Source organism: Kitasatospora azatica KCTC 9699 (assembly GCF_000744785.1).
GTDB classification, from domain to species: Bacteria; Actinomycetota; Actinomycetes; order Streptomycetales; family Streptomycetaceae; genus Kitasatospora; species Kitasatospora azatica.
Genome location: NZ_JQMO01000003.1, coordinates 4,111,724 through 4,168,611 on the forward strand (window position 1 = coordinate 4,111,724; position 56,888 = coordinate 4,168,611).

The window sequence follows — 56,888 nt, forward strand, 5'->3', positions numbered from 1 at the left end:
TGAAGGCGCACCACATCGAGTTGCGGCGGCCGTTGGGGGTCGTGGTGCGGGTGGCGCCGGGAAAGAGCGCGTCGTAGGCGGTGTTGTAGGCCAGCACGTCGAACCGGCGGTTGCTGATCGCGGCCGGCATCGGGGTCAGACCGTCCAGCACCACCTGCAGCACCGGGTCCACGGTGGGGCACAGGGACGCCTCCGCCTCGGGGGTGGCCAGGCCGGCCAGCCGGAACAGGTGCACCCGCTCGACCTCGTCCAGCAGCAGGGCGCGGGCCACGGCGCCCATCACCTGCTCGCTGGCGTTGATCGGCCGGCCCTGTTCCAGCCAGGTGTACCAGGTGACCCCGACCCCGGCGAGCTGCGCCACCTCCTCGCGGCGCAGGCCCGGGGTGCGGCGGCGCAGGCCGGGCGGCAGGCCGACGTCCTGCGGGGCGACCCGGGCCCGGCAGGCCTTGAGGAAGGCGGCCAGCTCGGTCCGGCGCTGCTTGGCGGGCTCCTTGGCAGCGGTGCTGGTTCGGTGCTCGAGCACGGTCATGCCCCTATCCTGACGTAGTGCCCGGCGCAGTGACAGGTAGTGCCAGTACCAGGATCAGCAGGCTCTAACCACCAGTATCAGTAGGGGCGCACGCTGGATCCATGACGGACCTTCAGATCCGGCGGCCGAACGCGGCCGCCACCTCCGCCGCCCAGGTGGGCGGCCCGCGCCGGACGACCCGTCCGGGCCTGCTGCTCGCCCTGATCCTCACCGGCCAGTTCATGGCCGTGCTGGACGTGGCCATCGTCAATGTCGCCGCCCCGACCATCCGGGTCGACCTGCACGCCTCCGGCGCCGCCCTGCAGATGGTGATCGCCGGCTACACCATCGCCTACGCCGTGCTGCTGATCACCGGTGCCCGGCTCGGTGCCCGGTTCGGCCACCGCTCGCTCTTCCAACTCGGCCTGGTGGTCTTCACCGTCGCCTCGCTGGCCTGCGGACTCGCCCAGGACACGGCCGGTCTGATCGGCTTTCGACTGCTCCAGGGCATGGGCGCCGCGCTGATGGTGCCTCAGGTGATGAGCCTGATCCAGGAGACCTTCACCGGCCCGGCCCGGGCCCGGGCGCTCGGCATCTACACCGCGGTGCTGGCCGGTGCCTCGGTGGTCGGCCAGGTGCTCGGCGGACTGCTGGTCAGCGCCGACCTGTTCGGCACCGGCTGGCGCCCGGTCTTCCTGGTCAACGTGCCGATCGGGGTGCTGCTGCTGGTCGCCGGGCACCGACTGCTGCCCAGCACCACGGTGGACAAGGAGCGCCGCTTCGACCTGATCGGCCTGGTGGTGCTGGCGGTGGCGATCGGACTGCTGGTGGTACCGCTGGTGCTCGGCCACGAGCTCGGCTGGCCGGTCTGGGGCTGGGTGATGCTGGCCGGCTCGGTGGCGGCCTTCGCCTTCTTCGGCTGGGTGGAGCACCGGATCGCGGCCCGCGGCGGCCAGCCGCTGATCCACCAGCGGGTGCTGCGCTCGCCGGGCCTGCTGCCCGCCGTCGCGGCGCTCTTCCTGGTGATGGTCAACTTCTCCGGCTTCCTCTTCGCCTTCGCGCTGCACCTGCAGGCCGGGCTCGGCAACAAGCCGCTGCAGGCGGGGCTGCTGTTCGTCCCGATGGCGATCGGCTTCGGCGTCTCCGGGCTGTACTGGCAGCACCTGCCCCGGCGGCTGCACCGTTCGCTGCCGGTGCTGGCGCTGGCGGTGGTGACCGCCGGCTATGTGGCGCTCGGACAGCTGCTGCGCTCCGGCGGGTCGGTGGGCGTCGCCGCCGAGCTGGTGCTGATGGTGCTCGGGGCGGCCTCCGGCTGCGCGTACAGCCCGCTGTTCGCCCGGGCGCTGAACAAGGTGGCGCCCGCCGACGCCTCCGACGCCAGCGGGGTGCTGGTGACCACGATCCAGCTCGGGCACGTGGTCGGGGTGGCGCTGCTCGGCACCGTCTTCCTCGGCGCGGTGAACCTGCCGACCGCCGCCGCCTCCGGACACGCGCTGGAGATCACCTCGTTCTGCATGGTGGCGGGCGCCACGCTGGCCGCCTTCTTCACCCACCGCACCCGCCGCTCGCTCTGAGTCCGGCACGGTCCGTCCCGGCCCGGTGCCGCCCGAACAGGGCGGCACCGGGAAACGGATTCGTGAAGCACCCGGCAGACCGTGTAAAGTAAGACATGTCGCCACGGGAAACCACGGGCGGCAAAATAATGCACAAGGTGCATTGCGGGGCTGTAGCTCAGTTGGTAGAGCGCTTGCATGGCATGCAAGAGGTCCGGGGTTCAATTCCCCGTAGCTCCACAGAATCCGAAGGGCCGCCTCCCACCAGGGAGGCGGCCCTTCGGCGTTGAGCGGCCCTTCCCTTCGGCGTTGACCGGGCGTCAGACGGCCGTCCTGGGTGCCCGGGGCGCCGAGATCAGCCGCGGCAGCGTCGCCGCCAGCACGGTGACCGCGCCCAGGGCCAGGAAGGCCGTCCCGTACGAGGCCCGCGCCGCCAGCTGGGCGACCAGCAGCGGCCCGGCGATCCCCGCCAGGCTCCAACCGATCAGCATCAGCCCGTACACCGCGCCGGCGTGCGCCAGGCCGAAGAACTCCGAGGCCACCGCGGGCATGGTGGCGAAGCCGCCGCCGAAGGACAGGCAGACCAGCGCCGCCAGCGGGAAGAACAGCGCGGGGGAGGTCACCTGGGAGAGCGCCATCAGGCAGAGCCCCTGCGAGGCGAGCATCATCACGAAGGCGTTCATCAGCCCGGTCCGCCCGGACAGCCAGCCCCAGAGCGGGCGGCCCACCGTGTTGAACACCCCGAGCGCGCCGGTCAGCGCCGCCGCCAGGGTCGGGCTCAGCCCGGTCAGGCTGCCGGCCGCCGGGGCCACCACCGAGAGCATGCTGATCCCGGCGGCGGTGTTGAAGAAGAGGATCAGGGTCAGCAGGTACCACTGCCGGGTGCGCAGGGCCTGGGCCGGCCGGTAGCCGCGGGGCGCGCCCTGGGTGGGCAGCGCCACCGGGCGCGGCGGGTCGCGGAAGAACGCGGCGCCGGTCAGCGTGGTGACCAGGAAGAGCCCGCCGAGCACCAGCAGCACCCGGGCCGGATTGGCCGCGAAGTGCGCCACCAGCAGCCGCATCAGCGGCGCGCTGAGCACCGAGCCGAGCCCGAAGCCGCCGGTGGCCACCCCCGCCGCCAGCGCCCGGTGTCCGGGGAACCAGCGCTGCAGCATGGTGGTCGGCACGATGTAGCCCAGGCCCAGGCCGACCCCGCTGACCACGCCGTAGCCGAGCAGCACCAGCCAGAAGTCGCCGCGGCCCTGCGCGCAGCCGGCGATCAGGAACCCGCCCGCGTAGAGCAGCCCGGCCAGTACGGCGATGCCGCGCGGGGGCCGCCGGCTCATCAGCAGGCCGCCGAGCACGGTGCCGAGGAAGACCAGCGCGTGCGCGGCGGCGAACGGCAGCCCGGCCTCGTCCCGGCCGAGCGCGAAGCTGCTGCCGGGTGCCTGCAGTCCGGCCGACAGGATGCTCCAGGAGTACACCGATCCGTAGGCCAGCTGGTTCAGTACGACGGCGGCGGCCACCAGGCCCCGGCGACGGCCGATCCGCCGCCGGCGACGGGCGACCGGTGGCGCCGCGGGTGCGGGGCCGGGACGGGAGAGCAGGGCTGTTGGACGCACGACGGTCACCGCTTCCGGAAAGTGGGGATTGCGGGCTGTCCTACGCTGAGTGACCACATCGGGTTACGTGGAACGTCGGTTACCGCGCCAGACCTGGTGAAACCGCTGGACCGTTCGGCCCTGTCGACTACCCGCAGTGACTTTGCCCTCAGGGGGCCCATGACCGGCGGCGGGCCGCTACCGTCGGGCCATGGCCGATCTCGCGCGAATCCGCAACGAAGAGCTCGCCCGGATACTGCATCAGCTCGCCTGGAGCCCGGAGCGGCTGGCTCGCGAGGTCAACCTGGTGCTGCCGCCGGGGCTGGCGATCAGTCAGACCGCCCCCTACAAGTGGCGCGACCGCGGCATGGTGCCACGTGCCCCGCACGACCAGGCGGTCTGCGAGGTGCTCAGCCGGGCGGTCGGGATCGCCGTCACCTACGAGCAGCTCTGGGGCCGGATGGGCAGCCACCGCGGCGCCAAGGTGCTCTCGGCCCGGCTGCTGACCGACCCGTGGACCGCCGACACCGCGCAGATCGCGCTGCGCGAGGCCGGGCTGCAGGTCGCGCCGGTGCGGTTGACCGACCTGTTCCGCGGCGACGAGCTGGCCAGGGCCGCCCAGCAGTGGTCGGCCCCGCCGCCGCCCGTCACCGGCGGCACGGGTGCGCTCCCGGTGACCGAGGAGCAGCTGACCGACCTGCGGCGCAGCTGCCTGGGCAAGCGCGGCCTGGCCCGGGCCTGCGGTGGCGGCCTGGTGCTGGAGCCGGCGCGGGCGGAGCTGGCGATGGTCGGCAAGCTGCTGGAACTCGGCGGGTACGCCGAGGAGGAGCGGCTGGGGCGCGAGCTGTACGGGGTGGCCGGGCGGCTGGCGCGGCTGGTCGGCTGGGCCGGCGCGGACCTCGGTCAGGAGGCCGCCGCCCAGCGGGCGTACGTCGCGGCGCTGCGGGCCGCCCATGTGGCGGGGGAGCCCAACCTGGCGGTGAGCGTGGTCGGCAGCCTGGCCGTCCAGCTCACCCACCACGGGGCCGGGCGCGGCATGGACCCGGCCGAGCTGCTGAGCACCGCGCTGAGCGCGGTCGGCGACGGGCTGAGCCCGCGCCAGCGGGCCCGTCAGCTGGGCCGGCTCGCCCTGGCGCACGGCCGCAACGGCCACCGGGCCGAGGCCGAGGCGGCCGCCGAGCAGGCCTTCGCCGCGCTGGCGGGGGAGGCCGAGCGGACCGAGCCCGCCGGCCCCGCGCAGGCCGAGCTGGCGGGCCTGGTCGGCGGCGCGTACCTGTTCCTGGACGACCACGAGCGGGCCCGCCCGCTGCTGATCGAGGCGGTCGAGGGCCTGACCGCCGCCCGGGCCCGGGCGCTGCTGCTGGTCCGGCTCGCCGACTCCTACCGTCGCACCGGTGACGCGGCCCGCGCCGCCGAGACCGCCGACCGGGCCCGTACGCTGGCCGCCGGCATGCAGTCCGGCCTGGTGGCCCGGGTGCTGCGCGAGTTCGACGCGGCCTCCCGCGCCGACGACTGAGACCGAAGCGTTACGCTTCCGGCGGCACAACGGACGCACCGAAAGGCTCACTCCACCTCATGAAGGTTCTGATTTCCGGCGGCGCCGGCTACATCGGCAGCACCGTCGCCTCGGCCTGCCTGGAGGCCGGCCGCACGCCCGTGATCCTGGACAACCTGGTGACGGGGCGTCGGGAGTTCACCGAGGGACGGGCCTTCTACGAGGGTGACATCGCCGACGGCGAGCTGGTGGACCGGATATTCGCCGAGCACCCGGAGATCGAGGCGGTGGTGCACTGCGCCGCGCTGATCGTGGTGCCCGAGTCGGTGGCCGACCCGGTCGGCTACTACCGGGCGAACGTCGCCAAGAGCCTGGACTTCGTCAGCCACCTGCTGCGCAACGGCTGCGAGAAGATGATCTTCTCCTCCTCGGCCTCGATCTACCGGGCCGGCGAGGACTTCAGCGTGGACGAGCAGTCCGGCCTCGACCCGCAGAGCCCGTACGCGCGCACCAAGGCCGTCTGCGAGGGCATGTTCGCCGACATCGCCGCCACCCAGCCGATCCGGGTCCTGTCGCTGCGCTACTTCAACCCGATCGGCGCCGACCCCGAGCTGCGCACCGGCCTGCAGCTGCGCTGGCCCAGCCACGCGCTCGGCAAGCTGATCGAGGCGCACGAGGAGGGGGTGCCGTTCACCATCACCGGTGTCGACTGGCCGACCCGGGACGGTTCGGGCATCCGCGACTACGTGCACGTCTGGGACCTGGCCACCGCGCACGTCGCCGCGCTGGCCCGGTTCGACCAGGCGCTGGACGGCAAGCGCTCCTCGGTGATCAACCTGGGCACCGGCACCGGCACCACCGTGCGCGAGCTGGTCGAGGCCTTCAACAGCGTGGTCAGCGAGCCGGTCCCGGTCACCGAGGCGGCGCTGCGCCCGGGTGACGTGGCCGGCGCCTACACCCGCAGCGACCGGGCCAAGCGCCTGCTCGACTGGGAGCCGAAGCACAGCATCGCCGACGGCATCCGCGACTCGCTGCGCTGGGCCGAGGTCCGCGACACCCGGCTGAGCTGACCGGCCGAATGCGGGGCGTGCGGCGGACAGTCGCCACGCCCCGCAGTCGCCTGCGGTACCCTGAGCCCATGCGAACCGTGCGCCTGCTCCTTAGCCGGCCGCGCTGACCAGCACCGGCCGAGCCCAGCGGGCATGCCGGAGTCAGCGTGGCGTCCCCTCCTGCGAGGGGCTTTTTTGTTTCCCGGACCAGTCGCCGACCGACTGCTCGTCGGGTCTCAGGCCCCTTGTCCGGCCGACCAGCTGACGATTCGCAACCTGACACGATGGAGCTTCGAAGGACCATGAGCGAGACGACCCCTGCTTCCGGCGCGGCCGAGTCCACCACCGAGCCGTTCCGCTACACAGCCTCCCTGGCCGCCGACATCGAGTCCCGCTGGCAGGACACCTGGGAGAAGGAGGGCACCTTCAACGCCCCCAACCCCGCCGGTCCGCTGGCCGACCCAAGCGCAGGTGCGGTCGCCGCCCGGCCGCACAGCTTCATCATGGACATGTTCCCCTACCCCTCCGGCGCCGGCCTGCACGTCGGCCACCCGCTGGGGTACATCGCCACCGACGTCTACGCCCGCTACCAGCGGATGACCGGCCACAACGTGCTGCACACGCTGGGCTACGACGCCTTCGGCCTGCCCGCCGAGCAGCACGCGGTGGCCACCGGCGTGCACCCGCGGGTCTCCACCGAGGCGGCCATCGCCAACATGCGCAGCCAGCTGCGCCGGCTGGGCCTGGGCCACGACTCCCGCCGGTCGATCTCCACCATCGACCCGGAGTACTACCGCTGGACCCAGTGGATCTTCCTGCAGATCTTCAACTCCTGGTACGACCCGGCCGCCAACGCCGCCCGCCCGATCGCCGAGCTGGTCGCCGGGTTCGCCGACGGCTCGCGCCCGACCCCCGACGGCCGCGCCTGGTCCGAGCTGTCCGGCCTGGAGCGGGACGAGGTGCTGGGCGAGTACCGGCTGGCGTACTCCAAGGAGGTGCCGGTCAACTGGTGCCCCGGCCTGGGCACCGTGCTGGCCAACGAGGAGGTCACCGCCGACGGCCGGTCCGAGCGCGGCAACTTCCCGGTCTTCAAGTCCAAGCTGCGCCAGTGGATGATGCGGATCACCGCCTACGGCGACCGCCTGATCAGCGACCTGGACCAGCTGGACTGGCCCGAGGCGATCAAGCTGCAGCAGCGCAACTGGATCGGCCGCTCCGAGGGCGCCCGGGTCGACTTCCCGGTGGCCGGCGGCGAGGCGATCACCGTCTTCACCACCCGCCCCGACACCCTGTTCGGTGCCACCTACATGGTGCTGGCGCCCGAGCACGAGCTGGTCGACTCGATCGTCCCGGCCGCCTGGCCGGCCGAGACCCACAACGACTGGAAGAACGGCGCGCACACCCCGGCCGAGGCGGTCGCCGCCTACCGTGCCGCCGCCGCCGCGAAGTCGGACGTCGAGCGCCAGATGGACGCCAAGGTCAAGACCGGCGTCTTCACCGGCGCCTACGCGACCAACCCGGTCACCGGAAAGCCGGTCCCGGTCTTCATCGCCGACTACGTGCTGATGGGCTACGGCACCGGCGCGATCATGGCCGTGCCGGCCCACGACCACCGCGACTTCGCCTTCGCCCGCGCCTTCAGCCTGCCGATGCTGTGCGTGGTCGAGCCCACCGACGGGCGCTCCAGCGACCCGCACGAGTGGGACGACGCCTTCGACACCTACGACTCGGTGATCGTCAACTCCGCCGACTCCGCCGACGGTGGAGTGTCGCTGGACGGCCTGCGGGTGACCGAGGCCAAGGCCGCGGTCACCGAGTGGCTGACCGGGCGCGGGATCGGCGAGGGCACCGTCAACTTCCGCCTGCGCGACTGGCTGTTCAGCCGCCAGCGGTACTGGGGCGAGCCGTTCCCGATCGTCTACGACGAGGACGGCGCGATGCACGCGCTGCCCGAGTCGATGCTGCCGGTCGAGGTCCCCCAGGTGGACGACTACTCGCCGCACACCTACGACCCGAACGACGCCGCCAGCACCCCGAAGACCCCGCTGTCGCGCAACGAGGCCTGGGTCAACGTCGAGCTGGACCTGGGCGACGGCGTCAAGCGCTACCGCCGCGAGACCAACACCATGCCCAACTGGGCCGGCTCCTGCTGGTACGAGCTGCGCTACGTCGACCCGGTCAACGCGTCGGCCGTGGTGGACCCGGCCAACGAGGCGTACTGGATGGGCCCGACCGAGCAGAAGCCGGCCGGCGGCGTCGACCTGTACGTCGGCGGCGCCGAACACGCCGTGCTGCACCTGCTGTACGCCCGGTTCTGGCACAAGGTGCTGCACGACCTGGGCCACGTCTCCTCGGTCGAGCCGTTCCACAAGCTGTTCAACCAGGGCATGATCACCGCCGACGTCTACCGCGACGACCGCGGCTTCCCGGTCCCCGCGGCCGAGATCGAGGAGCGCGACGGCGGCTACTTCTGGCAGGGCGAGGCGGTCACCCGCGAGGCCGGCAAGATGGGCAAGTCGCTGAAGAACGCGGTGGCCCCCGACACCATCTGCGAGGAGTACGGCGCCGACACGCTGCGCCTGTACGAGATGTCGATGGGCCCGCTGGACGTCTCCCGCCCCTGGGACCCGCGCGCCGTGGTCGGCTCCTACCGCTTCCTGCAGCGGCTGTGGCGCAACGTCGTCTCGGAGGAGACCGGCGAGCTGGTGGTGACCGAGGAGCCGGCCGACGAGCCGACCCTGCGGGCGCTGCACAAGGCGATCGACGGCATCCGCGGCGACATGGCCGGGCTGCGCTTCAACACCGCCGTGGCCAAGGCGATCGAGCTGAACAACTACCTGGTCAAGCGCGGTTCCACGCCGCGCGACGTGGCCGAGCAGCTGGTGCTGCTGGTCGCCCCGCTGGCCCCGCACATCGCCGAGGAGCTGTGGCGCCGACTGGGCCACGGCGACTCGCTGGCCTTCGCCGACTACCCGGTCGCGGACCCGGCGCTGGTGGTGGACGAGTCGGTGACCTGCGTGGTCCAGGTCAAGGGCAAGGTCAAGGCGCGCCTGGAGGTGCCGCCGACCATCTCCGACGCCGAGCTGGAGACGCTGGCGCTGGCCGACCCGGCGGTGGTCGCGGCGATCGCCGGTGCCCCGGTGCGCAAGGTGATCGCGCGGGCGCCGAAGCTGGTGAACATCGTCACCGGCTGATGCCGTCCGGTCTGTCGGCGACCCGGTTGCGTTCTGCAGCCGGGTCGCCGACTGTTTTGCGCCGACTGCTTTGCGCCGGCGTGCACCAACCGGCGTGCACCAGCCGGCGTGTACCAGCTGCGCCGCAGGGTGATCGGTCTCAGGGTCATCCCTGAGCAGGCCCTGATCCGACCCCTCGATTGCCCTTGACTGCCCGCTTGTTCGAGCGGGCGAGGGCTACGGTGGAAACGATACGGAGCCCGGGTTCGGTGAAAGGCGGCAAGCTGATGTTCGACGCAATCGGTGCACTCGGAGTCCTGCTGTCGCTGTTCGGGATCGCCGTCGTGACGATGCTGGTGGTGGGCGCCGTCAAGGCCACCCGTGCGGTGGCGGCCAAGGTCGAGCGGACCGAGGCGCAGGCCCGCCGGGCGGTGGAGAACGTCACGCTGAAGGCCAGGACCTTCACCAAGCCCGGACCGCAGGGCGAACTCGCCGCCGTCCGGCTCTCGCTGCGCAGCGCGCTGACCGGCACCCGCGAGGTGCTGGAGCGCGGTCTGCCCACCGACGGCCAGCTCGCCGACTCGCTCGCCCTGCTCACCCGGCTCGACGCGCACGCCGCCGAGCTGGACGGCGAGTTGCGGATGCTGGAGCGCGAGCCGGAGCCGTCCCGGGTCGCCGCCAAGCTGCCCGAGCTGCGTGAGCGGGCCGAGCGGATCACGCACTCCGCGGAGTCGCTGCGCTGGGCGGCACAGGACCGGATGCACCGGTTCGCGGAGGACGAGCTGAGCCGGCTGAGCGAGGAGTGCGAGAGCGAGGCGGGGGCGCTGCGGCACTGGGATTCGGCTGCGCCTTCTGGGGCTGGGGCTGCTGGGTCTGGGACTGCGGGGGCTGCTGGGATTTCGGGGACTGCTGGGGCTGCGGGTGCGGCGCGGGCGGGGTTGGCTTCGGGGGCGGGTCGAGTGAGTGCGGAGGAGCTGCTCGGGCTCGGGCTCGGCCGCTTCGCCGAGCGACTGCGCAAGCCGAGCCCGGGGTCCTCGGCCGGCTGAGGCTGCGGTCGCGGGGATCTGAGGCCGGGACCGGGTGGTCCGAGGCCAGGCCTCGGCGGTCTGAGGCCGGGCGGATGTGCCCTGTGACCTCGGGAGGAGTAACCTCCGGCTCATGCTCGCCCAGCTCGCCATCGTCACCGACTCCACGGCCTATCTGCCCCAGGATGCCGTCGACCGACACCGGATCTCCGTGGTGCCGCTGAGCGTGGTGGTCGGCGACGAGGTGCTGACCGACGGTATGGAGATCACCCCCAAGGACGTCGCCGAGGCGCTGCGCGCCAAGCAGCGGCTGACCACCTCCCGGCCCAACCCCGAGACCTTCGCCGCCGCCTACCGGGCCGCCGCCGAGGCGGGCGCGACCGGCGTGGTCTCGATCCACATCTCCGCCGAGCTCTCCGGTACCGGCGAGGCTGCCCGGCTGGCGGCGGCCGAGGTCGGGATCCCGGTGCGGGTGGTGGACAGCCGCCTGGTCGGGATGGCGCTCGGCTACCCCGTCCTGGCCGCCGTCGAGGCGCGCGACGCCGGGCTGGACCTGGACGAGGTCGCGGCGGCCGCCGAACGGCGGGCGGCGGTGACCCGCGGGTTCTTCTACGTGGACACCCTGGAGCACCTGCGCCGGGGCGGGCGGATCGGGACGGCTCGCGCGCTGCTCGGATCGGCGCTGGCGGTCAAGCCGCTGCTCCACCTGGACGGCGGGCGGATCGAGCCGCTGGAGAAGGTACGGACGGCCTCGCGGGCGATCGCGCGACTGGAGGAGATCGCGGTCGAGCAGGCGGGGGAGCAGGCGGTGGACATCACGGTGCATCACCTGGCCGCCGCGGACCGCGCGGAGCCCCTGGCGGAGCGGCTGCGGGAGCGGGTCCCCGGGCTGCGGGAGCTGTACGTGGGGGAGGTGGGGGCGGTGATCGGGGCACATGTGGGACCAGGGCTGCTGGCGGTGGTGGTGTCGCCGGTGTCCTCCTGACGCCGACTCAGGGGTCCACTCGGTTGTCCACAGGGGCCGGGTTGTCCACAGGTGGTGGGCTTCTCCTGTTGCGGGTTCGGGGCGCTGCGTACCTTCGGGTCCATGAACGGTCTGCACACGCTGCTTCCGCCCACGGCCCGGCGTCGCGCTTCGGCGGCGACGGTGCGGTCGCGGGCGTCGTCCCTGTTTCCGCCGGCGGCCGAGCCCGAGTCGGCCGAGCCCGAGTCGGCCGAGCCTGAGTCTTCGTCAGCTCCTGAACCCACCAGCCTCCCTGAGGACTGGCCCTACGGTTACGGGCCGCAGGTCAGGAGGCGTCGGCCCTCCCCGAGCCCGCAACCCACTCCTTCCCCGTCCCCGCTCCCGCCTCCACTCCCGTCCCCGTCCCTGCCGCCTCGCGCCGAGCCCGGGAGGCGCCGGCTCCGCCTTCCGCGTGCCCTCCACCCCTTCCTCTGGGCCGACCGCAAGGCCGTACTCGGTCTCGCCGTCCTGCTCGTCCTGGCTGTCGCCTACGGGATCCAGCACTTCTGGCTCGGGCGCCCGCAGCCGGTCGCCGTCCCGGTCGCCTCCGCCAGACCCGCGAGCCGAGCAGCCCCGTCGCCGGCACTCCTGCCGGATCGATCCCGCGCCGTCTCCGACGCCGCCGAATCCGTCCCGGAACCCGCCCCTGACCCCAGCCCCGCCCTGCCCCCGGTGGTGGTGGACGTCGCCGGCCGGGTCGCCCACCCCGGCCTGCTCACACTTCCCGCCGGGTCACGCGTCGCCGATGCCCTGCGAGCCGCCGGTGGCACCCAAGCCGGCGTCGACACCGACGGACTCAACCTCGCCCGGGTCCTGGTCGACGGCGAACAGGTCCTGGTCGGTGCCCCCGCCCCGCCGGCCGGCGGCTCGGCCGCGCCGACCCCGCGCGGTCCCGTGAGCATCAACCACGCGACCCTCGACCAGCTCGACGCGCTCCCCGGAATCGGACCCGTGCTGGCCCGCCACATCCTCGATTTCCGCACCCAGCACGGGCTGTTCCACTCGCTCGAGCAACTCCGGCAGATCTCCGGTATCGGCGACCGAAAGTACTCCGAGCTCAAGCCGCTGCTGACCCTCTGACCGTCCTGACCCCGCTGACCGTCCTGCTCCGCAGCCTTCCTGACCCCGCTGACCTCGCCCTCAGGCCCACGTATGCCGACGCCGCAGCCACACCGCGCCGATGCCACCCCTACCACCCCCGACCTGCGACTCCTGCTCCCCACCCTCGGCGCCTGGTGCACCACCGCCCTGCTCCTCGACCTCGCTCCCCGCCACACCCCAGTCGTCCTCCTCGCCGCCACGGCCGCCGCCCTCACCGCTGGTGCTCTCCTCCTCGCCAACCAGCGCCACTCCCGACACGGCCTCACCCTCCTCGCCGCCACCCTCCTCACCCTCGCAGCCGCGAGCACCTGCACGGTCCTCCACACCGCCGACCTCCACCGAGGCCCGCTCCCCGCCCTCGCCCACCCCGCCACCGACTCCGCTGGTGCGACCATCGTCACCGTCGACCTCACCATCACCGGCGATCCGCACACCCGCACCTCCCACTCCCGCGGCTCCAACCCGGGCCACCCCCTGCTCACCCTCGACGCCACCGCCGACCGGGTAACCGCCCCTGCCCGTACCGCGATCCGCACCCACACGCCGGTCACGGTCATCGTCCAGGAGCGCGACGTCCCGGCCTGGCAACCGATGCTCCCCTCCACCCGCGTCACGGCCCAGGTGCAGGTGCTACCCGCTCGCGCCGACAGCGCGGACACCGGTGCCGTCCTGCTCGCCCAGGGCGCACCACGCCAACTCGCCCCGCCCAGCTGGGCCCAGCGTCTCGCCGGGCGGCTGCGTGCGGGTCTCCGCCGGGCCTGCGCGGGGCTCTCGCCGGACGCCCGGGCGCTGCTGCCGGGCCTGGTCGTCGGGGACACCTCCGCCATGCCCGAAGACCTCGAGGAGGCCTTCCACGCCACCGACCTCGTCCACCTCACCGCAGTCAGCGGCGCGAACCTCTCGATCGTGCTGGCCGTCCTGCTCGGCGCCCCGGCGCTGGCCGGCTCGGCCGAACGCGGCGGGCTCGCCGCCCTCCTCGGCGTCCCGCTCCGGCTCGCCGCGCTCCTCGGCGCCGCCCTCACCCTGGCCTTTGTGACGCTCTGTCGGCCCGACCCGAGCGTGCTGCGCGCAGCCGCAACCGGCCTGCTCAGCCTCCTCGCCCTCGCATCCGGCCGACCTCGACACGCCTTCTCCGCGCTCGCGGCCGGGGTACTCGCTCTGTTGCTGCTCGACCCGTTCCTGGCCCGCTCCTACGGCTTCCTGCTCTCCGTCCTCGCCACCGCCGGTCTGCTCACCCTGGGCCGTCGCTGGTCGAAGGCACTGCGCGAGCGCGGCTGGCCGCACCACCTGGCCGACGCCCTGGCGGGTGCCGCAGCCGCGCAGGCACTCTGCACCCCGGCCACCGTGCTGCTCGCACCACGCGTCAGCCTGGTCGGCGTTCCCTGCAACCTGCTTGCCGAACTCGCGGTTGCCCCTGCGACGTTGCTCGGCTTCGCCACTCTCGCCGTGGCCCCGCTCTCGGCGTCGCTCGCCCGCTTCGTGGCCGGCCTGGCCGCACTGCCGACCGAGTGGCTCGCCAAGGTGGCCCGCTCCGGCGCCGCGCTACCGGGAGCCGAACTCGCCTGGACGCCAGGATGGTTGGGCAGCGTCATGCTGGCTGCGGGCATCCTCGCGGCCTGCTGCGCGGCTCCCCTTTTCCTAGCTGCGAAGCCATCTGACCTGACGGTTGATCAATTGCCGACATCCCGGCGCTCGCGGGCCCGCTTCGTCCTCGCGGCTCTGCTGGCCCTCACGCTCCTCCTGCTGCTCCTTCGCCCACCTGGCGTGGTCCGCATCGCCACCGGTTGGCCGCCTTTGGGTGCCAGGCTGGTCATGTGCTCCGTCGGCCAGGGCGACCTCCTCGCCCTGCCGGTGCCGAACGCCCCCGACACCGCAGTCGTGGTCGACGCCGGCCCGGACCCGGCCGCCGCAGACGCCTGCCTGCGAGACCTCGGCATCACCCGCGTCGCGCTGCTGCTCCTCACCCACTTCCACGCGGACCACATCGAGGGCGTCCCCGGTGTCCTGCGCCATCGCACCGTCGGCGCCATAGAGACCACCACCCTGAACTCCCCGCCCGGCGAGTCGGCCAAGGTCACCGGCTGGGCCGCCGCCGCCCACATCCCGCTGCTGCGCGCGGCTCCGCGAGAACACCGCACGGCAGCCCCGGACCTCTCCTGGGACGTCCTGTGGCCCGCCGGTCCGCTCGGACCCGACACCCCGGGCCCGAACAACGCCAGCCTCTCCCTGCTGGTCACCGCCGGCACCCTGCGCTTCGCGCTGCTCGGTGATCTCGAACCCCCGGCCCAGGCCGAACTGTTGGCCCATGGCCACCCCGGCCGGGTCGACGTGCTCAAGGTCGCCCACCACGGCTCCGCCAACCAGGACTGGACCCTCACCCAGGCCCTGCGCCCCCGCCTCGCGCTGATCTCGGTGGGAGCCGACAACTCCTACGGTCACCCGTCCCCCCGCACGGTCGACCACCTCCGCGCCCTCGGTACCACCGTCCTGCGCACCGACCAGTCCGGGGACATCGCCATCCTCGGCGACACCCCGGCCACCCTGCACGCCCTCACACGACGGGACTCGGAGGGTCGTTGACAACCCTGCCCACCGGTCGGTGGAACTCAGGCGTTGAGCTGCACGGTGAGCACCAGGATCGCGTTCAACTCCGGGTGATAGCGGTAGCGCAGGGTCAGCGGCCGGTGGTGGCGCTGCTTCGGGTTGAGCTCGATGACATAGTCCTCGCTCGTGGCCGTCTGGTCCGGGCTGGGCTCGCCGAGTCGGGGCGTCAGGCCCAGTTCCTTGCGGGTGGCCGTGATCGAGCCCCACTCGACGGACCGCACGGACTCCCACATGGTGACCTCGGCCGCGTCCGAGAGCGCAACGAAGACGGTGCCGGGCTCCCGCTCCGTCTTGTCCGACGCGAGCTTGGCGCGCAGCTGGGCCGCGGAATCCTCGGCGGAGAGCTCGCCGGCCGTGCTGGACCCGGGCTCGGCCGGCGAACCCCCGGTGATCCGGTCGAGCGCCTCGTCCACATCGACGGCGAACTCCTCGTCCACCCCTTCGCGCAGGGCCAGCAGCATCCGGACGGCCTCATCGGCGTACGCACCGCCGATGTCATGCAGGTGCTCGGCGCGGGCCAGCTCGTTCTCCCAGCCATCGTTGGCCAGGTCCTCGCCACGAACCACGGCCGCCGCCTCGTCGCGCAGTTCCGGATCGAGTTGGGCCAGGGCCACCGCGGCCATCCAACGCAGTTGGACCGCGCGAGCCGGAGCCGACTGGCCGAACTGCGGGTCGGCTATCGCGCCGCGCAGTGCGGCCACCGCCTCGCCCCGGTACTCGGGCCCGAGTGCGGCGATCGCCTCCGCGGCCCAGATCCGGTCCTCGTCGAAAGCCCCCGCCGCCCCCGCCGGCCCGCGCAGGCGCTCGGCCAGCGCGGCACGGTGCCGGCCCGCGTAGTCCGCCATCGACTCGGCGAGCTGCTCCGCGAGCGACAGGGGGAACTCGCGGCCGAGCACGGACCGCGTCGCGTGCTCCTGCTCCGCCTCGCCGGCCTGACCCAGGGCCCGTACCGCCGCCGTCAGTTCGGCCCAGGGTGTGGCCGCCTCGCGCACAGCCCGCTGCAGGGCGAGGATGCCACGGCCGGTGAGTCGATCCATTGCTGCTGCTCCTTCGCTTGCGTTCGCGCGCCGCAGTCTAGGAGCCGCCGCCGACAGCCCTGGGCGCAGTCAGGTACCTCCATGGCGGGGCCCCGACTGCGCGGATCCATCAGCACGTCCATCGGCCGGCTGGGCAGCCTCGATTCGGGCCCGCGGTTTGCGGCGTCCGGCCGGCAACGCCGGACGCCGCAACCAGCTCATGTCAGGCCGGCCGGTTGGCCGCTCGGCCGAAGTGGCGGGCGAAGAACCGGACCGCGCTGTCGGCCTCGAACCGGGGCAGCTCCTTGTGCTTGCCGGAGTTCACGTGCAGCGACTTCTCCTTCGAGGCGAAGGCGTCGAACAGCGCGAGGCCCTCCTCGCGCGAGATGTGCTCGTCGTCCCACTGCAGGTCGAACTCGATCGGGATGGTGATCTGCTTCGCCTTCTCGGCCAGGGTGTCGGGCCAGTGCTGACCGAAGACCGCGGCGGTGATCCGGGGTTCGATCGCCACGAACGGCAGGCCGATCGCGGTGCCCATGTTGATGCCCCAGAAGCCGACCAGCCCGTCGGTGCCGATCTCCGGGAGTTCCTGGAGGGCGTCCAGGGTCGCCTGGTACTCGGGCACGGCGAGCTCGGCCAGGTGGTCGTTGTAGCGCACGACGATCGGGCCTTCCGGCTCGCCCGCCGCCCGCGCCCGGTACAGCTCGGCGATCTCCGCCTCGTCGTGCGCCGTACGCGGCCGGTCGCCGTGACCGGGCGCGTCGATGACGGCGACGTGGAAGCCGCAGCCGGTTACCAGGAGCTTGGCGCGGCCGGACATCGCCGGGTGCTTCTTGTGGTTGCCGCCGCCGTGGGCCATCAGGATCAGGGGAGCGCGATCGGCTGCATCGGAGGCCGGCGACCAGAGGACTCCGGGGACGTCGCCCACGGTGAAGTCGCGCTCGGTCACGCCGTTCGAGGACGACTCGGCGGTGAACTGAAGAGAGGACATAGGTGTTGCCTTTCGGGAGTGCCTGGTTGTCGAGGCGCTCCCGGCGAGACCTGCGTCAATCGCCCGACCGTGACGAGAGGGGGAGCACCCACGTGGATACAGCGTTCATGGGTCTCACCTCCTCGGACTGTGTCGCGGTCGACTGAAAGCTAGCAGCCCGATGATCATCCGTTCAACCGTTTTTCAGAGGGCTCCGAAGACGCCTGCCTTGACGCCGGTGACGAACGCGGCGAACGCGGTGACGGGGCAGTTCGGGGCCACCTCGAGGCAGTTGCCGCCGTTGTTGCTGGTGTTGCCGTTGAGATAATTCGGCCATGAACACGAGTACGAGGGTGGAATGGGCGCTGCGTTCCGCAGAGCCGGCCGACGTCGAGCCGATCGCGGAGCTGCGGGCTGTCGTGATGCGCCCGGACCTGGAGCGGTTGGGCCGCTACGACGAGCATCGGGTCCGGCAGCGGCTGCGGGATGCGTTCTCCGCGCAGTACACGTCGGTCATCGTGGCCGACGGCGCCTTCGCGGGCTGTGTCACCGTGCGCCCGGCCGAGGACGGGATGTGGCTGGAGCACTTCTACCTCGACCCGGAGCTGCAGGGCCGGGGGCTTGGATCGGCTGTCCTGCGAACACTGTTGAAGCAGATCGATTCCGACGGCGTGCCCGTGCGCCTCAACGTCCTGCAGGGCAGCGCCGCCCGGCGGCTGTACGAGCGCCACGGGTTCACCGTGGAGGACCAGGACCCGGTCGACGTCTACATGGTGCGACAGCCAGGTGCGTAGAACATGACGGGACCCCGCTCCGGCGGATCAGGGGCGGGGTCCCGGGAAGTGATGAGGAGTCAGGAGCCGCTGAAGTCGCCCGCCTTGACGCCGGCGATGAAGGCCGCGAAGGCGGTGGAGGTGAAGGCCAGTGCGGGGCCCTCGGGGTCCTTGGAGTCACGGACCGGCACGGTTGTGGGGAAGCTGGCGGAGACCTCGACGCACTGTCCCCCGTTCTCGCTGTAAGTGCTCTTGCGCCACTGGGCGCCGCTCAGTTCAACACTCACGTTCAAGTTCCTTCCGAGCCTCGCGAATCAGCCGCAGGGAAGCCATCTTCGGCAGCGACTCCACCTGCAACTGATCGTAGTCCCTGTCCCAGGCACTGACGGCGTCGCGGCTGCGCTCAAGGTAGCCGCGCTGCTGCGATTCGGTGTAAGCGACGACGCTGTGATCAGGGAGGGTCAGCAGCGTGATGGGGTGCGCGAACGGTCGGTGCTCCGCCAGGCTGAACTGTGCAATTTGGATGGTGATGTTGGGCTGAACTGCCAGATCCTCCAGGTGCAGGAGCTGGCGGACCATCACCTTCGCTCCACCGATGGGGCGAAGCAGACAGCCCTCATCGATGACCGCGTGCACTGTTGGCCTGACCTTCTGTGTCAGCATGCGCTGGCGATTCGCAAGGAAGGTCGCGCGCTCGTCTGCCTGATCCTGGGTGATGCTCCCTCGCATCACAGCTGCCGCAGCGAGCGCATCGGCGTAGGCGGGGATCTGCAACAGCCCTGGGATCACCACCAGTTCAAAGGTCTGTAGTTTTCGGCATCGCGCCTCGCAGTCAGCGAACTCCTCAAAGCCCTCAAGTAGCGCTGCGCGCGAGTACCTTCGCCACAGCTCGTAGAAGGTGCCGCCCGTCTCGAACACCTCGTCGGCTTTAACTGCGAAGTTTTTTGTTGGAGGACGCTTCCCTCGTTCGAGGTACGACACAAGCGTGTTCGAGTAGCCCATGCGCTCGGCGGTCGCAACCTGCGACCAGCCTTTCGCCCGCCGTGACCTGCGGAGTTCCGCGCCAAAACGGGCAAGTGGCGATGATGCTGGGTCAACTTCCTTGCCGTTCATGATCACTGGGACCTTTCACTTGCGAGAAGCGTCAACGTTCAACCCCTTCCGAGCGTAGGCCCTCCTGCCGATCCTTGGTAGTGGATCCACTACAGAGAGCAGCGCAATGAACCGTCCCGTGAGACGGCCGGGCTGGCCGCCGGCCGCATGGGCAGGGCCCTTGAACAGCTTGGGCTTTCGCCTCCTCCCACTTCCGGTGCGAACGAGGCCCTGCCCATTGCGCTGGCACAACTGTCCGCTATGCAAGGCAAATTGAGGTGTCATGAGGAGACGCAAGAGTGTCATGACGATCCGGGTCTACTACTTCACCCCGCATGGTCGGCAGCGCACCACCTCCCGCGTCACGGTCCGCATGGATGTGCCGTACCGGGGGCGGATCGGTGGGGAGTGGCCACCGTGTCAGTGTCCGCGCCACCGGGGCACGCGCAGCGGCAGCGCGATCGGGAGCGGGCGCTCATGAGTACAGCCATGCCGCGCCCGTCGATCCGTGCCCATGTGGTCGACAGCGCCAGCTGCGCGCTGGGGATCGTGCACTGCGCCGATCCTGACGTGCCGTGGCTGATCCTCAGGATGCCGGGTTCGGGTCACACCTGGTCGGTGCCGGTCACCGGGGTTCGGCCCGCCACCAGGGAGGAGTCCATCGACATCGCCAGGCTCGACGGCGACTCCTGGGCCATGTGACCGGACCGCGTGACGCGCGGCTGCGTGGTGCCAGGATTAGGCTGCGATGAGTGACGGACTGGGCGACGATCTCCTCGCTGGCGACTGCCGGGGCCACCCTGGTGCTGGCCGTGGCGACCTTCGCGTCCGTCCACTCGGCGAACCGGGCCGCCCGGAGCGCGGAGGGGGCCACCCGCATCGCGGAGCGGTCGCTGCTGTCGGCACAGCGCCCCCTGCTGGTGACCTCCCGAGCGCAGGACCCTGAGCAGCGGATCGAGTTCGCGGAAGGGAAGAGCCTGCTGCTCCCCGGTGGTGGGGCCGCAGTCGAGGTGACCGAGGGCATCCTGTACATGGCGCTCGCGGTCCGGAACGTCGGCACCGGGCTGGCGATACTCCACAGTTGGTACATGTCGGTGGGCGAGCGGATCGAGCGGACCCACCCTCCGCTGGAGGCGTTCACGGCCCATGTCAAGGACATCTTCGTGGCGCCGGGCGACCACGGATTCTGGCAGGGAGCCTTCCGGGATCCGACGGCCGAGCAGTACGCGGCGACGGCGGCTGCGATCAGCGCGGGCGACTCGCTCATGCTCGACGTGCTCTACAGCGACTACGAGGGCGGACAGCGGGTGATCAGCCAGTTCGTCCTGCGCCTCGAAGGCGGGGTCTGGCAGCCGTCGGTGGTCAGACATTTCAACGTGGACCGGCCCGATCCACGCTAGCCGGTGCCGCGGAGCGCGCAGGCCTAGACCGAAGCGGTGGGCCGGATCCCGTCGAGGATGGCGCGCGCGCCCAGGTCGACCAGTTCCTCGGCCAGGGCCGCGCCCAGCCGCTCCGGCTCGGCGGCCGGGCCGGACCGCCGGCCGGTTACCCGCTGTCGCCCGTCGAGGGACGTGACCTGGGCGAACAGCGCGAGTGACCCGTTCGGCAGGGTCTCGGCGTAGGCGCCCACGGGGACGCTGCAGCCGCCGTGCAGCTCGGCGAGCAGTGCACGCTCCGCCCGAACCTGGGCGTCGACGGCATGGTCTCCGACCGTGGACAGCACCTCGCGGATGGCCAGGTTGTCCGCGCGGACCTGAATCCCGAGCGCGCCCTGGCCGGGGCTGGGCGGGAACAGGTCGAGCGGCAGGATCTCGGTGATCTCGTCCTGGCGGCCGAGCCGGTGCAGGCCGGCGACGGCGAGGACGACGGCGTCCAGCCGCATCGTCCGGAGCTTCTGGAGCCGGGTGGGGACGTTGCCCCGGATCGGCACCACCTCGAGATCGGGTCTCGCGGCCAGCAGCTGGGCGACCCGGCGGGCTGCCCCCGTGCCCACCCGGGCGCCGTGTCGAAGCCCGGCCAGCGTCGACCCGCACAGCGCGTCCCGGACGTCCTCGCGGCCCGGCGGCGGCAGCAGGATCAGCCCGTCCGGGTTGGCGGTCGGCAGGTCCTTCAGGGAGTGCACGACGAGGTCGACCTCGCCCCGAGTCAGTGCCGCCTCCTGCTCGGACGAGAACGCGCTGCCACCGCTGACCGCGCTCACGCTGGACAGCGGCGACAGGCGGTCCCGGTCGCCGCCCTCCAGGATGACCCGGTGGGTGAAGGTCGTACCGGGGAAGCGCTCGCGCAGCGGGGCGAGGAACTCCCGAACCTGCGTCTTCGCCAGGGCGCTCGCGCGGGAGCCGACGAGGAAGGTAGCCACGGTGACCGACTCTCAGAGCTGACGGTAGCTGACGGTGGGTCAGCCCAGGGTACTCCCGAGCAGTGGCCGACCATTCCGACAAGTGGTCGGTATGCCCTGCCGGAAGTCGGCTCGCCGTCTCACTCGAACGCCCCGGTCGCGTTGCCGCGGGCGGGCTCGGACCGTCGCATGGGTATGGGCAGCGAGCCGTTCGGAGCTCGCCCGATACCGCTCGACCCCGACACAGCCCGGCAGGGCGAAGCAGGAGAGGCAGCCATGTACACGCGGACGATTTACGCGACCGGTGATCCGGCCAAGATGGACGGCGCCGTCGAGGCGCTCAGGACCGAGGGGCCGCGGTTGCTCAGTGGTCAGCCGGGCTTCCTCGGGCTCTCCGTCTTCGTCGACCGCGAGCTCGGGAAGCTGCTGGTGGGGTCGTGGTGGGAGACCGAGCAGGCCCGGCAGGCCAGTGACGATGCAATCCGAGAGGAGCGCGCGGCGCTGTTCAAGCCGTACGTGACCACCTTCGCCCTGGACAACTGGGAGGCGGCCGTCGCGGTGCGCCCGGCCACGTTGCCCCAGCCGGGCGCCGGCTTCCGGATGGGCCGGCTCGAGTTCGACCCCTCGGACGCCGACCTGCTGGTGGAGACCTTCCGCAGCACGGCGCTCCCCAGGTTCCAGGCGATCCCGGGGTTCCTCGGGTCCTCGCTCTTCATCGACCGGGCCAAGGGGCGGGCCACGGTGGGCGTGGTCTACACGGACCGGAACACCCTCGCGGCGTCCCGGGCCGCGCAGTCGCAGGCACGCGGCGAAGCGATCGCGAAGGCGCGTTTCACCCTGCGCAGCCTCGAGGAGTTCGACGTGGCGTTCATGACCTCGGGCTGACCTGATCAAGCAGCACAGCGCCGTCTCGCACCGGACCGGGACCGGGTCGAGTGCCGAGTGCGGGCTGGAACCGTGGCCGCCACGGCCGTGCAAGGTGACCCGCAACGTGTCCGAGGCGGCCAGCGCTGCTCCCGGACGGGTGGCCACCAGCCCGTTCGGCAGCAATGCGGTCTCAGCCCTGCCGTAGTGCGGGCATCGGCACCGGCACCGAATACGTGGTCGCACCCGCGCCGACCCCGCCCTCACAGGTGTTCGGCGGGTCGGTGGTGACGCCCCGGGTCGAGGGCTTCTCGGCGGCCCAGAACATGTAGCCGAGCAGCCCGGGCGTGCTCCCCGCCCCGGCCGGCGCGGCGGACTGCACCCAGCTGCCGGTCGAGTTCTGCAGCGAGCTCGAGAAGTTGGTGCACTCCGGTCGGACCGAGGACCCCTCGGCGATGTAGAGGCTGCCGGTGAACTTGGCGGGTGCCAGTGGCGGGATCGGCGGGCTGTAGTTGCTCTTGCCGGTCAGGTGTTCCTGCCAGTTGGACTCGGCGGTGCTGGTGCTGGGCTGCTTGCTGGGCACCATGGCGTTGGCGTAGTCGAGCACCGGCGCGGCGGTGGTCAGCCAGTTCGCGGTGGCGTACTGGTCGAGGCCGATCAGCCAGCGGTCCCCGGCGGCCACGTCGATGGTGAACCGCGCGGTCGGGTCGGCGCCGCTCGCGTCGTACGGGTGGGCGGCGCGGTAGGCGGTGACGAAGGACTGCAGGCCGGTAAGGTTGGGGCTGGAGCTGTTCTCGTAGTCGATTTCGACGCCCACCCCGAGCCTGGTCGCCAGCGCTGCGGCCCGCTGGCCGAGCAGGGTCGGGTTCTGGCCGAGCGCGGTGTCCCAGTCACCGGTGTAGGTGATGCCGCCGATCGAGAGCATCACCCGGATCCCGTGGCTGGTGAAGTAGTCGACCACGGTGGAGGTCATGCCGAGCGGCACGCCGTCGGCGTTCTGGCTGTCCGTCGTGCCGTTGAGCAGGCGCAGCGGGTTGACGAAGCTGAGCACGACCAGGTTGACGGAGGGTCGGCCGTCGCCGCGGTCGATCAGCCAGTGGTTGTCGTGGTCGAAGTCGGCCATGTCGCGCACGCTGCCCCACAGGCAGGCGTCGTTGCTGCAGTGCCAGGCGCCGTAGACCTGGATCGGTGTCACCGCGGCCGCGGCCGCGGCCGCGGCGGCGGACGGTGCGGCGGCGGTGCCGGTGAGTGCGGCGAGCAGCAGACCGGCTGTCGCGACGAAGGAGCTGAACGGGCGGAGTCGTGCGGGGGACGCATGCATGAACGCCTCCTGATCGGCAGCAGGGTCCCCGGGCACGCCACAGCGTGCGGCCCCGGCCTGTCGCTGTCAATGGTCCACACCACTCAAGGCGACACTCTGCCAAGCCGGTTGCAGCTCCGGCTACACCCTGCCCGTCGCCGGCAGGGCCGGATCGCCAGCACACTGGCCACGCCGCGCGCCCCCCAACTTCACGCCGTCGAAGGGACCTCGCCATGGCCCGTTCACCTCTCGCTCGCCACCTTCGCGAGCTGGCCACCGACCACGCCACCGCCGCCCGGCTGCGGATGCCCGCCGACGAGTACCGCGGCCTGCGCGACGAGGCGGTGGCCGAACCCGACGGCCCGTCACGTCGCGCGCTGCTCGGGCGGGCCGCCGCGCTCGGTCTGGCGGTGGCGGGTGTCGGTCTCGGCGGCGCCCGCTCGGCCCGGGCCGCGACCGGTGCGGTGACCGCGAAGGCTGTGACACCGAAGGGCGCCGGCCCGACCCCGCGGATCGCCATCATCGGCGCCGGCATCTCCGGCCTCAACGCCGCGCTCACCCTGGCCGACAAGGGCATCGCCTCGACCGTCTACGAGGCCAACCCGTCCCGGATCGGCGGCCGGATGTTCTCCGGCGGCGGTACCTGGCACCCGGGCCTGTGGGAGCAGGGCCAGGTCTCCGAGTACGGCGGCGAGCTGCTCGACACCGGCCACCACACGATGCTCCAGCTCTGTCAGCGCTTCGGCCTGTCCACCACCGCGGTTCGGCACGTCTACGGCTCCCAGGCCGACCAGACCCTCTGGTTCCAGGGCGGCTACTACCCGCGCTCCCAGGCGGACATCGACTTCAAGCCGGTCTGGCAGTCGATCAAGTCCGACATCCAGGCCGGCGGTTCCTCGCCCAGCTGGAACAACCACAACGCGGCCGCCGTCACGCTGGACAACCTGACCGTCCGGGACTGGATCAACTCCCGGGTCCCCGGCGGCTACGCGAGCAAGCTCGGGTCCTTCCTGGATGTCGCCTACAACGTCGAGTACGGCGCCGACACCACCGCGCAGTCCAGCTACGCGCTGCTCTGCCTGCTCAGTTGGCAGGCCAACCCGGGCAGTTTCAACATCTGGGGCGGCTCGGACGAGCGGTACCACATCACCGGCGGCAACGACCAGGTCCCGCACGCGATCGCCGCCGCGCTGCCGGCCGGCACCGTCCAGCAGGGGTGGACGCTCACCGCCGTCACCCGCAACGCCGACGGCACCCAGACCCTCGCCTTCGACCTGGACGGCGGCGGCACCCGCACCGTCACCGCCGACCACACCATCCTGGCGGTGCCGCTGCCGATCCTGCAGCAGCACATCGACTTCTCCGGCGCGAGCCTGGACACCATGATGCGCGGGGTCCTCACGAACATGACGATGGGCGCCTGCACCAAGCTCAACATGCAGTTCAGCGGCCGCCCGTGGACCGGCACCGGCCCCTGGCCGGGCAGTTCCAACGGCGAGTGCTTCAGCGACCAGAGCTTCCAGCAGGCCTGGGACGTCACCCGCGGCCAGGCCGGCAGCGACGGCATCCTGGTCCAGTACGGCGGCGGCACCCAGGCCCGCGGCCTGACCCCGCCGGCCCCCTTCACCGACGCGAGCACCCCCTACACGAGTGCGCTCGCGGGCCGCTACCTGACCCAGATCGACCAGCTCTGGCCCGGCACCAAGGCGCTGTGGAACGGTCGCGCCACGCTCTCCGCCTGGCACCTCAACCCGTACTCCTACGGCGCCTACTCCTACTGGCCGACCGGCTACCTCACCACCTACGCCGGCTACGAGGGCACCGCCCAGGGCAACCTGCACTTCGCGGGCGAGCACACCTCGTACGACTTCCAGGGCTACATGGAGGGCGGCGCCTCGCAGGGCGCCCGGGCCGCCCAGGAGGTGCTCACCGCGATCGGCGGATAGCGGCACGACGAGCTCAGCCGTCCTCGCGCCACCCCTCGTGCTCGGCCACCAGGGCGTCCACCGCCGCCACCAGCGGGGCTTCCCAGCCGGTGGCCGGCTCCTCCAGCACCACCAGCCACTGGGCGTCCTCGGCATCGTCCTCGCCGGCCAGCGCGTCCCGGACCAGCTCGAACGGTCCGAGCGCCGGCCACTGTGCCAGCAGCGTCTGCGCGACCTCCTCGGCGGTGTCGCGGTCGGCGAGGACGAGGAGCTGGCGGCCGGTGGGCAGGGCGGAATCACTCATCGGACCATTGTGTCGGTAGCCCGTGGGATGCTGGTACGCGATGGCCAGGAAGAGTGCACCCGACGACCTGCTCGCCCCGCTGACCCTCGCGGTCGGCCAGGAGGAGCTGCTGCTCGACCGTGCCGTCGCCCAGGTGGTGGCGGCAGCGAGGGCGGCCGACCCGGACACCGATGTGCGCGACCTGGCCCCGGGCGGCCTGCAGCCCGGCAGCCTGGCCGAGTTGACCACCCCCTCGCTCTTCGCCGAGCGCAAGGTGATCGTGGTCCGGGCGGCCCAGGACCTCGCGGCCGATTCGGTCAAGGAGCTCAAGGCCTACCTGGAGGCGCCGGCCGAGGAGGTGATCGTGGTCCTGGTGCACGCCGGGGGAGCCAAGGGCAAGGGCCTGCTGGACGCGGCCCGCAAGGCCGGGGCCCGCGAGGTGGCCTGCGCCAAGCTGACCAAGGCGGGCGAGCGGATCGCCTTCGTCCGTGGCGAGTTCAAGGCGCTCGGCCGCTCGGCCAGCCCGGAGGCCTGCCAGGCGCTGCTGGACGCGCTCGGCGGCGACCTGCGCGAGCTGGCCGCCGCCGCCAGCCAGCTCACCTCCGACGTCGATGGCACCATCGACGAGCGCGTGGTGGCCCGTTACTACAGCGGCCGCGCCGAGGCCACCGGCTTCGAGGTGGCCGACTTCGCGGTCACCGGGCGGGCGGCCGACGCGCTGGAGCGGCTGCGCTGGGCGCTCGCCGTCGGCCAGCCGCCGACCGGCATCACCTACGCGCTGGCCGCCGGAGTCCGCAGCATCGGCCGGCTGGCCACCGCCGACCGCTCGATGCGCCCCGCCGACCTGGCCCGCGAACTGGGCATGCCGCCGTGGAAGGTGGACCGGGTCCGTCAGCAGATGCGCGGCTGGACCGGCGACGGGGTGGCCGTCGCGCTGACCGCGATCGCCCAGGCCGACGCCGCCGTCAAGGGCGGCTCGGACGACGCCGCCTACGCGCTGGAGCGCGCCGTGGTCACGGTGGCCCGCGCCGCCCGGTCCGGCGCCCGGCCGTACTGACGATCCGTCAGCCCCGCCCGCCGAGCGCTCGCAGCAGGTCCCGGGTGTCGATCACCAGCGCCTGCCGGATCGCCTCCCGGTCCGGCGCGCTCCCGCTGCCCTCCTGGTACGAGCCCGACCAGTTCAGGTAGTAGCTGAGCGCCCCGTCCCGGACGTAGAGCGTCTGGGTCAGGTAGTGCCGCCCGTGGTCCGCCCCGCTCTGGTCGTCCTGGTAGGCGACGAAGGCCTGCTCGCCCAGCTGCGGCACCGTGCTGACCTGGAAGTTCCGCTGCTGGAAGCCGGCCAGCTGGGCCTCGAACTCGGGCACCGGGCTGACCGCGTGGTGCAGCTGCGCCTCCAGGTAGAGGGTCACGTAGCCGGAGCCGCCGCTCTGCTTGAGCGACTCGCTGCAGTACATGTCGTCCAGCGCCCGGTGCCTGGTGGTGTAGTGGTACGGCGTGCCGCTCGCCACCGGGTACAGCTGCCCGAACCGGCTCAACGGCGCCGTGGCGCACAGGTCCGCCACCACCCGGTAGCCGCCGGTGGGCAGCGGCGCGGAGGCGGTGCGGACCAGCGGCGGCACCGTCCACACCGCCACGGTCCAGATCACCGAGGCCAGCACCGCCCCGACGAACCCCCAGCGCGCCCGCCCCTGAAACGACATGTGCCCGAGAGTAGCCGGGCAGACGCCGGCAGGCGCCGGGCGGTCCCGCTGGGGGACTGCCCGGCGCCTGCCGGTCGAGCTGTGCACCGCACCCGCGTGGCGAACGCAGGCCGCGTGCGATGCGTGGTTCGTGCGTCCTCGGAGGTCCGGGTAGAGGGCCGGAGTCGCCCGAGGAGTACTGCTGTGCGACTACCGCGAGCGCGAGGCTCAGGCGGCGGTGGCAACCTGCTTGGTGATCGCCGACTTCTTGTTGGCGGCCTGGTTCTTGTGGATGACGCCCTTGCTGACGGCCTTGTCGAGGGCCTTGGAGGCCTCGCGGGCCAGCACGGTGGCCTTCTCGGTGTCACCGGCGGCAGCGGCCTCACGGGCCTTGCGCAGCGCGGTCTTCAGCGAGGACTTGACGGCCTTGTTGCGCAGGCGCGCCTTCTCGTTGGTCTTGTTGCGCTTGATCTGGGACTTGATGTTCGCCACGAAGGAGCCTCAGTCTTTGTCTGTAACGGGTGAGCCTGTTATGCGACCGTCGCGCCGGTCCAGCTGAGAGGGCATGCCGATGCGAGGTGCAGCGCCCCACGCTACCAGGGCCCGCCCGCGCCACCCAAACCGGCACAGTGCGTCGGGGGCGTGGGAAGATGGACCAGGCCCTGGTATGCGAGACCTGAGTACAAGGGCCCCTCGATCGGACGAGATCGGACCATCGGACGAGATCGGACCACTGGGTCCGGCCCCCGGACTTTACGGAGAATCGGACCAAGGTGCCCGCGACCCCTACGAACGTGCCAGAGCCCAGCCGTACCGACCCGGCGCTGATCCGCAACTTCTGCATCATCGCCCACATCGACCACGGCAAGTCGACCCTCGCCGACCGGATGCTGCAGATCACCGGCGTGGTCGACCCCCGGCAGATGCGTGCCCAGTACCTCGACCGGATGGACATCGAGCGCGAGCGCGGCATCACCATCAAGTCGCAGGCGGTCCGCCTCCCGTGGGCGCCGCGGACCGGTGACAACACCGGCACCACGCACATCCTGAACATGATCGACACGCCCGGCCACGTGGACTTCACCTACGAGGTGTCCCGCTCCCTGGCCGCCTGCGAGGGCACCATCCTGGTGGTGGACGCCGCGCAGGGCATCGAGGCGCAGACCCTGGCCAACCTCTACCTGGCCCTGGAGAACGACCTCACGATCATCCCGGTGCTGAACAAGATCGACCTGCCGGCCGCCCAGCCCGAGAAGTACGCGGCCGAGCTCGCGCACATCATCGGCTGCGAGCCGGAGGACGTGCTCAAGGTCAGTGCCAAGACCGGCCTCGGCGTCGACGACCTGCTCGACCACGTGGTCGCCAAGATCCCCGCCCCGGTCGGCGTCAAGGACGCCCCGGCCCGCGCGATGATCTTCGACTCGGTCTACGACTCCTACCGCGGCGTGGTCACCTACGTCCGTGTGGTGGACGGCCAGCTGACCAAGCGCGAGCGGATCGCGATGATGTCCACCGGCGCCACCCACGAGCTGCTGGAGATCGGCGTCATCTCGCCCGAGCCCAAGGTCGCCGAGGGCCTCGGCGTCGGCGAGGTGGGCTACATCATCACCGGTGTGAAGGACGTCCGGCAGTCCAAGGTCGGCGACACCATCACCTCGATGCACAAGGGTGCGACCGAGGCGCTGGGCGGCTACAAGGACCCGCGCCCGATGGTCTTCTCCGGCCTCTACCCGCTGGACGGCTCGGACTACCCGCTGCTGCGCGACGCGCTGGACAAGCTGCGGCTCAACGACGCCGCCCTGGTCTACGAGCCGGAGACCTCGGTCGCGCTCGGCTTCGGCTACCGCTGCGGCTTCCTCGGCCTGCTCCACCTGGAGATCATCCGGGAGCGGCTGGAGCGCGAGTTCAACCTCGACCTGATCTCCACCGCCCCGAACGTGATCTACCGGGTGGTCATGGAGGACGGCACCGAGCACACCGTCACCAACCCGAGCGAGTTCCCGACCGGCAAGATCGCCGAGGTCTACGAGCCCGTGGTGCGCGGCACCATCCTGGCCCCCAACGACTTCGTCGGCGCGATCATGGAGCTCTGCCAGGCCCGCCGCGGCAACCTGCAGGGCATGGACTACCTCTCCGAGGACCGGGTCGAGCTGCGCTACACGCTGCCGCTGGCCGAGATCGTCTTCGACTTCTTCGACCAGCTGAAGTCCAAGACCCGCGGCTACGGCTCCTTCGACTACGAGCCGGTCGGCGAGCAGAGCGCCCAGCTGGTCAAGGTCGACATCCTGCTGCACGGCGACGCGGTGGACGCCTTCTCCGCCATCGTGCACAAGGACAAGGCCTACAACTACGGCGTCATGATGGCCGGCAAGCTGCAGAAGCTGATCCCGCGTCAGCAGTTCGAGGTGCCGATCCAGGCGGCCATCGGCTCGCGGGTGATCGCCCGTGAGACGGTCCGCGCGATCCGCAAGGACGTCCTCGCCAAGTGCTACGGCGGCGACATCTCGCGAAAGCGCAAGCTGCTGGAGAAGCAGAAGGAGGGCAAGAAGCGGATGAAGATGGTCGGCCGGGTGGAGGTCCCGCAGGAGGCCTTCATCGCCGCGCTGTCGACCGACGCGGACGCCCCCAAGGACGCCAAGAAGTAGGCAAGGACGCCAAGAAGTAGGCGCGCATGACGAAGGCCGCCACCCGCGAGGGTGGCGGCCTTCGTCATGCGCGGCTCAGTCCTGCTCGGCCACCGCCTGGGCGAACTGCGCCTGGTAGAGGCGTGCGTAGGCGCCCTCGGCGGCGATCAGCTCGTCGTGCGAGCCCTGCTCCACGATCGCGCCGTTCTCCATCACCAGGATCACGTCCGCGTCCCGGATGGTGGAGAGCCGGTGGGCGATGACGAAGCTGGTCCGGCCGCTGCGCAGCCGGGCCATCGCGCGCTGGATCAGCACCTCGGTGCGGGTGTCCACCGAGCTGGTCGCCTCGTCCAGCACCAGGATGCTGGGCTGGGCCAGGAACGCCCGGGCGATGGTGATCAGCTGCTTCTCGCCGGCGCTGACCCCGGTGCCCTCGTCGTCGATCACCGTGTCGTAGCCCTCGGGCAGGGTGCGCACGAAGCGGTCCACGTGCGCCGCCTTCGCCGCCTCCACCACCTGCTCGCGGGTGGCGCCGGTGGCTCCGTAGGCGATGTTGTCCGCGATGCTGCCGCCGAACAGCCAGGTGTCCTGCAGCACCATGCCGATGCCCGAGCGCAGTTCCTCGCGCGACATCGCCGCGATGTCCACCCCGTCCAGGGTGATCCGGCCGCCGCTCACCTCGTAGAACCGCATCAGCAGGTTGACCAGGGTGGTCTTGCCGGCGCCGGTGGGGCCGACGATGGCGACCGTCTGGCCGGGCTCCACCTTCAGCGAGAGGTCCGAGATCAGCGGCTTCTCCGGCTCGTAGCGGAAGGCCACGTCCTCGAAGGAGACCAGCCCGCGCAGCTCGGCCGGGCGCTCGGGGTGCTGCGGCTCGGCGGACTGCTCCTCGGCGTCCAGCAGCTCGAAGACCCGCTCGGCCGAGGCCACCCCGGACTGCACCAGGTTGGCCATGCTGGCCACCTGGGTCAGCGGCTGGCTGAACTGGCGCGAGTACTGGATGAAGGCCTGCACGTCACCGATGGACAGCGCGCCGCTGGCCACCCGCAGACCGCCGACCACGGCGACCGCCACGTAGTTGAGGTTGCCGACGAACATCATCGCGGGCTGGATCAACCCGGAGATGAACTGCGCCTTGAAGCTGGAGGCGTAGAGCGCCTCGTTCTCCTTGCGGAAGACCTCGGCGGACTCCTGCTGCCGGCCGAAGACCTTGACCAGGGTGTGGCCGGTGTACATCTCCTCGATGTGCGCGTTGAGCTTGCCGGTGGTCCGCCACTGGGCGACGAACTGCGGCTGGGCCCGCTTGCCGACCCGGGCCGCCACCATCACCGAGATCGGCACCGAGACCAGCGCGATCAGGGCCAGCAGCCAGGAGATCCAGAACATCATGACCAGCACGCCGAGGATGGTGAGCAGCGAGTTCACCACCTGGCCCATGCTCTGCTGCATGGACTGGCCGATGTTGTCGATGTCGTTGGTGACCCGGCTCAGCACCTCGCCGCGCGGCTGCTTGTCGAAGTAGCTCAGCGGCAGCCGGGCCAGCTTGGCGTCCACGTCGGCGCGCAGCCGGTTGACGGTGCTGTTGATCGCGCGGGCGGCCAGGCGGCCCTGCACGATGCCGAACACGGCGGAGGCGAGGTAGATCGCCAACACCCAGAGCAGTCCGCGGCCGATGGCGTCGTAGTCCATGCCCTGGCCGGGCGTGAAGTGCAGCGCGCGCAGCAGTTCGGCCTGCTTGCCGCCGCCGCTGACGGCCTTGTCCAGTGCCTGCTGGGTGGGGAAGGCCAGGCCCAGTGCGCCCTTGAAGATCAGGTTGGTGGTGTTGCCGAGCAGCTTCGGCCCGGCCACCGCGCAACCCACGCTGAGCGCGCCGAGCAGCAGCATGCCGGTGAGCGTGGCCCGTTCGGGGCGCAGCAGGCCGAGCACCCGCTTGCCGCTGCCCTTGAAGTCCATCGACTTCTCGGCTCCCTGGCCGCCCATGAAGCGGCCCGGACCGGCCGGCCCGCGCCGGGCTGCGGCCTCCTGAGAGCCTGATTTCTCCGGGGCGGACTTCTGCGGGGTGGTCACGCCGCCTCCTGCTCGGTGAGCTGGGAGAGCACGATCTCCCGGTACGTCGGGTTGTCGGCCATCAGCTCGTGGTGGGTTCCGGTGCCGACCACGGCGCCCTCGTCCAGCACGATGATCCGGTCGGCGTCCCGGATGGTGCTCACCCGCTGGGCGACGATCAGCACGGTGGCCTCGGCGGTCTCCTGGCCGAGCGCGGCGCGCAGCTTGGCGTCGGTGGCGTAGTCCAGGGCCGAGAAGGAGTCGTCGAAGAGGTAGATCTCCGGCTTGCGGACCAGGGTGCGGGCGATCGCCAGGCGCTGGCGCTGGCCACCGGAGAAGTTGCTGCCGCCCTGGGCGACCTGGGCGTCCAGGCCGTCGTCCAGTTTCTCGACGAAGTCCCTGGCCTGCGCGGTCTCCAGGGCCGCCCAGAGTTCGGCCTCGGTGGCGTCCGGCCGGCCGTAGCGCAGGTTGCTGGCGATGGTGCCGGAGAAGAGGTACGGCCGCTGGGGCACCAGGCCGACGGTCTCGGCCAGCAGCACCGGGTCGATCTCGCGCACGTCCACGCCGTTGACCAGTACCTGGCCGTCGGTGGCGTCGAAGAGCCGGGGGATCAGGCCGAGCAGGGTGGTCTTGCCGCTGCCGGTGGAGCCGATCACGGCGGTGGTCTCGCCCGGACGGGCCGTCAGGTCGATCCCGCGCAGCACCGAGGCCTCGGCGCCGGGGTAGCGGAACTCCGCGCCGCGCAGCTCCAGGTGGCCGTGCGAGCGCAGCTCGGTGACCGGCGCGGTGGGCGGCACGACGCTGGAGTCGGTGTCGAGCACCTCCACGATGCGCTCGGCACAGACCTCGGCGCGCGGCACCATCATGAACATGAAGGTGGCCATCATGACGCTCATCAGGATCTGCATCAGGTAGGAGAGGAAGGCGGTCAGCGCGCCGATCTTCATCCCGCCGTCCGCGATCCGCTGGGCGCCGAACCAGAGCACGGCCACGCTGGAGACGTTCACCACGGCCATCACGGCCGGGAACATGAAGGCCATCAGCCGGGCGGTGCGCAGCGAGACCTCGGTGAGCTCGTCGTTGGCACCGCCGAACCGCTGCTTCTCGTGGCCGTCCTTGACGAAGGCGCGGATCACCCGGATACCGGTGATCTGCTCGCGCAGGATCCGGTTCACCGCGTCGATCCGGACCTGCATGCTGCGGAAGGCCGGGCGCAGCTTGCGGACCAGCAGCGCCACGATCCCGCCGAGCAGCGGGACCAGCAGGATCAGCAGGCTGGAGAGCGGCACATCCTGGTTGAGCGCCATGACGATGCCGCCCACGCACATGATCGGCGCCATGACCATCAGGGTGAAGGTCATCAGCACCAGCATCTGCACCTGCTGGACGTCATTGGTGGTGCGGGTGATCAGCGAGGGCGCGCCGAACTGGCCGAGCTCCCGGGCCGAGAACTTCTGCACCCGGTCGAAGACCGAGGCGCGGATGTCGCGGCCCATCGCCATGGCGGTGCGGGCGCCGAAGAAGGTTGCGCCGATCGAGCAGACGATCTGGGCGAAGGTGACGGCGATCATCACGCCGCCGATTTCGACGATGTAGCCGGTGTCGCCCTTGACCACGCCGCCGTCGATGATGTCGGCGTTCAGGGTGGGCAGGTAGAGAGCACCGATGGTCGCGATGAGCTGGAGTAGCACCAGCACGGAGATGGGTTTGCTGTAGGGCCGAAGATGGGCCTTGAGAAGTCGGATCAGCACTCGGACACTCTCGTTGTCGACGGGAGGATTCGCACCCTCATTTTCGTACTCCACCGGGTCCCCACACGGCCCTCTCGTGATCCGACCGCCGGAGTTGTACTCTCCTTTGCACTACACCAGGGGTGGGGTGCCAGACGCCCGTGCCCCCTTACATCAGCGCCTGCTTGGCCCTAGGCTGTCGGCAGCCTTGTTACCCGCGAGTTAACAAGCCCGTCGGGCGGTCCACCCCCCACCCCGCTCGGCGTCCACCCTCGGCCACCTGGTCCCCCGGAGGTCTCGTTGAGTTCAGCGCAGTCCGTCATCGGCTCCGACAAGATCACGGGGCGTCCGGCCTCAGTGGCGCACCTGTTCCTCAGCAGGGTAGAGGCCACACCCGACGCCGAGGCATACCGGTTCCCCGTTCCGGTCGACGAGCACGCGGCCGACGGCGCCCCGGGCGCAGAGCAGTGGCGCTCCCTCACCTGGGCGCAGACCGCGGTGCGGGTCAAGAACGTGGCAGCCGGCCTGATGGCGCTCGGCATCCGGTCCGAGGACCGGGTGGCGATCGCCTCCTCCACCCGGATCGAGTGGATCCTCGCCGACCTCGGCAACATGTGCGCCGGCGCGGCCACCACCACCGTCTACCCGAGCACCAACGCCGAGGAGACGGCCTTCATCCTGGCCAACTCCGGCAGCCGGGCGGTCTTCGCCGAGAACGCCGGCCAGCTCGCCAAGGTGGTCGCCCAGCGCGAGCAGCTGCCCGAGCTCACCCGGGTGATCCTCTTCGACGCCCCGGCCGACCCGCCCGCCGCCGACGGCCTGGAGCTGCTCACCCTGGCCGAGCTCGAGGAGCGCGGCGCCGCCTACCTCAAGGAGCAGCCGGAGGCCGTCGACCAGGCGGTGGCGGCCCTGGACCCCGAGCAGCTGGCCACCCTGATCTACACCTCCGGCACCACCGGCCGCCCCAAGGGCGTGCGCCTGGTGCACGACTGCTGGGCCTACGAGGGCGTGGCCCAGGCCGAGTGCGGCCTGCTCCGCCCGGACGACGTCCAGTTCATGTGGCTGCCGCTGTCCCACGTCTTCGGCAAGACGCTGATCTCCGGCCAGATCGCCACCGGCCACGTGATGGCGGTGGACGGCCGGGTGGACCGGATCATCCACAACCTGCCGGTGGTCAAGCCGACCATCATGGCCTCCGCGCCGCGGATCTTCGAGAAGGTCTACAACGGCATCGCGGGCAAGGCCAGAGCCGAGGGCGGCGCCAAGTACAAGATCTTCCTGTGGGCCGCCAAGGTGGCCCGGCAGTACGCGCGGGCCGCCCAGGAGAGCCGGGTGGCCACCGGCAAGGAGAGCGTGCCCTTCGTGCTCGGCCTGCAGCACTCCATCGCCGACAAGCTGGTGTACGCCAAGATCCGGGCGGCCTTCGGCGGCCGGATGCGCGGCTCGGTCTCCGGCAGCGCCGCGCTGGCCCCGGAGATCGGCTACTTCTTCCTGGGCGCCGGGGTGCCGGTCCTGGAGGGCTACGGCCTGACCGAGACCAGCGCCGGCTCCGCGGTGAACCCGACCGAGGACGTCCGGGTCGGCACCGTGGGCCTCCCGCTGCCGGGCACCGAGGCGCGGATCGCCGAGGACGGCGAGATCCTGCTGCGCGGCCCGGGCGTGATGCGCGGCTACCACGAGCTGCCCGAGCAGACCGAGGAGGTGCTGGAGCCGGACGGCTGGTTCCACACCGGCGACATCGGCGAGCTCGACAAGGACGGCTACCTGCGGATCACCGACCGCAAGAAGGACATGTTCAAGACCTCGGGCGGCAAGTACGTCGCGCCCAGCGAGGTGGAGGGCAAGTTCAAGGCGATCTGCCCGTTCGTCAGCAACATCCTGGTGATCGGCAACGGCCGCAACTACTGCACCGCGCTGATCTCGCTGGACGAGACGGTGATCATGCCCTGGGCGGCCGACCGCGGCCTGAGCGGCAAGAGCTACGCCGAGGTGGTCACCTCGCCCGAGGTGCGGACCCTGATCAACGGCTTCGTGCAGCGCCTCAACGGCGAGCTGCAGCGGTGGCAGACGATCAAGAAGTTCACCGTGCTGCCGCGCGACCTGGACATCGAGCACGGCGAGCTGACCCCGAGCCTGAAGATCAAGCGCCCGGTGGTCGAGCAGACCTACGCCGACGCGGTCCAGGAGATGTACGCGGGGGCCAACGAGGCCTGAGTCACATCGGTCCGGTCCTCGTCCGGTACGGCTGCGGGTTTACCGCGGCCGTACCGGACAATGGACCCCATGCCCTCCGCACTCCCCGACGGCGAACCCGTGCCGTCCGACGGTTCGCTGCCCGCCCACGCCCTCGAGGGGCTGGGCGACCGACCGTTCGGCTTCTACCTGCACGTGCCGTACTGCGCCAGCCGCTGCGGCTACTGCGACTTCAACACCTACACCGCCACCGAGCTGCGCAGCTCCGGCGCGGTGGCCTCGCAGGAGACCTACGCCGCCAACCTGGTCGGCGAGATCCGGCTGGCCCGCAAGGTGCTGGGCTCCGTCGACCTGCCGGTGCGGACCGTCTTCCTCGGCGGCGGCACGCCAACCCTGCTGCCGGCCCGCGACCTGGTCGCCATGCTGGCGGCGATCCGCGAGGAGTTCGGCCTGGCCGCCGACGCCGAGGTGACCACCGAGGCCAACCCCGAGTCGGTCACCCCCGCCTACCTCGCCGAGCTGCGCGCGGGCGGCTTCAACCGGATCTCCTTCGGCATGCAGAGCGCCCGCCCGCACGTGCTCAAGGTGCTGGACCGCCACCACACCCCCGGCCGCCCGGAGGCCTGCGTCTCGGAAGCCCGCGCGGCCGGCTTCGAGCACGTCAACCTGGACCTGATCTACGGCACCCCGGGGGAGAGCGACGAGGACTGGCGGGCCTCACTGGACGCCGCGATCGGCGCCGGCCCCGACCACGTCTCCGCCTACTCGCTGATCGTCGAGGAGGGCACCCGGCTGGCCGGCCGGATCAAGCGCGGCGAGCTGCCGATGGTGGACGACGACGTGCACGCCGACCGCTACCTGATCGCCGAGCAAGCGCTCAGTCAGGCCGGCTACTCCTGGTACGAGGTCTCCAACTGGGCCACCACCGAGGCCGGCCGCTGCAAGCACAACGAGCTCTACTGGACCGGCGCCGACTGGTGGGGCGCCGGCCCCGGCGCACACAGCCACGTCGGCGGCGTCCGCTGGTGGAACGCCAAGCACCCGGCCGCCTACGCCCAGGCCCTCGCCGAGGGCCGCACCCCCGCCCAGGGCCGCGAGCTGCTCGCCGCCGAGGACCGCCGGGTCGAGCGCATCCTGCTGGAACTGCGCCTGGTCGACGGCTGCCCGCTGGACCTGCTGACGCCCACCGGCCGGCGCGCCGCCGAGCAGGCCCTCGCCGACGGCCTGCTGGCCGCCGAACCCTTCGCCGAGGGCCGCGCCGCGCTGACCCTGCGGGGGCGGCTGCTGGCGGACGCGGTGGTGCGTGACCTGGTGGACTGATCGATCCGGTCGGCTGACCCACCGTCAGTCGCCGGGGGATGAAACGCTTTCGGGGCGATCGGCCAAGTATGGGTGAGGGGACCGCGGAGGGTCCCACCGATCAGGAGCGAGGCCCCAGTGCGCAGCCGTCATCGTGACACCTCGTGGGCGGGCGGCGGGTCAGCCGCCCCGCCCACGCCACCGCCCGACCTCACCGACCTCACCGCCCCGGAGGCCTTCACGGCCTTCTATCGCGAGCATGTCGACGCCATCCTCGGCTTCGTCACCCGCCGGGTGACCGATCCGCACCTGGCCGCGGACCTGACGGCGGACATCTTCGTCGCCGCGTTGGAGGCGGCCGGCGGGTTCCGGCCCGAGAAGGGCAAACCGGTCGCCTGGCTCTACGGCATCGCCCGCAACGTGATCAACGCCCACGCCCGCGGCATCGCTCGCGAGCGCGGCGCCCTGGGCCGGCTCAGCGGGCGCCGGCTGCTCGGCGAGGAGGACATCCTCGCGCTTGAGGAGCGGATCGACGCCCAGCGCGCGGCCCGCCTGCTGATGGCCCGTCATGCCGCCCTCTCCGAGCCGCTGCGGGCGGTCCTCGACCTCGTCGCGATCGACGGCCTCTCCCCGGCCGAGGCGGCCGAGGCGCTCGGCATCGGCCAGGCCACCGTGCGGGTCCGCCTGCACCGGGCCCGCCGCCTGCTGCGCGCCGAGCAACCGCCCGCCACCGCCACCGCCGCCGCGCACCGCCGCGCCTACCCCACCCCAAGCAGCTCGGACTCCCTCCTGGAGGTCGCCCCGTGAACGCCACCGACGACAGGCCGCACACCCCCACCACCAGCGCCTTCGAGCGGCGCCTCGCCGAGGAGCTCGCCACCCTCGCCGCCGCTACCAGCACCCGGCACGACGCCTTCCCCGCCCGCCGCCGCGCGCTGATCAGCTGGGATGCCGCCTTCCGACACCGCCGCTTGCCGCTGGCCGTCGCGGGCGTCGCCGCCGCGACGGTGGCTGCGGTCGCCCTGCCGAGCATGCTGAGTGCCCAGGACGGCGGCTCGGCGGCGTACGCGGTCAACCGCTCCTCCGACGGCACGATGCTCCTGGAGCTCTGGCAGCCGGGCAGCCTCCAGCTCATGGTCGACCAGCTGCGAAAGGAGGGTGTCAACGCGGTCGGCCTGCAGGAGTCCCAGGCCGAGGCCCAGTCCTGCCAGAGCCGGATCCCCGCCGGGCCGTCCGCCACCGTCACCGACCACGAGCCGGGGGACGCGCCCGGTGCCGTACGGATCGATCCGGCGAAGATCCCGCCGGGCTCGACCCTGCTGCTGTTCAGCCAGACCCTCTACGACAACGGCAAACTGCTCGGCGCCTTCTTCTCCACCCGGGTTGTGGAGACCGTGCCCGCCTGCTTCAGCCTCACGGACACCGGCACGGTCATGGGCCGGCAGACCGACCTGCCGACTGCTGTCCCCACCACCCCCACCCCTGTCAGCTCCCTGGCTGGGTGACGAAGTCGATCAGCTCCTCCACCCGCCCCAGCAGGGCCGGCTCCAGGTCCTTGTAGGAGTTCACCGAGGCGAGGATCCGCTTCCAGGCGGCCGGGGTGTCCACCGGCCAGCCGAGGCGGCGGCAGATCCCCTGCTTCCAGTCCTCGCCGAAGGGGACGTCGGGCCAGCCGGGGACGCCCACGCTGCTGGGCTTGACGGCCTGCCAGATGTCGATGAAGGGGTGGCCGACCACGAGGACCGAGGAACCCGTCACCTGAGCCGCGATCCGGTGCTCCTTGGTGCCCGGGAGCAGGTGGTCGACCAGGACGCCGAGTCGGCGGCCCTCGCCGGGGGCGAAGTCGGCGACGATCGCGGGCAGGTCGTCGATGCCCTCGAGGTACTCGACCACCACGCCCTCGATCCGCAGGTCGTCGCCCCAGACCCGCTCGACCAGTTCGGCGTCGTGCCGGCCCTCGACGTAGATCCGGGACTCGCGGGCCACCCGGGCCCGGGCGCCGGGGACCGCCACCGAGCCGGAGGCGGTGCGACCCGGGCCCTTGGCCGGGGCCGGGCCGGTGGGCCGCACCAGGGTGACCACCTTGCCGTCCAGCAGGAAACCGCGCGGCGCCAGCGGGAAGACCCGGTGCTTGCCGAACCGGTCCTCCAGGGTGACGGTCAGGCCCTCGGCCGTCTTCTCGCAGCGCACCACCGCGCCGCAGAAGCCGGTCGCGGCCTCCTCGACCACCAGGTCCCGCTCGGCGGCCACCTCCGGTGCCGGCTGCTGACGCTTCCAGGGCGGGGTGAGGTCCGGCCCGTACTGAGTGCTGCGCATGACGGAACTATAGAAAGCCCCGACGCGCCGTCAGAGCCCCGGCGCACCCCAGACCGGGAACCAGCGGCTGAGGTCCGACTCCACCCGCAGGTCGTTGCCGAGCATCGCCTTCACCTGCAGCTCGAGCGGGCTGTTGCGGCGCTCGCCGCCACCCGGCATCGGCGCGAACGGGTAGAAGGTGCCGCGCTTGTAGAGGTAGACCAGGGCCAGCGACTGGCCCTCCCGGTTCTTGAAGGCGACGAGGGAGCAGAGCAGCTGCGGGCCGAAGCCGTTGGCCTCCAGCTCGCTGTTGACCGCGTGCAGGTCGTTGACCAGCTCCGGCAACTCCTCGGGGGTGTGCCGGGCCAGCAGCCAGGAGTAGCCGTACCCGTCCCGGCTGGCCTCCACCGGCACGCCGCCATTGGGCGTGTCGGCGTCCAGCAGCGCCCGGACCTGTCCCTCCACCTCGCCGAAGGCACCGCCCTCGACGGCGGCGAAGCAGACCGAACCCAGACCGGTCGGGGTGAAGCCGGCCGCGGCCTCCAGGGTCAGGGCGGCCGAGGGCACGCCGAAGAGCTGGTCGAGGTCCGGCTTGACCGGCTTGCTGCGGCCCAGCAGCGCGTCCAGGAATCCCACAGGAGAAAGTCCTTTCGGAAAATCAGAACAGCGGTCGGGTAGCGGTCAGCGGCCCAGCTCGGCGGAGATCTTGCCCAGCTGCTCCAGCCGCTGTTCCAGCGTCGGGTGGGTGGACAGCAGCTGGCCGGCCACCTCCTTGGCGCTCAGCGCGGGGGCGAAGTAGAAGGCGTTGTACGGCTGCGCCTTGCGCAGGTCCTCGGTCGGGATCGCGCCGATCTGCCCGGTGACCTTGGTCAGCGCCGAGGCCAGCGCGCTCGGCCGCCCGGTGAGCTGGGCGGCGGCCCGGTCGGCGGCCAGCTCGCGGTAGCGGGAGAGCAGGCGGGTGAGCAGGAAGCTGATCGCGTACACCACCATCGAGACCAGCGAGACGACCAGGATCATGATGGCGGCGTTGTCGTTGTTGTCGTTGTTCCGGTTGCCGCCCATCATCCCGCTGTAGAGCGCGATCCGGGTGATCGCGCCGGCCAGCACGCCGAGGAAGCCGGCGATGGTCATCACCGCGACGTCCCGGTGCGCGATGTGCGAGAGCTCGTGGGCCAGCACGCCCTCCAGCTCCTCCGGCTCCAGCCGGCGCAGCAGCCCGGTGGTTACGCAGACCACCGCGTTCTGCTCGTTGCGGCCGGTGGCGAAGGCGTTGGGCATGTCGTTGTCGGCCACCGCGACCCGGGGCTTGGGCATGTCGGCCAGCGCGCAGAGCCGGTCAATGGTGCCGTGCAGCTGCGGGTACTGCTCGGGGGTGACCGGGTGGGCCCCCATCGCCCGTTCGGTGATCTTGTCGCTGAACCAGAACTGCGCGACGAACAGGCCGCCGGAGAGCAGCACGATCAGTGGCCAGGCGCCCTTGAGCAGCACGATCAACACACCCGTGAAGCCGACGTAGAGCAGCCCGATCAGGAACATCGTGGTGACCATCCGTCCGGTCAGACCACGGTCGGGAGCAAAGCGGGTGTGAGGGCCGGACGCCGACATATCTGCTCCTTCGTTACGCCGGGCTGTTTGTGTCAGTCCGGGTCGATATCGATGCTGCCACTTCGACCGTCGGCGGGCACCACCCCGACGGGGCGCGACACGTGATCCGTGCGGCATCCCGGGACAGGGCGTTCCTGCTGTCGGACCCGGGCCGTACACTGGCAGATACGGTTTTGGCACTCCTCAGTGCAGAGTGCCAGCCCAAGAACGGACAGTACCGGCAGCGCAGGACCTGGTACCTGAGACAACGCGCGAAGAGGGAGGTGCGTGCCATGTTCGACGAACCCGCGTCCGAGCCGCGTTCGACCGGTCGTGAGCCGGCAGCCGGCGAGCCGGCACACCCGGCGACCTCGCGCGCCGCCCGCCCGCCGGCCACCCGGCCGGCCCGGGCCGCCGCGCCCCGCGCCGCCGCCGGCCACGCGCTGGACGAGCGCAAGCTCTCCGTGCTGCGCGCGATCGTGCAGGACTACGTGGGCACCGAGGAGCCGGTCGGCTCCAAGGCCCTGGTGGAGCGGCACAACCTCGGCGTCTCGCCGGCCACCGTGCGCAACGACATGGCCACCCTCGAAGAGGACGGCTACATCCAGCAGCCGCACACCAGCGCCGGCCGGATCCCCACCGACAAGGGATACCGGCTTTTCGTCGACCGGCTGGCCGAGGTCAAGCCGATGAGCGCCCCCGAGCGCCGGGCGATCCGGCACTTCCTGGACGGCGCGGTCGACCTGGACGACGTGGTGGCCCGCACCGTGCGCCTGCTCGCCCAGCTGACCCGCCAGGTCGCGGTGGTCCAGTACCCCTCGCTGACCAGGTCGACGGTGCGTCACGTCGAGCTGGTGATGCTGGCCCCGACCAAGGTCATGCTGGTGCTGATCACCAACACCGGCCGGGTCGAGCAGCGCCTGGTCGACTGCCCCAGCCCGATCCGCGAGACCACCCTGGCCGACCTGCGGGCCCGGCTGAACGCGCTGGCCGGCGGGCGCCGGTTCCCCGACGTCCCGGCCCTGGTCGAGGACCTGCCGGCCTCGTTCGAACCGGCCGACCGCCCGATCGTCACCACCGTGCTCAGTACTCTGTTCGAGTCCCTGGTGGAGCAGAACGAGGAGCGGATCATGCTGGCCGGCACGGCCAACCTGACCCGCTTCGGCCACGACTTCCCGCTCAGCATCCAGCCGGTGCTGGAGGCGCTGGAGGAGCACGTGGTGCTGCTGCGGCTGCTCGGCGAGACCACCGACGGCGGAATGACCGTGCGGATCGGGCGCGAGAACGAGTACGAGGGCCTGAATTCCACCTCCGTGGTCTCGGTCGGCTACGGTTCGGGCGATGAGAGCGTGGCCAAACTCGGCGTGATCGGGCCGACCCGGATGGACTACCCCGGCACCATGGGGGCAGTACGGGCGGTGGCACGGTACGTGGGGCAGATCCTGGCCGAGTCGTAACACCACCGGCCTGCGGCAGTCCGCAGGCCGGGCACAGTCACAGCACTTCTAGAGGCGGAACAAGCGGAGCATTTGGTGGCCACGGACTACTACGCGGTACTCGGCGTCCGACGGGACGCGGGGCAGGACGAGATCAAGAAGGCGTTCCGACGCCTCGCCCGTGAACTGCACCCGGACGTCAACCCGGACCCGAAGACGCAGGAGCGGTTCAAGGAGATCAACGCCGCCTACGAGGTGCTCTCCGACCCGGCCAAGCGCCAGGTCTACGACCTCGGTGGCGACCCGCTCTCGCCGAACGGCGGTGGCGGCGCGGGCGGCTTCGGCGCGGGCGCGGCCGGCTTCGGCTTCTCCGACATCATGGACGCCTTCTTCGGCGCCGCCTCCGGCCAGCGTGGTCCGCGTTCGCGCACCCGCCGCGGCCAGGACGCGATGATCCGCCTGGAGATCACCCTGGAGGAGGCCGCCTTCGGCACCACCAAGGAACTCCAGGTCGACACCGCCGTCACCTGCACCACCTGCAACGGCGAGGGCGCGGCCCCCGGCACCACCGCGCAGACCTGTGACATGTGTCGCGGCAAGGGCGAGGTCTCCCAGGTCACCCGGTCCTTCCTGGGCCAGGTCATGACCTCCCGCCCGTGCCCGCAGTGCCAGGGCTTCGGCACCGTGGTCCCCACCCCCTGCCCCGAGTGTGCCGGCGACGGCCGGGTGCGGGCCCGCCGCACCCTCACGGTCAAGATCCCCGCCGGTGTCGACAACGGCACCCGGATCCAGCTGGCCGGCGAGGGCGAGGTCGGCCCGGGCGGCGGCCCGGCCGGCGACCTCTACGTGGAGATCGCCGAGACCGCGCACCCGACCTTCCAGCGCCGCGGCGACGACCTGCACTGCACCGTCACCATCCCGATGACGGCCGCCTCGCTCGGCACCCAGGTCCCGCTGCAGACCCTGGACGGCCTGGAGGAGGTCGACATCCGGCCCGGCACCCAGTCCGGCCAGTCGATCCCGCTGCACGGACGCGGTGTCACGCACCTGCGCGGCGGCGGCCGGGGCGACCTGATAGTGCATGTCGAGGTGCAGACGCCCACCAAGCTCGACCCCGAGCAGGAGGACCTGCTGCGCCGGCTGGCCGTGCTGCGCGGCGAGGAGCGGCCCTCGGGCCAGTTCGCGCCCGGGCAGCAGGGGCTGTTCTCCCGGTTGAAGGACGCCTTCAACGGCCGCTGACGCCTGCTCACCCACCTCCAGGAACCCAGGACGCTCCGCATGACCGCACCTGTCTTCGTCGTCGGAACCGACCGGCTGACCGCTGCCGCGCCCGGCGCGGTGGTCCGCCTCGACGGGCCCGAGGGCCGGCACGCGGCCGCGGTGAAGCGGCTGGAGGTGGGCGAGGCGGTCACCCTGACCGACGGCCTGGGCCTGGGCGGGCACGGCACCGTGAGCGCCCTGCACGGCAAGGACGCGCTCGAGGTCACGCTGGCCGAGCTGCGCGCCGAGCCCGCGCCCAGTCCGCGGATCACCGTGGTGCAGGCGCTGCCCAAGGGTGACCGGGGCGAGCTCGCGGTGGAGACCATGACCGAGGTCGGGGTGGACGTGGTGATCCCCTGGTCGGCCTCGCGCTGCATCACCCAGTGGAAGGGCGACCGGGGCGCTAAGGCGCTGGCCAAGTGGCGGGCCACCGCCCGGGAGGCCGGCAAGCAGGCCCGCCGACTGCGCTTCCCCGAGGTGCGCGAGCCGATGACCACCCGTCAACTGGCGCCGCTGCTGGCCGCCGCGGCCTTCGCTGCGGTGCTGCACGAGGAGGGCGCCGAGCCACTGGCCACCGCCGCCCTGCCGACCGACGGCGAGCTGGTGCTGATCGTCGGCCCCGAGGGCGGGGTCAGCCCCGAGGAGCTCGCCGCCTTCGCCGAGGCCGGCGCCAAGCCCTACCGCCTCGGTCCGTCGGTGCTGCGCACCTCCACGGCGGGCGTCGCGGCGGGCGCGCTGCTGCTCGGGCGGACCGGTCGCTGGTCCTGAGAATCGGTGGTCCCCACCACCCCGTCCTGCATAACCTGACGCGGTGACGGAAACCGAGAGCATCCCCGCGGGCGCCTACCTGCGCCATCCCCACCTGCACGGCGATCTGCTGACCTTCGTCGCCGAGGACGACGTCTGGCTCGCGCCGCTGGAGGGGGGTCGGGCCTGGCGGCTGACGGCCGACCGGGCACCGGTCTCCCACCCGCGCTTCTCGCCCGACGGGCGCACCATCGCCTGGACCTCCACCCGGGACGGTGCGGCCGAGGTGTACGCGGCCCCGGTGGACGGCGGCGAGGCCCGCCGGCTGACCCACTGGGGGGCCGCCACCCGGACCCTGCTGCGCGGCTGGACCCCGCAGGGCGAGCCGGTGGCGATCACCAGTGCGGGACAGCCGACCGCCCGTCAGGCCTGGGCCTTCGCGGTGCCGTTGGACGGCGGCGAGCCGCGCCGGCTGCCCTACGGCCCGGTCGGTGGCCTGGCCTTCGAGCCGCACCGGGACCGGGTGCTGCTGCTCTCCGCGTACAGCCTGGAGCCGGCCCGCTGGAAGCGCTACCGCGGCGGCACCGCCGGCAAGCTCTGGATCGGCGAGACCGGCGGCGAGTTCGCCCGGCTTCACACCGAGCTCGACGGCAACATCGAGTCCGTGATGTGGGTGGGCGAGAGGATCGCCTTCCTGTCCGACCACGAGGGCACCGGCCGGCTCTACTCCAGCCTCCCCGACGGCTCCGACCTGCGCGCCCACACCGAGCCCGGAGACTTCTACGCCCGCAACGCCGCCACCGACGGCACCCGGGTGGTCTGGCACAGCGGTGGCGGGCTCTGGCTGCTGGACAGCCTCGACGGCCACGCCAGGCCCCGCCCGCTGGACATCCGGCCGGCCGGCCCGCGCACCGGCCGCCGCCCGTACCCGCTGCCCGCCGCCGGCCGGCTGGAGTCGGCCGCCCCGGACGCCACCGGCCGCGCCGTGGCCGCCGTGGTGCGCGGCACCGTGCACTGGCTGACCCACCGCGAGGGCCCGGCCCGGGTGCTGGAGGAGACACCCGGGGTACGGGCCCGGCTGGCCCGAGTGGTCCCGCCGGCCGACGAGGACGGCGCCCAGGGCGTGGTCTGGGTGACCGACGCCGAGGGCGAGGACGCCCTGGAGTACGCCCCCGACGCGCTCGGCACCGAGCGTCGCCGGCTCGCCGCCGGGCAGCTCGGCCGGGTGCTCTCCCTGGTGGTGGCGCCCGACGGCAAGCAGCTGGCGATCGCCGCGCACGACGGCCGGGTGCTGCTGGTGACCCTGGCCGACGGCGCCGTCCGCGAGCTGGCGCGCAGTCAGGACGGCGAGGTCAGCGGCCTGGTCTTCGCGCCCGCCTCGGACTGGCTGGCCTGGTCGCAGCCGACCTTGGGCCCCTGGTCACTGCGCCAGATCATGCTGGCCGAGCCGGCCACCGGGACCGTCACCGAGGCCACCCAGCAGCGCTTCGTGGACAGCGCGCCCGCCTTCACCGCCGACGGCAAGCACCTGGCCTTCCTGTCGCTGCGCAACTTCGACCCGGTCTACGACGCGCACAGCTTCGACCTGGGCTTCCCCACCGGCGCCCGCCCCTACCTGATCACGCTGGCCGCCGACACCCCGTCGCCGTTCGGCCCGCAGCGCGGTGGCCGGCCGGTGGACGGCGCCGAGGAGAAGGAGGAGGAGAAGCCGAAGCCGACCGCGGAGGGCGAGGAAGCGGAGGCCGACGCGGACGCGGCGGAGCAGCCCCCGGCCGGCACCACCGTCGACCTCACCGGCCTGGCGGACCGGATCGTCCCGTTCCCGGTCGAGGGCGGCCGGTTCGGCACCCTGCGGGCGGCCAAGGACGGCCTGCTGTGGACCAGGTACCCGGTGGTCGGCGAACTCGGCGACGACGCCGCCACCCCGGACGACGAACGGCCGGGCCCGGTGCTGGAACGCTTCGACCTGCGCAAGTTGCGGGCCGAACAACTGCTGGACAGCCTGGACTCCTTCCAGGTCAGCGGCGACGGCAGCCGGCTGGCCGTGCTGGACGGCGGCGAGCTGCGGATCGTCCCGGCCGACCGCAAGGCCGGCGAGGAGGACGAGGTCCGGGTCGACCTGGCCCGGCTGCGGGTCACCGTGGACCCGGCGGCCGAGTGGCGGCAGATGTTCGACGAGAACGGTCGCCTGATGCGCGACAACTTCTGGCGGGCCGACCTGGGCGGCTTCGACTGGGCCGGCGCACTGGCCCGCTACCGCCCGCTGGTCGAGCGGCTCGGCTCGCACGACGACCTGGTCGACCTGCTCTGGGAGGTGGTCGGCGAGCTGGGCACCTCGCACGCCTACGTCTCGCCGCCCGGGCGCGGCTCGGCCGCCGCCCGCCCGCTCGGCCGGCTCGGCGCCGACCTGCTGCGCGAGGGCGAGGAATGGCGGATCGCCCGGATCCTGCCCGGCGAGTCCTCCGACCCGAGGGCCCGCTCGCCGCTGGCCGCCCCCGGTGTGGCGGTGCGTCCGGGCGACGTGCTGCTGGCCGTCGACGGCCGGCCGGTCGACCCGGTCACCGGCCCGGCCCCGCTGCTGGCCGGCACCGCCGGGCAGCCGGTGGAACTGACCGTCCGGCACGCCGACGGCACGGTGCGCCACCCGGTGGCGGTGCCGCTGGCCGACGACGAGCCGCTGCGCTACCACGACTGGGTGCGCGGGCGCCGGGCCGCGGTCCGCGAGCTGTCCGGCGGCCGGCTCGGCTACCTGCACATCCCCGACATGATGAGCGCCGGCTGGGCCCAGTTCCACCGCGACCTGCGGGTGGAGATGGCCAAGGAGGGCCTGCTGGTCGACCTGCGGGAGAACCGCGGCGGCCACACCTCGCAGCTGATCGTGGAGAAGCTGGCCCGTCGGATCGTCGGCTGGGGCATGGGTCGCGACCTGGCCACCTTCGACCCGTACCCGGGCGACGCCCCGCGCGGCCCGGTGGTGGCGCTGGCCGACGAGCACGCCGGCTCGGACGGCGACATCGTCAACGCTGCGATCCAGGCGCTGGGCATCGGCCCGGTGGTCGGCACCCGCACCTGGGGCGGGGTGATCGGCATCGACGGCCGCTACAGCCTGGTCGACGGCACCGCCGTCACCCAGCCCAAGTACGCGACCTGGCTGGAGGGCTACGGCTGGGGCGTGGAGAACCGCGGGGTCACCCCGGACGTCGAGGTGCCGATCGCGCCGCACCACTGGGCGGCGGGGGAGGACCCGCAGCTGGGCACGGCGGTCCGGATCGCGCTCGACGCGCTGGTGGCCACCCCGGCCAAGACCCCGCCGTCCCTTCCGTAACAGGGCTACTGGTCCGGTAGGTTGGCGGGACGTCAGCACGTGCCCGCCAACCTACTCGGAGACTGTCCCGCCATGGCCGACCAGCGCGATCCCGACTGCCTCTTCTGCAAGATCGTCACCGGTGACATCCCGGCCACCGTGGTCCGCGAGACCGAGCGCACCCTGGCGTTCCGCGACATCAAGCCGCAGGCGCCCACCCACGTGCTGGTGATCCCCAAGGACCACTACCCGAACGCCGCCACGCTGGCCGCCGCGGACGCCGAGCTGACCGCCGCCGTCCTCTCCGAGGCCGCCGGGGTGGCCGCGGACGAGCACATCGCCGAGTCCGGCTACCGGCTGATCTTCAACACCGGCGCGGCCGCCGGCCAGACCGTCTTCCACGCTCACGTGCACGTGCTCGGCGGCGAGCAGTTCCACGAGGGCCTGGTTTGAGCCCCGATGTCCGCCCGTGAACTCGTCGTCCTCGGCACGGCCAGCCAGGTGCCGACCCGGCACCGCAACCACAACGGCTACCTGCTGCGCTGGGACGGCGAGGGCCTGCTCTTCGACCCGGGCGAGGGCACCCAGCGGCAGATGCTGCACGCCGGGGTCTCGGCCACCGACCTGACCCGGATCTGCGTCACGCACTTCCACGGCGACCACAGCCTCGGCCTGGCCGGGGTGGTCCAGCGGATCAACCTGGACCGGGTCCCGCACCCGGTGCACGCCTACTACCCGGCCAGCGGCCAGGTCTTCTTCGACCGGCTGCGCGCGGCCACCGCCTTCCACGAGACGGCCGAGCTGCGCCCGCACCCGATCGGCGAACCGGGCGTCCTGGAGGCGACGGGCGCGCCCTTCACCCTGGAGGCCGTCCGGCTCTCGCACCCCGTGGAGGCCTTCGGCTACCGGCTGACCGAGCCCGACGGGCAGCGCCTGCTGCCCGCGAAGCTGGCCGCGCTCGGCCTGCGCGGCCCGGCGGTGGGGCGGCTGCAGCGCGAGGGCCGGATCGAGCTGGACGGGCGCACCGTGACCCTGGCCGAGGTCAGCGAGGCGCGGCGCGGCCAGCGCTTCGCCTTCGTGATGGACACCCGGCTCTGCCCGGGCGTCGAGCAACTGGCCGAGGGCGCCGACCTGCTGGTCATCGAGGCCACCTTCCTGGAGGCCGACGCCCACCTCGCGGCCGAGCACGGGCACCTCACCGCCGCCCAGGCGGCCCGGGCGGCCGCCGCGGCGGGTGTCCGCACGCTCGTGCTGACCCACTTCTCGCAGCGCTACCCGGACCTGTCCGGCCACCTCGCCGAGGCCCGGGCGCAGTTCGACGGCGAACTGGTGGTCGCCGAGGACCTGGCCCGGATCCCGGTACCGCCGAGGCGGCCGTGAGCGTCGCGGTGAAAAGCACTGGCATCACTCGTGACAGTGCCGCACCATCAATCGGGCCGCGCCACAGCGAACACCTGCGCGGCGTACCCTGGTGACCCCGGAACCGACCGAGCGGCACCCCGAGACACGGATGGGATGAGGCAGGCCAAGCGCCGACCCATGAGCGAACCGATGAGTGACACCGCACAGACCAGCGCCCAGGGCGGCGACGGCTTCAGCGCCCGGATCGTGATCCCCGAGAAGCACCCGATGGTCACCCTGCTCGGTGCCACCGACTCGCTCCTGCGGGTGATCGAGCGCTCCTTCCCCGACACCGACATCCACGTCCGGGGCAACGAGGTCACCGCGACCGGTGACCGCGCCGACATCGCCCTGGTCGAGCAGCTGTTCAGCGAGATGATGCTGGTGCTGCGCACCGGCCAGCCGCTGACCGAGGACGCCGTCGAGCGTTCCATCGCGATGCTGAAGAAAGCCGCCGCGGACCCGAACGGCGCCGGACAGAGCCCGTCGGCGGTCTTCACCGCCAGCATCCTGTCCAACCGGGGCCGCACCATCCGCCCCAAGACGGTCAACCAGAAGAACTACGTCGACGCGATCGACCGGCACACCATCACCTTCGGCATCGGCCCGGCCGGTACCGGCAAGACCTACCTGGCGATGGCCAAGGCCGTGCAGGCGCTGCAGGCCAAGGAGGTCAACCGGATCATCCTGACCCGCCCGGCGGTGGAGGCCGGCGAGCGGCTCGGGTTCCTGCCCGGCACCCTCTACGAGAAGATCGACCCGTACCTGCGCCCGCTGTACGACGCGCTGCACGACATGATGGATCCCGACTCGATCCCGCGGCTGATGGCCGCCGGCACCATCGAGGTGGCCCCGCTGGCGTACATGCGCGGCCGCACCCTGAACGACGCGTTCATCATCCTGGACGAGGCGCAGAACACCTCGCCCGAGCAGATCAAGATGTTCCTGACCCGCCTGGGCTTCAACTCCAAGGTGGTGGTGACGGGTGACACCACCCAGATCGACCTGCCGAGCGGTACCCGCAGCGGCCTCAAGGTGGTCCAGGAGATCCTGGCCGACGTCCCCGACATCCACTTCTCGCTGCTGACCAGCACCGACGTGGTCCGCCACAAGCTGGTCGGCCGGATCGTGGACGCCTACGAGCGCTGGGACGCCGAGAACAACGACGACACCGGCCCGGCCCCGCGCAAGGGCGCCCCTCGTGGCCCGCGCACCCGTGCCCCCCGCCAGCCCCATCGCACCGAAAGCTGAGTAACCACCGCTCCATGTCCATCGACATCGCCAACGAGTCCGGCTGGGAGGCCGACGAGGAGTCCATCCTCGACGTCGCCCGCTTCGCCCTCGACAAGATGCGGATCCACCCGCTGTCCGAACTGTCCGTGATCCTGGTCGACAGCGAGGCGATGGAGCAGCTGCACATCCAGTGGATGGACCTGCCAGGTCCCACCGACGTGATGTCCTTCCCGATGGACGAGCTGCGTCCGGGCAAGGAGGGCGAGGAGCTGCCGCAGGGCCTGCTCGGCGACATCGTGCTCTGCCCGGAGGTGGCCAAGGCCCAGGGCCTGGCCGCTCCCTCCAAGCACTCGATGGACGAGGAGCTGCAGCTGCTCACCGTCCACGGGGTGCTGCACGTGCTCGGCTACGACCACGAGGAGCCGGAGGAGGAGCAGCAGATGTTCGCCCTCCAGAAGCGGATCCTCGACGACTGGCGGGCCGGTCGCGGGCTGTCGGGGATCTCCCCGGCCCCCACGACCCACTGAACCGATGACCGGTAACAGTACGAGTTTCCTGGTCGGGGCCTTCCTGCTGGTCATGCTCGGCTGGCTGGCGGCCTGTGCGGAGGCCGGGATCTCCCGGGTCTCCCGGTTCCGCGCCGAGGAGGCCGTGCGCAACGGCCGCCGCGGCGCGGACCGGCTGCTGACCCTGGCCTCCGACCCGATCCGCTACCTCAACCTGGCCACCCTGATCCGGGTGGCCAGCGAGATGGCGGCGGCGGTGCTGGTCACCGTGGTCTGCGTGCGCAACCTGGAGCAGGCCTGGCAGGCGGTGCTGCTGGCGATCGGCGTGATGGTGCTGGTCTCCTACGTGGCGGTCGGCGTCTCGCCGCGCACCATCGGCCGCCAGCACCCGCTGACCACCGCGACCGCCGCCTCCTTCGTGCTGCTGCCGCTGGCCCGGATCCTCGGCCCGATCCCGCGGCTGCTGATCCTGCTCGGCAACGCGCTCACCCCCGGCAAGGGCTACCGCGAGGGCCCGTTCGCCTCCGAGGCGGAGCTGCGCGCGCTGGTCGACCTGGCCGAGAAGGACGACCTGATCGAGGACGAGGAGCGCCGGATGGTGCACTCGGTCTTCGAGCTGGGCGACACCATCGTGCGCGAGGTGATGGTGCCGCGCACCGACCTGGTGATGATCGAACGGCACAAGACGGTCCGTCAGGCGCTCACCCTGGCGCTGCGCTCCGGCTTCTCCCGGATCCCGGTGGTCGGGGACAACGAGGACGACGTGGTCGGCATCGTCTACCTCAAGGACCTGGTCCGGCTCACCCACATCAACCGCGAGGCGGAAGCCGAGCAGGTGGACACGGTGATGCGCCCGGCGGTCTTCATCCCCGACAGCAAGCCGGCCGGCGACCTGCTGCGCGAGATGCAGCAGATGCGCTCGCACGTGGCGATCGTGATCGACGAGTACGGCGGCACGGCCGGGCTGGTCACCATCGAGGACATCCTGGAGGAGATCGTCGGCGAGATCACCGACGAGTACGACCGGGAGATCGCGCCGGTGGAGGACCTCGGCGACGGCTCCTACCGGATCACCGCCCGGCTGCTGGTCGAGGACCTGGGCGAGCTGTTCGGCATCGAGCTGGTGGACGAGGACGTCGAGACGGTCGGCGGGCTGCTCGCCAAGTGCCTCGGTCGGGTGCCGATCCCCGGCTCGGCCTGCGAACTCCCGCTGCCCGAGGAGGGTTCGCCGAAGCTGGCCGGGATCCGGCTGGTCGCGGAGAGCTCGGCCGGGCGACGGAACCGGATCGGGACGGTGGTGGCCAGCCCGGTGCCGCGGACCGTGGACGAAGCCGAGCCGGGCGAGTAGACGGAGGCGCGGTCGGGCGGGCGGAGGCTGAGCCGGGCGGGCGGACGAGGCTGAGCCGGGCAGGCGGCGCGTCGTATGCTCAGGCCTCATGAGTGACCTTGACCCGGAAGACCAGAAGATCATCACCCTGGCGCGTTCGGCCCGCGCCCGCAACGGTGTGCCCGAGGGTGCGGCGGTCCGCGACGAGACCGGCCGCACCTATGTGGCCGGCTCGGTCGAGTTGCCCTCGCTCGCGCTGACCGCGGTGCAGACCGCAGTTGCGATGGCCAAGGCCAGTGGCGCCAAGGGGCTGGAGGCGGCGGCCGTGGTGACCGAGGGGGCGGAGCCGAACCCGGTCGACCTCGCGGCGGTGCGCGACCTCGGCGGTCCGGGCACTCCGCTGCTGATCGCCGGTCCGGACGGGGTGCTGCGCGAGCGCGTCGAGGCATAGGGCGGCGCTGGGGCTTCGGCCGACGGGCATCGGGCGGCGGGCTTCGGCCCGGGGAGTGCGGTCGGATAATCTCACTCTCTATGGGGGTTCTGGCGTTCTTCGCGGCGTTGCTGACTGTGGTGATGTCCTTCGGGCGCTGGCACGAGACGCACTCGCCGCTCTGGCTGGCGGTGTCCATCGCGTTGCTGGTGCTCACCCTGGTCGGCGGGCTGTTCGGGCGGGGCAAGTGAGCGCTGTCCGGGTGCGGTGAGTGAGCGCTGGCCGGTCCGGCTCGGGCGATCAGGGAGAATGGTGCGCATGAGCGACACCTCAACCGCCCCGGCGGCCCCCTACCGATCAGGCTTCGCGTGTTTCGTCGGCCGCCCCAACGCGGGCAAGTCGACCCTGACCAACGCCCTGGTGGGGACCAAGGTCGCGATCACCTCCGACCGCCCGCAGACCACCCGGCACACCGTGCGCGGCATCGTGCACCGCCCCGACGCCCAGCTCGTCCTGGTCGACACCCCCGGCCTGCACAAGCCGCGCACCCTGCTCGGCGAGCGGCTCAACGACCTGGTCCGCTCCACCTGGGCGGAGGTCGACGTGATCGGCTTCTGCCTGCCCGCCGACCAGAAGCTCGGCCCCGGCGACAAGTTCATCGCCAAGGAACTGGCCGAGATCAAGAAGACCCCCAAGGTGGCCCTGGTCACCAAGACCGACCTGGTCGACTCCAAGCGCCTCGCCGAGCAGCTGATCGCCGTCCACCAGCTGGGCGTGGAGCTGGGCATCGAGTGGGCGGAGATCATCCCGGTCTCGGCCGTCGGCGACCAGCAGGTCGGCCTGGTCGCCGAGCTGCTCACCAAGCTGCTCCCGAAGGGCCAGCCGCTCTACCCGGACGGCGACCTGACCGACGAGCCCGAGCAGATCATGGTCGCCGAGCTGATCCGCGAGGCCGCGCTGGAGGGCGTGCGCGACGAGCTGCCGCACTCGCTGGCCGTGGTGGTCGAGGAGATGATCCCGCGCGAGGACCGCCCGGCCGACCGGCCGCTGCTGGACATCCACGCCAACGTCTACATCGAGCGGCAGAGCCAGAAGGCCATCGTGATCGGCGCCAAGGGTGCCCGGCTGAAGCACGTCGGCACCACGGCGCGCAAGCACATCGAGGCGCTGCTCGGCACGCCGGTCTACCTGGACCTGCACGTCAAGGTCGCCAAGGACTGGCAGCGTGACCCCAAGCAGCTGCGCAAGCTGGGGTTCTGACGCTTCTCCGATGCACCGTCAGGACGAGTCCCGGGGGACCAGCGTGACCTCCAGCAGGTTGCCGGTCACCGGGGCCGGTCCGCCGACGGTGACCAACCGGTCCACCAGGTCGGCCAGTTCGTCGCCCGGCGGGAGCGACATGTGGACCGTGCTGAGCCGCGGGCGGAGCAGCCGGCCGAGCAGCAGGTCGTCCGCGCCGACCAGTGCGATCCGCTCGGGGACCGGCACGCCCGCGTCCTGCAGGGCGCGCATCAGCAGCATCGCGTACTCGTCGTTGGAACACGCCGTCGAGGTCGAGCTCCTGCTCGCCCACCCGGCCACCGGCGGTGTCGTTCAGCACGAACGACACCGTCGCGCGCGAGCAGCCGGCCAGCCGGGCGACGTCGGCACTGGTGGGGGGCTGGGCGGGAGCGGGGGCGGCCGGGCGCCCCGGGTTGCTGCTCATCGCATCGAATCCTGCCACGAGTTCTTACACGTGTAAGCGCCGATCCCGTCATGGCCTGACCCGGCTAGCGCTGCAGGTGCACCTGGACCACCGCGTACCGTCCGCTGGTCCGCCAGGGCTCGCCGGTCGCGTCGAGTTCGGCCACCTCGGCCGGCGTGAGGCCGACGATCACGTCCGACTTGAGCGTCCGCAGGGCGGCCACCGGTGACGGGAAGTGGTCCACCACCTCGGCGAACGGTGTGGTCGGCGGCCACAGTCGGTCGCCCACCACACGGCGGTAGTTGAGGTCGCCCTTGAGGATTGTCATCGTGACCCCGTCGAACTGGGCCCGGAGGTCGGCGGGGAGCTGCCGGAACGGCAGCGGGGCGCAGAAGAACGGGTGGGTGCGGACCGCGAGTCGACCCGTACCCAGGGCCGACCGGAGCCGTCGGCCGATGACGGCGGCCGCCTGCTCGGGCGCGGTGCGCAGGCGCTCCACCGTACTGATCAGATCCGTCATGGTGGCGTCGGAGACGAAGTAGGGCTGCGGCTTCACCCAGAGGACAGCCTGCGCGGCCAACCCACTGGTCAGGAGGTGGTCGAGCAGCACCAGGTCCGGCAGCAGCTCGCGGCCCGCGTTGTCCGCGACCAGGCAGACCCGCCCGCCCCGCGCCCGCTCCAGCTCGGCCCAGAGCGTCGAACTGTCGTCGGCGATCAGCCCCGAGGACGCGTCGGCCGCCGCCTCGGCGGTGAGCTGAAAGCTCAGGTCCGCGCGGTTGCCCCACAGCGCGGAGGACAGCAGTGCCGCTTCCCGTTCCGTCTTCTTCAGCCCGCCGAGTCCGCCGAGCGCCGCGAGTTCCTCGTCCACCGCCGCGCTCGCCAACTCGGCGCTCTTGAACGGCGCGAACGGGTCGATCCCCTGCCAGACCCCCGGCCGGAAGTAGCCCGTGGCCTCCAGCAGCCGCCGGTAGAAGTAGCCCTCCGCCCAGAGGAACGGCGCCCGGCCCCACGCCGCCCCCCACAACCCCTGCCCCCACTCCAGCCACTGCGCGTGGTCGTGAGCCGCCGCCCCCAGCGGCTCCAGCACCCCGCTGGTGCTCTCCACCAGCAGTCGCTCGATGGCTGCCCGCTCCCCGGGACCGTAAGGCAGCGCATCGAGCACCCGCCGGACGAGCTCCGGGTGCCGCTCATGGAAGACACCCCAGGCGAAGGAGCCGGGCTCGTCGATACGGATCACGGGAGCGGTGGGCACGGGCGAGTTCGTCTCTCTCGGGAGTAGCCGGTCCAGATCTGCGGTGAGCGACTGGAGGGTGGGGCTCAGCACCCGCCCGCGCCCCGCGCAAGCCGAGACCCGCGCAAGCCGAGACCCGCGCAAGCCGAGACCCGCGCAGGCCGGGCCTCGCGGGTGCGCTATCCCGGGAAGGCCAGTCGCCCCGGCGGGGGCAGCGTGGTCCCCTGGTGCAGCACCAGGGAGATCAGCTCCCGCTGCGAGTCCGTGAGGTTCGGGTCGGCGCAGTGCACCGTGCGGCCGTCCACCGTGATCGAGTAGTGGTAGCCGTCCGGCACCCCGTACGCACGGGTGCGCGAGGCCCCCGCGACCGCCTCGCGGGCCAGCGCGTGCACATGCGGCGCGTCGATCCGCGCCGCGGTGTCCAGCTCGGCCCGCGTGGTGCGTCCGGCGAAGCCGCCGGTCCTGGTCACCTCTATACGCATGGTTGCCAGTCTGCTACGGAGTGCGCCAGGACGGGGGGATTTCTCCCACAACGGTTGATTGTGGAACAACTACGTGTACTCACGGACGGTTGCTCGAAGGCTTCGACGCCTACTGGACGACCAGGCCGACCTGCTTCCAGGCGCCGGCCACCGCTTCCGTCACCGGCCCGTCGCCGAACCGGGACCGGGCGGCGGCCATGGTGGCCCGGGCGAAGGCGGTGAAGTCCGCGTCGGGCCGCAGCGTGCCGCAGGTGAGCGTGTCGTACCAGATCCGCCCGGCCCGTTCCCAGGCCGCGCCGCCGAGTTCGACCGCGAGCAGGTAGAACGCCCGGTTGGGGATCCCGGAGTTGATGTGCACGCCGCCCTCGTCCTCGGTGGTCTGCACATAGCGGTCCATCGAGGCGGGTTGCGGGTCGCGGCCCAGGCGCGGGTCGTCGTAGGCGGTGCCGGGCGCCTTCATGGAGCGCAGCGCGGTGCCCCTGATCCCCGGGCCGAGCAGGCCGGCGCCGATCAACCAGTCGGCGTCCGCGGCCTGTTGGCCGAGCGCGTACTGCTTGACCAGGGTGCCGAAGACGTCCGCGACCGACTCGTTGAGCGCCCCGGACTGCCCGTGGTACTCCAGCGCGGCGCTGTACTGGACCACTCCGTGGGTCAGTTCGTGGCCGATCACGTCCACGCAGCCGGTGAAGTCGCCGAAGACGATTCCGTCGCCGTCGCCGAAGACCATCCGGTGGCCGTCCCAGAA

Annotated in this window: 51 protein-coding genes and 1 tRNA gene (2 of these 52 running past the window's edge); 32 read left to right on the forward strand and 20 right to left on the reverse strand. The window is 71.9% G+C overall.

The genetic code is table 11. The annotated features are described in order from the left end of the window. Positions 1-529 carry the 5' portion of a helix-turn-helix transcriptional regulator gene (locus tag BR98_RS28930; protein ID WP_051970312.1) on the reverse strand. 377 nt of this gene lie to the left of the window's left edge, so only the first 529 of its 906 coding nucleotides appear in the window; its start codon is at positions 527-529; its stop codon lies beyond the left edge, outside the window. A 101-nt stretch (positions 530-630) separates the two neighbouring features. On the opposite strand from BR98_RS28930, the gene BR98_RS28935 reads away from it, so the two are divergent. Continuing rightward, complete coding sequence (locus BR98_RS28935) at positions 631-2,082, forward strand: MFS transporter (protein ID WP_083977092.1); 1,452 nt, start codon at positions 631-633, stop codon at positions 2,080-2,082. Positions 2,083-2,228: 146 nt separating this feature from the next. Further along, positions 2,229-2,301, forward strand: a tRNA-Ala gene (locus BR98_RS28940). An 80-nt stretch (positions 2,302-2,381) separates the two neighbouring features. Here BR98_RS28940 and BR98_RS28945 read toward each other — a convergent pair. Continuing rightward, on the reverse strand, positions 2,382-3,662 hold the full coding sequence (locus tag BR98_RS28945; RefSeq protein ID WP_198042302.1) for an MFS transporter: 1,281 nt from the start codon (positions 3,660-3,662) through the stop codon (positions 2,382-2,384). A gap of 190 nt (positions 3,663-3,852) precedes the next feature. Between BR98_RS28945 and BR98_RS28950 the strand changes: the two genes are divergently transcribed. From BR98_RS28950 to BR98_RS28980, 7 genes are all read left to right on the forward strand, one after another. Next, the gene (locus BR98_RS28950) at positions 3,853-5,157 is read left to right on the forward strand and encodes a hypothetical protein (protein WP_035849246.1); all 1,305 of its coding nucleotides are present in this window, start codon (positions 3,853-3,855) and stop codon (positions 5,155-5,157) included. Between the two features lie 59 nt (positions 5,158-5,216). Further along, the gene (gene galE / locus BR98_RS28955; protein ID WP_035849249.1) at positions 5,217-6,206 is read left to right on the forward strand and encodes a UDP-glucose 4-epimerase GalE; all 990 of its coding nucleotides are present in this window, start codon (positions 5,217-5,219) and stop codon (positions 6,204-6,206) included. Between the two features lie 281 nt (positions 6,207-6,487). Next, the gene (leuS, locus tag BR98_RS28960; protein ID WP_035849251.1) at positions 6,488-9,379 is read left to right on the forward strand and encodes a leucine--tRNA ligase; all 2,892 of its coding nucleotides are present in this window, start codon (positions 6,488-6,490) and stop codon (positions 9,377-9,379) included. Between the two features lie 266 nt (positions 9,380-9,645). Further along, positions 9,646-10,404, forward strand: a complete 759-nt coding sequence (locus BR98_RS28965; protein ID WP_035849253.1) for a hypothetical protein — start codon at positions 9,646-9,648, stop codon at positions 10,402-10,404. Between the two features lie 112 nt (positions 10,405-10,516). Next, on the forward strand, positions 10,517-11,368 hold the full coding sequence (locus tag BR98_RS28970) for a DegV family protein (RefSeq protein ID WP_035849255.1): 852 nt from the start codon (positions 10,517-10,519) through the stop codon (positions 11,366-11,368). A 690-nt stretch (positions 11,369-12,058) separates the two neighbouring features. After that, positions 12,059-12,466, forward strand: coding sequence for a ComEA family DNA-binding protein (locus tag BR98_RS41630; protein WP_232247657.1), 408 nt, complete (start codon positions 12,059-12,061; stop codon positions 12,464-12,466). Between the two features lie 72 nt (positions 12,467-12,538). After that, entirely contained in the window at positions 12,539-15,067 is a 2,529-nt protein-coding gene (locus tag BR98_RS28980) for a ComEC/Rec2 family competence protein (RefSeq protein ID WP_035849257.1), read from the forward strand. Between the two features lie 26 nt (positions 15,068-15,093). Here the strand turns inward: BR98_RS28980 and BR98_RS28985 are convergent, their stop codons facing one another. Continuing rightward, on the reverse strand, positions 15,094-16,128 hold the full coding sequence (locus BR98_RS28985; RefSeq protein WP_035849259.1) for a hypothetical protein: 1,035 nt from the start codon (positions 16,126-16,128) through the stop codon (positions 15,094-15,096). A 202-nt stretch (positions 16,129-16,330) separates the two neighbouring features. Then, positions 16,331-17,098 (reverse strand): alpha/beta hydrolase family protein, encoded by a 768-nt coding sequence (locus tag BR98_RS28990; protein ID WP_035849261.1) that lies wholly within the window; start codon positions 17,096-17,098, stop codon positions 16,331-16,333. 314 nt (positions 17,099-17,412) lie between these two features. Here BR98_RS28990 and BR98_RS28995 point away from each other — a divergent pair, with 314 nt between their 5' ends. Beyond that, complete coding sequence (locus tag BR98_RS28995; RefSeq protein WP_035849264.1) at positions 17,413-17,871, forward strand: GNAT family N-acetyltransferase; 459 nt, start codon at positions 17,413-17,415, stop codon at positions 17,869-17,871. Positions 17,872-17,930: 59 nt separating this feature from the next. Here BR98_RS28995 and BR98_RS29000 read toward each other — a convergent pair whose 3' ends face one another. Both BR98_RS29000 and BR98_RS29005 read right to left on the reverse strand, forming a co-directional pair. Continuing rightward, positions 17,931-18,137: a DUF397 domain-containing protein gene (locus BR98_RS29000; protein WP_051970316.1), complete on the reverse strand. Its 207-nt coding sequence runs from the start codon at positions 18,135-18,137 to the stop codon at positions 17,931-17,933. Continuing rightward, on the reverse strand, positions 18,127-18,963 hold the full coding sequence (locus BR98_RS29005) for a helix-turn-helix domain-containing protein (RefSeq protein ID WP_157537970.1): 837 nt from the start codon (positions 18,961-18,963) through the stop codon (positions 18,127-18,129). Before BR98_RS29005 ends, BR98_RS29000 begins: the two co-directional genes overlap by 11 nt. Positions 18,964-19,419: 456 nt before the next feature. On the opposite strand from BR98_RS29005, the gene BR98_RS29010 reads away from it, so the two are divergent. Continuing rightward, positions 19,420-19,644 (forward strand): hypothetical protein, encoded by a 225-nt coding sequence (locus BR98_RS29010; RefSeq protein ID WP_157537971.1) that lies wholly within the window; start codon positions 19,420-19,422, stop codon positions 19,642-19,644. A 50-nt stretch (positions 19,645-19,694) separates the two neighbouring features. Then, the gene (locus BR98_RS29015; RefSeq protein ID WP_035849269.1) at positions 19,695-20,342 is read left to right on the forward strand and encodes a hypothetical protein; all 648 of its coding nucleotides are present in this window, start codon (positions 19,695-19,697) and stop codon (positions 20,340-20,342) included. 23 nt (positions 20,343-20,365) lie between these two features. On the opposite strand, the gene hemC is transcribed toward BR98_RS29015, so the two are convergent. Then, positions 20,366-21,301: a hydroxymethylbilane synthase gene (hemC, locus tag BR98_RS29020; protein WP_035849271.1), complete on the reverse strand. Its 936-nt coding sequence runs from the start codon at positions 21,299-21,301 to the stop codon at positions 20,366-20,368. Between the two features lie 255 nt (positions 21,302-21,556). Here hemC and BR98_RS29025 point away from each other — a divergent pair, with 255 nt between their 5' ends. Beyond that, positions 21,557-22,165, forward strand: a complete 609-nt coding sequence (locus BR98_RS29025) for an antibiotic biosynthesis monooxygenase (protein WP_035849274.1) — start codon at positions 21,557-21,559, stop codon at positions 22,163-22,165. A gap of 172 nt (positions 22,166-22,337) precedes the next feature. Here BR98_RS29025 and BR98_RS29030 read toward each other — a convergent pair whose 3' ends face one another. Continuing rightward, on the reverse strand, positions 22,338-23,465 hold the full coding sequence (locus BR98_RS29030; protein WP_051970321.1) for a glycoside hydrolase family 18 protein: 1,128 nt from the start codon (positions 23,463-23,465) through the stop codon (positions 22,338-22,340). A gap of 212 nt (positions 23,466-23,677) precedes the next feature. On the opposite strand from BR98_RS29030, the gene BR98_RS29035 reads away from it, so the two are divergent. Further along, a complete protein-coding gene (locus BR98_RS29035; RefSeq protein ID WP_035849277.1) occupies positions 23,678-25,390 on the forward strand; it encodes a flavin monoamine oxidase family protein in 1,713 nt (570 codons plus the stop codon). Positions 25,391-25,403: 13 nt separating this feature from the next. On the opposite strand, the gene BR98_RS29040 is transcribed toward BR98_RS29035, so the two are convergent. After that, the gene (locus BR98_RS29040) at positions 25,404-25,673 is read right to left on the reverse strand and encodes a hypothetical protein (protein ID WP_035849279.1); all 270 of its coding nucleotides are present in this window, start codon (positions 25,671-25,673) and stop codon (positions 25,404-25,406) included. A gap of 40 nt (positions 25,674-25,713) precedes the next feature. On the opposite strand from BR98_RS29040, the gene holA reads away from it, so the two are divergent. Further along, positions 25,714-26,709, forward strand: coding sequence for a DNA polymerase III subunit delta (holA, locus tag BR98_RS29045; protein ID WP_035849282.1), 996 nt, complete (start codon positions 25,714-25,716; stop codon positions 26,707-26,709). 7 nt (positions 26,710-26,716) lie between these two features. On the opposite strand, the gene BR98_RS29050 is transcribed toward holA, so the two are convergent. Together BR98_RS29050 and rpsT are read right to left on the reverse strand one after the other, a co-directional pair. Continuing rightward, positions 26,717-27,352, reverse strand: coding sequence for a hypothetical protein (locus tag BR98_RS29050; RefSeq protein WP_157537972.1), 636 nt, complete (start codon positions 27,350-27,352; stop codon positions 26,717-26,719). A 207-nt stretch (positions 27,353-27,559) separates the two neighbouring features. Next, complete coding sequence (gene rpsT, locus BR98_RS29055; protein ID WP_035849287.1) at positions 27,560-27,823, reverse strand: 30S ribosomal protein S20; 264 nt, start codon at positions 27,821-27,823, stop codon at positions 27,560-27,562. Between the two features lie 281 nt (positions 27,824-28,104). Between rpsT and lepA the strand changes: the two genes are divergently transcribed. Further along, on the forward strand, positions 28,105-29,976 hold the full coding sequence (lepA, locus tag BR98_RS29060; protein WP_083977098.1) for a translation elongation factor 4: 1,872 nt from the start codon (positions 28,105-28,107) through the stop codon (positions 29,974-29,976). A gap of 75 nt (positions 29,977-30,051) precedes the next feature. On the opposite strand, the gene BR98_RS29065 is transcribed toward lepA, so the two are convergent. Together BR98_RS29065 and BR98_RS29070 are read right to left on the reverse strand one after the other, a co-directional pair. Further along, on the reverse strand, positions 30,052-32,022 hold the full coding sequence (locus BR98_RS29065) for an ABC transporter ATP-binding protein (RefSeq protein ID WP_035849293.1): 1,971 nt from the start codon (positions 32,020-32,022) through the stop codon (positions 30,052-30,054). Beyond that, on the reverse strand, positions 32,019-33,752 hold the full coding sequence (locus tag BR98_RS29070; RefSeq protein ID WP_035849296.1) for an ABC transporter ATP-binding protein: 1,734 nt from the start codon (positions 33,750-33,752) through the stop codon (positions 32,019-32,021). Before BR98_RS29070 ends, BR98_RS29065 begins: the two co-directional genes overlap by 4 nt. Positions 33,753-34,031: 279 nt before the next feature. Between BR98_RS29070 and BR98_RS29075 the strand changes: the two genes are divergently transcribed. The 4 genes from BR98_RS29075 to BR98_RS29090 all read left to right on the forward strand — a co-directional run bounded on the left by BR98_RS29075 (position 34,032) and on the right by BR98_RS29090 (position 38,728). Continuing rightward, on the forward strand, positions 34,032-35,945 hold the full coding sequence (locus tag BR98_RS29075) for an AMP-dependent synthetase/ligase (protein WP_035849299.1): 1,914 nt from the start codon (positions 34,032-34,034) through the stop codon (positions 35,943-35,945). Positions 35,946-36,014: 69 nt separating this feature from the next. Next, positions 36,015-37,244 (forward strand): radical SAM family heme chaperone HemW, encoded by a 1,230-nt coding sequence (gene hemW, locus BR98_RS29080; RefSeq protein ID WP_035849301.1) that lies wholly within the window; start codon positions 36,015-36,017, stop codon positions 37,242-37,244. Positions 37,245-37,361: 117 nt separating this feature from the next. After that, positions 37,362-38,030: an RNA polymerase sigma factor gene (locus BR98_RS29085; protein ID WP_083977100.1), complete on the forward strand. Its 669-nt coding sequence runs from the start codon at positions 37,362-37,364 to the stop codon at positions 38,028-38,030. Beyond that, positions 38,027-38,728 carry a hypothetical protein gene (locus tag BR98_RS29090; RefSeq protein WP_035849304.1) on the forward strand — a complete coding sequence of 234 codons (702 nt, stop codon included), beginning with the start codon at positions 38,027-38,029 and terminating at the stop codon, positions 38,726-38,728. Before BR98_RS29085 ends, BR98_RS29090 begins: the two co-directional genes overlap by 4 nt. Here the strand turns inward: BR98_RS29090 and BR98_RS29095 are convergent. The 3 genes from BR98_RS29095 to htpX are packed head-to-tail and all read right to left on the reverse strand — an operon-like array spanning position 38,709 to position 41,123. Continuing rightward, the gene (locus BR98_RS29095; protein ID WP_035849306.1) at positions 38,709-39,539 is read right to left on the reverse strand and encodes a DUF3097 domain-containing protein; all 831 of its coding nucleotides are present in this window, start codon (positions 39,537-39,539) and stop codon (positions 38,709-38,711) included. The genes BR98_RS29090 and BR98_RS29095 overlap by 20 nt on opposite strands. 30 nt (positions 39,540-39,569) lie before the next feature. Next, a complete protein-coding gene (gene pspAB / locus BR98_RS29100; RefSeq protein WP_035849308.1) occupies positions 39,570-40,154 on the reverse strand; it encodes a PspA-associated protein PspAB in 585 nt (194 codons plus the stop codon). Between the two features lie 45 nt (positions 40,155-40,199). Next, positions 40,200-41,123, reverse strand: a complete 924-nt coding sequence (gene htpX / locus BR98_RS29105; RefSeq protein ID WP_035849310.1) for a zinc metalloprotease HtpX — start codon at positions 41,121-41,123, stop codon at positions 40,200-40,202. 272 nt (positions 41,124-41,395) lie between these two features. Between htpX and hrcA the strand changes: the two genes are divergently transcribed. The 12 genes from hrcA to era all read left to right on the forward strand — a co-directional run bounded on the left by hrcA (position 41,396) and on the right by era (position 54,006). Next, positions 41,396-42,559, forward strand: coding sequence for a heat-inducible transcriptional repressor HrcA (hrcA, locus tag BR98_RS29110; protein ID WP_083977102.1), 1,164 nt, complete (start codon positions 41,396-41,398; stop codon positions 42,557-42,559). Between the two features lie 75 nt (positions 42,560-42,634). After that, the gene (gene dnaJ, locus BR98_RS29115) at positions 42,635-43,777 is read left to right on the forward strand and encodes a molecular chaperone DnaJ (RefSeq protein ID WP_035849312.1); all 1,143 of its coding nucleotides are present in this window, start codon (positions 42,635-42,637) and stop codon (positions 43,775-43,777) included. 39 nt (positions 43,778-43,816) lie between these two features. Then, the gene (locus BR98_RS29120; protein ID WP_035849313.1) at positions 43,817-44,566 is read left to right on the forward strand and encodes a 16S rRNA (uracil(1498)-N(3))-methyltransferase; all 750 of its coding nucleotides are present in this window, start codon (positions 43,817-43,819) and stop codon (positions 44,564-44,566) included. A gap of 43 nt (positions 44,567-44,609) precedes the next feature. Further along, entirely contained in the window at positions 44,610-47,870 is a 3,261-nt protein-coding gene (locus BR98_RS29125) for a S41 family peptidase (RefSeq protein ID WP_083977104.1), read from the forward strand. Between the two features lie 72 nt (positions 47,871-47,942). Continuing rightward, the gene (locus BR98_RS29130) at positions 47,943-48,302 is read left to right on the forward strand and encodes a histidine triad nucleotide-binding protein (protein ID WP_035849315.1); all 360 of its coding nucleotides are present in this window, start codon (positions 47,943-47,945) and stop codon (positions 48,300-48,302) included. Between the two features lie 6 nt (positions 48,303-48,308). Further along, positions 48,309-49,229, forward strand: coding sequence for a ribonuclease Z (locus tag BR98_RS29135; RefSeq protein ID WP_035849317.1), 921 nt, complete (start codon positions 48,309-48,311; stop codon positions 49,227-49,229). A gap of 171 nt (positions 49,230-49,400) precedes the next feature. Further along, complete coding sequence (locus tag BR98_RS29140; protein WP_051970323.1) at positions 49,401-50,501, forward strand: PhoH family protein; 1,101 nt, start codon at positions 49,401-49,403, stop codon at positions 50,499-50,501. 14 nt (positions 50,502-50,515) lie between these two features. Continuing rightward, on the forward strand, positions 50,516-51,010 hold the full coding sequence (gene ybeY, locus BR98_RS29145) for an rRNA maturation RNase YbeY (protein WP_035849320.1): 495 nt from the start codon (positions 50,516-50,518) through the stop codon (positions 51,008-51,010). A 4-nt stretch (positions 51,011-51,014) separates the two neighbouring features. Continuing rightward, positions 51,015-52,337, forward strand: coding sequence for a hemolysin family protein (locus tag BR98_RS29150; RefSeq protein ID WP_035849322.1), 1,323 nt, complete (start codon positions 51,015-51,017; stop codon positions 52,335-52,337). 88 nt (positions 52,338-52,425) lie between these two features. Further along, entirely contained in the window at positions 52,426-52,767 is a 342-nt protein-coding gene (locus BR98_RS29155; RefSeq protein ID WP_035849324.1) for a cytidine/deoxycytidylate deaminase family protein, read from the forward strand. Between the two features lie 80 nt (positions 52,768-52,847). After that, positions 52,848-52,997, forward strand: a complete 150-nt coding sequence (locus tag BR98_RS39720; protein ID WP_157537973.1) for a hypothetical protein — start codon at positions 52,848-52,850, stop codon at positions 52,995-52,997. 58 nt (positions 52,998-53,055) lie between these two features. Continuing rightward, positions 53,056-54,006 carry a GTPase Era gene (gene era / locus BR98_RS29160; RefSeq protein ID WP_035849326.1) on the forward strand — a complete coding sequence of 317 codons (951 nt, stop codon included), beginning with the start codon at positions 53,056-53,058 and terminating at the stop codon, positions 54,004-54,006. 18 nt (positions 54,007-54,024) lie between these two features. On the opposite strand, the gene BR98_RS29165 is transcribed toward era, so the two are convergent. The 4 genes from BR98_RS29165 to BR98_RS29180 all read right to left on the reverse strand — a co-directional run. Next, the gene (locus BR98_RS29165; protein ID WP_407639506.1) at positions 54,025-54,327 is read right to left on the reverse strand and encodes a substrate-binding domain-containing protein; all 303 of its coding nucleotides are present in this window, start codon (positions 54,325-54,327) and stop codon (positions 54,025-54,027) included. Positions 54,328-54,515: 188 nt separating this feature from the next. Beyond that, entirely contained in the window at positions 54,516-55,682 is a 1,167-nt protein-coding gene (locus tag BR98_RS29170; protein ID WP_035849331.1) for a damage-control phosphatase ARMT1 family protein, read from the reverse strand. Positions 55,683-55,840: 158 nt separating this feature from the next. Next, positions 55,841-56,143, reverse strand: coding sequence for a protealysin inhibitor emfourin (locus BR98_RS29175; RefSeq protein ID WP_051970325.1), 303 nt, complete (start codon positions 56,141-56,143; stop codon positions 55,841-55,843). A 109-nt stretch (positions 56,144-56,252) separates the two neighbouring features. Further along, a protein-coding gene (locus BR98_RS29180; protein ID WP_051971210.1) for a M4 family metallopeptidase crosses the window boundary here: on the reverse strand, positions 56,253-56,888 show its 3' portion. The gene runs 381 nt beyond the window's last position; the window shows 636 of its 1,017 coding nt (coding positions 382-1,017); its start codon lies off the right edge, out of view; it ends in the stop codon at positions 56,253-56,255.

Excerpts from the sequence above, each read along its gene's own strand:
- BR98_RS28965 (WP_035849253.1), top strand. The coding sequence starts at position 9,646 with ATGTTCGACGCAATCGGTGCACTCGGAGTCCTGCTGTCGCTGTTCGGG.
- htpX (WP_035849310.1), bottom strand. The coding sequence starts at position 41,123 with ATGTCGGCGTCCGGCCCTCACACCCGCTTTGCTCCCGACCGTGGTCTG.
- BR98_RS29040 (WP_035849279.1), bottom strand. The coding sequence starts at position 25,673 with ATGAGTGATTCCGCCCTGCCCACCGGCCGCCAGCTCCTCGTCCTCGCC.
- BR98_RS29135 (WP_035849317.1), top strand. The coding sequence starts at position 48,309 with ATGTCCGCCCGTGAACTCGTCGTCCTCGGCACGGCCAGCCAGGTGCCG.
- BR98_RS28935 (WP_083977092.1), top strand. The coding sequence starts at position 631 with ATGACGGACCTTCAGATCCGGCGGCCGAACGCGGCCGCCACCTCCGCC.
- BR98_RS28970 (WP_035849255.1), top strand. The coding sequence starts at position 10,517 with ATGCTCGCCCAGCTCGCCATCGTCACCGACTCCACGGCCTATCTGCCC.
- BR98_RS28990 (WP_035849261.1), bottom strand. The coding sequence starts at position 17,098 with ATGTCCTCTCTTCAGTTCACCGCCGAGTCGTCCTCGAACGGCGTGACC.
- BR98_RS29050 (WP_157537972.1), bottom strand. The coding sequence starts at position 27,352 with ATGTCGTTTCAGGGGCGGGCGCGCTGGGGGTTCGTCGGGGCGGTGCTG.
- BR98_RS29095 (WP_035849306.1), bottom strand. The coding sequence starts at position 39,539 with ATGCGCAGCACTCAGTACGGGCCGGACCTCACCCCGCCCTGGAAGCGT.
- BR98_RS29035 (WP_035849277.1), top strand. The coding sequence starts at position 23,678 with ATGGCCCGTTCACCTCTCGCTCGCCACCTTCGCGAGCTGGCCACCGAC.
- BR98_RS29140 (WP_051970323.1), top strand. The coding sequence starts at position 49,401 with ATGAGTGACACCGCACAGACCAGCGCCCAGGGCGGCGACGGCTTCAGC.
- BR98_RS29025 (WP_035849274.1), top strand. The coding sequence starts at position 21,557 with ATGTACACGCGGACGATTTACGCGACCGGTGATCCGGCCAAGATGGAC.
- BR98_RS28995 (WP_035849264.1), top strand. The coding sequence starts at position 17,413 with ATGAACACGAGTACGAGGGTGGAATGGGCGCTGCGTTCCGCAGAGCCG.
- BR98_RS29130 (WP_035849315.1), top strand. The coding sequence starts at position 47,943 with ATGGCCGACCAGCGCGATCCCGACTGCCTCTTCTGCAAGATCGTCACC.
- leuS (WP_035849251.1), top strand. The coding sequence starts at position 6,488 with ATGAGCGAGACGACCCCTGCTTCCGGCGCGGCCGAGTCCACCACCGAG.
- ybeY (WP_035849320.1), top strand. The coding sequence starts at position 50,516 with ATGTCCATCGACATCGCCAACGAGTCCGGCTGGGAGGCCGACGAGGAG.
- BR98_RS28985 (WP_035849259.1), bottom strand. The coding sequence starts at position 16,128 with ATGGATCGACTCACCGGCCGTGGCATCCTCGCCCTGCAGCGGGCTGTG.
- BR98_RS28980 (WP_035849257.1), top strand. The coding sequence starts at position 12,539 with ATGCCGACGCCGCAGCCACACCGCGCCGATGCCACCCCTACCACCCCC.
- BR98_RS29150 (WP_035849322.1), top strand. The coding sequence starts at position 51,015 with ATGACCGGTAACAGTACGAGTTTCCTGGTCGGGGCCTTCCTGCTGGTC.
- BR98_RS29120 (WP_035849313.1), top strand. The coding sequence starts at position 43,817 with ATGACCGCACCTGTCTTCGTCGTCGGAACCGACCGGCTGACCGCTGCC.
- era (WP_035849326.1), top strand. The coding sequence starts at position 53,056 with ATGGTGCGCATGAGCGACACCTCAACCGCCCCGGCGGCCCCCTACCGA.
- BR98_RS29175 (WP_051970325.1), bottom strand. The coding sequence starts at position 56,143 with ATGCGTATAGAGGTGACCAGGACCGGCGGCTTCGCCGGACGCACCACG.
- BR98_RS39720 (WP_157537973.1), top strand. The coding sequence starts at position 52,848 with ATGGGGGTTCTGGCGTTCTTCGCGGCGTTGCTGACTGTGGTGATGTCC.
- BR98_RS29010 (WP_157537971.1), top strand. The coding sequence starts at position 19,420 with ATGAGTACAGCCATGCCGCGCCCGTCGATCCGTGCCCATGTGGTCGAC.
- galE (WP_035849249.1), top strand. The coding sequence starts at position 5,217 with ATGAAGGTTCTGATTTCCGGCGGCGCCGGCTACATCGGCAGCACCGTC.
- BR98_RS29005 (WP_157537970.1), bottom strand. The coding sequence starts at position 18,963 with ATGAACGGCAAGGAAGTTGACCCAGCATCATCGCCACTTGCCCGTTTT.
- BR98_RS29030 (WP_051970321.1), bottom strand. The coding sequence starts at position 23,465 with ATGCATGCGTCCCCCGCACGACTCCGCCCGTTCAGCTCCTTCGTCGCG.
- hrcA (WP_083977102.1), top strand. The coding sequence starts at position 41,396 with ATGTTCGACGAACCCGCGTCCGAGCCGCGTTCGACCGGTCGTGAGCCG.
- BR98_RS29155 (WP_035849324.1), top strand. The coding sequence starts at position 52,426 with ATGAGTGACCTTGACCCGGAAGACCAGAAGATCATCACCCTGGCGCGT.
- BR98_RS28950 (WP_035849246.1), top strand. The coding sequence starts at position 3,853 with ATGGCCGATCTCGCGCGAATCCGCAACGAAGAGCTCGCCCGGATACTG.
- hemW (WP_035849301.1), top strand. The coding sequence starts at position 36,015 with ATGCCCTCCGCACTCCCCGACGGCGAACCCGTGCCGTCCGACGGTTCG.
- holA (WP_035849282.1), top strand. The coding sequence starts at position 25,714 with ATGGCCAGGAAGAGTGCACCCGACGACCTGCTCGCCCCGCTGACCCTC.